Here is a 57,671-nt window from a genome sequence, read left to right as displayed (position 1 = left end):
AAAAAAGATCAAAAATCCTGTGCTGATCGTTCATGGCGAAAATGACCTTCCGGTATCTGTTCAGAATGCTAAAAATATGGCACAGAATCTGGACCACGCAGAACTGGTGATTTTCCCGGATTCAGGACATGCTTCTTTCTATCAATACCATGATAATTTTGTAGGGAAAGCAATTCAGTTTCTTGGGAAATAAATGGAATATTAAAATTGAGAGATAAAAAAACTCGCTGATTATAAACAGCGAGTTTTTGTTTTTTATTGATGGAAAGGCTTAGCTGAATTTCTTCACTGCCTCCACACTCACAGGCGTAAAGAAGTTAATCATATTTCCATCCGGATCACAGAACAGAAGTGATCTGTTTCCCCAAGGCATGGTTGTCGGTTCCTGGATGATTTCTGAAGTGATTCCTTTGATTCTTTCGTACTCTTCGTCCACATTGTTAACCAAAAATTCGATAATGATTGATTTTGTTCCGGCGAAATCGGTTATACCTTCCGAAAACATTTGCATTGTCCGCGTACTTCCAATTGCGATTGTAATAGAATCGGTGGAAAGCTCTGCAAAATCTTCAGTATACCATCGGGCAGCTGCTCCAATAGCTTTTTCGTAAAATTCTACTGATGCTTTGATGTCTTTTGTAATAATTCTTAATGACGTTAATTTCATGTTGTTTAAATTTAAAACAAAAGTAAGGTAGAGTGATGACAACAGGATGTCAGTAGAAATTAATGAATTTTATTTTTTTACAGAATATCAGGAATATGATCTGGAAAATAAAAATCCCGATTCAAATCGGGATTTTATCTTATTCTATGGAGTGGTTATCTGTTGAATGACAAAAGTCTCCGTATCCGTTGTATGGGCTGAAAAATATCCCAAAGCTCCATTGTTGATATTACTGGGTGGGTTGGCTGGTGTGGCACTTCCGCCATTGCCTCCGGAAATCTGAAGCAAAGCACTGTAATAAGTAAATATATTGGTATCTATGCTTTGCATTTCTACATGTATTTTATCTCCTACTACCACTTCATGATCTCTGCCTTTATTATCATCATTCGGAAGAATAAGAGGCTGCTGGTTAGGCAATCCGTTATTGACATTGTCCGAAAAAGTATTCATGTATTTTTTAGGAAGTTCATTGATTGTAAAGCTAAAAAGATAGCGGTTTCCCAATGGCATAGGATCGGTAAAGATGGGTAAAAGGGTATAAGTGGCTTTATCACCAAATTTGAAAGAACTCTGTTCTAATCCTTCAAAATTAACAACTTCCGGCATCTTACTCTGAGCGGTATACTGCTTTCCATCAGCCTGTACTTTCAGGGTATAGGTTCTGCCTGGTGTTCCCACAAAAGTAGAGGTTTGGTACATTCCATTTCCTGCGTACTGAAGAGTTTCTGTCTGCCCCATATCATCACTCAAAATAACCTGAGCACCGGTTACGGCTGGGTATTGGTTAGGTTCTGAAAAACCAACTGATTTTGTGATTTTTACGATGTAAGGTCCGGGTTTATTGGTTACATTTCCTTCGATGACAATGTTTCCGCTTTGATCGTTTAGATCCAGGTCAATCTCTTTTTCACAAGACGTTAAAGTGAAGAGAGCGAATATAATATAAAATGTATTTTTCATGATTTAGAATTTGAAATTATAAGTGATGTTTGGTACCCAGCGGAATAAAGACGTCTGCATGGCACGTGTTGTTCCAGGTCTGTCGGGATTATCTTCAAAATTAATAGTATAAGCGTTCTCACGGCCATACAGGTTATAAATACCGAACGTCCATGAACCACGGAATCGTTTATTGGAGCTTGGTTCATAAGTAGCACTTACGTCCATTCTGTGATAAGAAGGCATTCTGTCTGCGTTTCTGCTGCTGTACTGGAATATAGTTTGTCCGTTCAGCTCATATTTCCCGGTAGGAAAGGTAACCGCATTTCCTGTACTATACACAAAAAGTCCGGAAAGAGACCATTTTGGATTAAGCTGGTAAGTGGCAACGATGGAAAGATCATGGGTTTTATCCATTCTTGCATTGTACCATTCATTATTATTAATTCCGTCGATCTTTCTTTCTGTTTTAGAAAGGGTATAGGAGATCCATCCCGTAAGCTTTCCACTTTTCTTTTTAGCAATAAGCTCCAGACCATAGGCTCTTCCTTTTCCAAACAACAGCTCACTTTCTACATCAGATCCCGTATCAAAACCAATCTGAGCCCCGTTTTTGAAGTCGATTTGGTTTTGCATAGACTTATAATATACTTCAGCGTTTAATTCATAATTATTATTGTTGAAGTTTCTGCTGTAGCCCATACTGATCTGGTCTGAAATTTCAGGTTTTACCGTATAGCTGCTTCCTATCCACTGGTCAGTAGGATTTCCACTGTTGCTGTTGCTTAAAAGGTGAAGATTCTGGGTATTACGGGAATAACCTCCTTTCACACTGCTGACCTCATTGATGCGGTAGTTGGCACTAATTCTCGGTTCAAGATTCGTATAGGTCTTCCCGAATTTTCCTTTCTCTAAGAATTTACTGTCGGTAATCAGGCCATTTTCATAGGTATTGAAGGTATCGCCTCCAAGGACACTGAACATAGAAAGTCTTAGTCCATAATTGATCGTTAGCTTTTCTGTTGCTTTATAATCATCATTGATGTAAACAGCATTTTCCCATGAGTATCTCGGATTCCTAGGAAAACTGCTCACCGTAGTACCGGAAGCGCTGCTTGGGGTAAGTGTATGGTAAATCGACTGAAGACCAAAACGCACTGAATGTTTGTTTCCAGCAAACCATGTGAAATCCTGCTTAAGATTCCAGTCCTGTATTTTTGAATTTAAATCAAACACAGTGTCATCATTTTTCAGACTGATTTTATAATCATAATTACTATAGATGAAAGACGTATTGGAGAATAGCTTACTGCTGATAATACTGTTCCATCTCAAAGTTGCTGTCGTATTTCCCCAGTCTGTATTGAAAGTGTCTCCCAGACCCAGTACATCTCTCCCAAAATATCCGGACAGATAGATACGGTTATTTTCATTGATCTGATAGTTGGCTTTCAGGTTAAGATCATAGAAGTATAGTTTGTTGTCTTTATAATCCTTGTTGGTTTTCAGGAATAAATCAGCATAGGTTCTCCTTCCTGAAACAATGAATGAAGATTTCTCCTTTTGAATAGGTCCTTCTACACTCAGTCTGCTGCTGATAAGACCAATTCCACCATTCACGTTATAGTCTTTATTATTCCCGTCTTTCATTTTGACATCCAGTACAGAAGCAAGACGGCCTCCATATTGGGCAGGGCTGTTTCCTTTAATAATGCTGGCATCTTTCAGGGCATCACTGTTGAATGTACTGAAAAAGCCAAGAAGGTGAGAGGCATTGTAAACCGGAGCTTCATCCAGTAATATCAGGTTCTGATCTGTGGCTCCCCCTCTTACACTGAATCCGCTGCTTCCTTCGCCGTTACTTTTGATACCAGGTAAAAGCTGTATGGTTTTCATAACGTCTTTTTCTCCAAAAAGAACAGGCAGTTTCTCTATACTTTTAATGCTCAACGTTTCCGTTCCCATTTGGGCAGATGTTAAGTTTTTATCCTTTTTAATGCCGCTTATAACGACTTCATCAATTGCTTTTGAGACTTCTTCCTGTTGAATAAGAGGAAGATCAATTTTTATATTTTTGTCAACGGTTATCTGCTGTTCAAAATCTTTGTATCCGGGATTCGAAATAATGATGGTATACTTACCTTCAGGCAATGAAAGTGAGTAAAAACCATATTCGTTGGCTACAACATTAATCGTGGGATCTTCACTTACTTTTACAGATACTCCGATGAGCAGTTCCCCGTTTTTTTTGTCTTTCACGGTTCCGCTTACAGAATAAGCTTGTTGGGCCATTGCCAGGGTGCTGAAGCAGAGCGCAGCGGTAGCTGCGGTAATTTTAAAAAAGGATGTTTGCATTAGTTTATTTTAAAGTAGTAGATCTTTTGTATATGAATTAATGTTTTGATGATACATGATTAGTTGGATGAATAGGAGATTAGTTACACCTAAAGCTTTAATTATGAAATAAATCCATTCAAAAAAAGCTTTTTACAGCATTGTTCCGATATTTATAAAATAAGAATACGTGAGAATTGTTAGATGAAAAATAATATTATGTATTGGATATTATTTTATTCGTACATTTTCTTTGTTATTGAAATTAAATAAATTGTTTTTGATTTTTTGGTGTATTTTATTATAAAATAGTAATCTTGGGTCAGAAAATAGAGCTGTGGAATGGAATAAGGATTGAATGATAATAAGAGTGAAAAATAAAGGCCCTAAAGATTGTGTAATTTTTCATGGTGATTGTTTATATAACATAATGGCGCAAGAAAATTTGAACTACGGAACAAAAATGATGAAAGCCACAGATCAAAAATTGGATCGTTGTCAGCCATTACTGTTCGCAGATATCTTTTAGTTTTCTTCTTCTAATTTTTTATCTAAACTCTGAAATAACTAAAATATTGCACAGCGAATAATAAAGTTGATTCACCTTTTTATAATCAGAATATTTTTTAATCATAAAAAACTGAATTATCTGTACCTAATCTTGCTTGGTAATATATTAAACTTTCTTTTAAATGCTGCGGAGAAATGTCTTGGATTTTTATAGCCAATCACATCCGAAATCTCATTAATGTTCATATCGCTTTCAAAAAGCATTTTTTTCGCCAGTTCCATTTTAGTATCATTCCAGAATCCGAAAACAGTAGTTCCAAACAGTTCTTTAAATCCTTTTTTTAAAGTAAATTCATTGGTTCCCACCAGATGGGCAAGTTCATTAAGAGAAGCGGTGGCCTGCAGATTATGGGCAATATAATCTCTTACAGCATATATCTTTTCTTCATCTTTTTTGGACAAGCTGGAAGCAGAAGGTGTTTTGTGAAAAAGCTGTTCCAGCTGAAGCAAGAGCAGTTCGCTTACTTTAGCCTCAAGATACATCCTTTTAAAAATCCCTTTTCTGTCACAATGCATAAGATCATTCAGAATCTGGTACATTTCCAAAGTGATGTAGTTATGATTCGGCTGAATGAGTGACGAGTTTTGTTTGTCAATCGAATTTCTGAATAGTTCAAAGAGCCCAAAGTGCTCGGGTAGAAATTTTTTAAAGAATTCCGGGGCCAGGTTGATTTCTAAGAGATGCATTTCCGGACCGTCGAATTCCATCTTACCTTCCATATGATGGGCATAAATAATATTGTGCTGGTAGCTGTCAAATTCTACCGTTTTCTCGAATTTTCCCGAAATAGCCTTGCTTTTTCCCTTAAGGGCAAAATGCATTTCTACGGTATCAGCATCGCTTTCAAGATACAGCTGAAGCCGGTTGGCCAATGAAATATTTCCAAAGCTGATATGAACATTTGCAAAGCATATTTCATGATAAAAACCATTTCCATAAGGAGGACTGAGCTTTGTAATATATTCCTGAATATCACCATCATCTGAGAAATAAATATCAGGATAATCTTTCTCCATAAGTATTTCCCCAAGGGTTTCATTGTATAGCCGTACTGTCATTTTGTTTCCTTTTGTTAGAATTTCCGTATGACGGACTTTTTATTCCGTTTTGCATACCTACACTGTTGAATGTATAGGGTACTTTTGTACAAAGATAATGGTTATTTAGAACTATTCTTAATAATCAAATTTATTATTCCACACACACGAAAAAGTAAAATGAAATGGATGTGTTGAAAGCGTATTAAAAATTAATTATTTAAAAAAAATGAAATATTCAAGTAAAGTAAAATGGTCTTTTGCAGCGGCAATAGCGGTATCAATATGCTGGCTGGTGGGTGACATTTTTGTAGCCGGATTTGATCCGAACCCTGCAAATTATCCATTGTTTTCAAAAACGTATGCAGAGCAGGTAAACGTGGAATTTGCCACTTTAATGTTGGACGGATCTACTTCAAGATTGATGTTTGGTGCTTTGATCGGTGCCCTTACAGGTCCTTTACTGCTTCCTGCAACCTGGCTTGTGTATCAGTTTTTTAGAGATACCCAGAAATGGTATGCTATTTTTGTCTATTGGGTTTTAATGGCCGGAGCGGTTTTATCTCCTTTAGGCCACGCCGGATTTTTCTATGTTGGGGAAATCTATAAAGCAGTTTACCATACAGATCCGGTTTCTCACACTTATCTTTTGGAGACAGGAAGAGGGTTCATGAAGATGTTGAATATTGCCTGGGGAGTGGCCATTGGTGTTCTGGCAATCGGATGGATTTCATTGGCGGTCTGCATACTTCTAAAGAAAACTTTGCTTCCAAAATGGATGGCTTTATTGACACCATTTGTTTTGACTCTGTTTATCATTCCTGTAAAAAGCCTTTTGCCACTTCCTTATTCAGGATGGGTGGGAGGGGCAATATTCAATATTGCTTATCTGATATTTTTCAGTTCATTATTATTCATTTTCAGAAAGAAACTGCTGGATAATAGATGATTCTTAAAAGAGCTTTACCATGAGAATAACTTAATATTAAAGTGCAGTGAGAAGTCTTTAAGTCTTAGGATTTAAAGGCTTTTTTGTTTTATAAAATTATTCTTTTGAACCTTTAACGGAATATTAACCTTATATTGGCTTAAGAATTACGCAGAAGAATATGGGAAATCTAAAAACATGGATAAGAAAGAATGGTTCCACCGCTATACTGATGGTTGTATTCATTATTGTATTGATGAATAAGGATGCAAAGGCATGGCTGATGAGACAGGTTGCTTCCACGGGAATCCTCAATTCCAGCATATCAGAACCCAAAGAAAAGCAGAATACCTCAAAAAGATTTACCTATGCAGGGTTTATGCTGAAAGATGAAGACGGAAAGATTATTGATATCTCTGCTTTACACAATAAAGTAGTCTTTATCAATTTTTGGGCATCATGGTGCCCTCCCTGCAGAGCGGAATTTCCGTCTGTTCAGAAACTTTATGATCAATACAAAACGAATCCGGATATGGTATTTCTTACCGTAAATCTTGATGATAAAGAGACCCTTGGAAGATCTTATTTAAAAGAAAAAGGATTTACAGTTCCTTTTCTGGTGCCTGCCGGCAATATTCCTGCTGTGCTTTATAGTGGTTCTTTACCCACAACAGTCGTGATTGATAAAAAAGGAGAGATTCGCCTGCATCATAAAGGATTGGCAGATTACAGCAAAGATTCATTTTACAAACAGATTGATGAGCTGTTGAAACAAAAACCATAAGTTTTAAGTTTAATGATAAGTGCCTTTACCTTATTAACTCTTGAAGAAATTTCTTCCAAAATACTGAAAGAAAAAACACCGCTGCAGAATTTTCCAAAGACCATAACATTCCCTTTCTCCAAGCGATATAAGGATTGGGTTACCCAAATGAATACAACAGAAATTTCTTCTGAAACCATCCTGTATAACTCAGTGGATGCAGTCAACGAAAATAAAGAATTTACTCTGCCCAATTATTGGTGTTTCGCTTGTAACGGACAGGGTGACCGATGGTTTTTTAATACAGATGACCAGGTTTTCTTCTATGACCATGACTATGATGAAAAGCTGGAGCCTATGAATATTAATTTTGAAGAATGGCTGCAAATGGCATTTATCGTGAGTCAGCTGGATATCTATTTTGATGAATATGAGACCATCCCGAAATCCATTAAACAGGAGTTTTTTCAAATCCTGAATAGGATCCATCCAACATTAAGTGACAAGTACCCATTTATATTGTAACCCTATTTATATCACAAAGAATATGATTTTAAAGAACTTGGAACAAAAATATAATTTCCGCTATCCTGAAGTCTACAGAAGATTATCAGAATCCGGTATGCTGGATTGGGGAGAATCCAATGCTGATTGGTATCAGACTGTCTTTCCAAAACTGAAAGAGAATCCACCTTTACTGTTATTCGGGTATGATATTGAGATCTGGAATGATGAGCAGTCCATCAGTTCTTCTATTCATGAAATATCTGAGGAAGATGATTACAGAAACATTCATGCTGGGTACAGGTTTGTTCCGTTTGCCAAAAATGGGGCAGGAGATCTGTATGCTTTTCAGTTTGATCTTGAAAATGGAGGTGATGTTCCGGTCACTTTTATATCCCATGATGATGATGAAGCTGAAATATTGGCTAAAAATTTCCAGGATTTTATCTTTCGTCAGCTCCTTGAAGCAGTCGTAGAAATAGATGAAGACTCTATGTTTTATGAAGAAAATGAAGCAGATCTGAAAAAAAATCTACTCAACCAGTTAAAAACGCATGAATCGTATTTGGCACCAAAGCACATTGATATTCTGAATGAAATTTATCAGAGAGATATTTTTGAATATACCTACAAAGTACCCGCTGGCAATACATTTGAAACAGAAGGACTTATTACATTTGATGAAATAGATGAAATCCTGAAAAGGGAGATTGCTTTTGACAGACTGAATACAAAGTTCAATTATACAAAAGAGATAAAATGAGTTTTAATATAAAAAGTCTGTGCCAGGATATCCTCTTAAGCTCCCCATCTTTTGTGCCTTTTGTGGTTTAATAAAAAAGCTTAACCAGTTTTAAAAGTAAAAAGCCTGCAAATGAAAGATTGCAGCCTTTTTTATGGACGGATTTCTGATTATTATAGGGATTTCTGCATTGAAAAAACAGTAAATTTATACCATAAGAAATAGAATATGCAGCAGCTAAGGGCTCACATTGAAAAAATAACTCCTCTAAATGATAGCGAATTTGAATTCATATCATCTTGTTTTACCTATAAAAAATATAAAAAACATCAGTTTTTGGTACAGGAAGGAGAAGCCGTGCCCTACAATTATTTTGTATTGAAAGGCTTGTTGAAATTGGTTTATTCTGATGAAACAGGAAAAGAACATATTATCGGATTTGCCATGGAAGATTGGTGGGAAACAGATTTTCCAGCTTACTATCAGCAGGCTATGGCAACGATGTCTCTGGAATGTCTTGAAGATACAGAAGTATTATGTCTTAAGTTAGGCGATTATAAAAAGCTCTGTGCCCAGCTTCCAAAACTTGAACATTTCTTCCTTGAAAAAGCATATATGGGATTCATTACAGCGCAGCAGCGTACTATCTCAATGATGACAACAGGTATAAAAGATCGTTATGACCAGCTTTTGAAAAAATATCCTTCTTTGGTTCAGCGGGTTCCGAAATCTCTTTTGGCAGCATATCTGGGAGTATCCAGAGAAACTTTAAGCCGTCTGTCGCTGTAAAATGTGACTTCCCTCACACCATAATCGTGATCCGGATCACAGGGGTTTGCTATATCTATTCTGCAATTTTGCAGAGTAACCCCATAACAAATTCAATACAATGGAAAAAAGAACGGTTAATCCATGGAAATGGCAGGATGAGAGAAGTTATTCTCAGGCTGTAGAAGTAAAAAATGTTGAAAGTACTTTATATTGTTCAGGGCAGGCTGCTATTGATCCTGACGGAACATCCAGTGATAAGGATATGAAATCCCAGCTGAAACAAGCCATTGCTAATCTGGAAGAACTAATCAGCTCAGCAGGATATGAGTGTGAAGGCATTGTCCGATTAAATATCTATACAACTTCTACAAAAGAACTTTGGCCCTATTTCCCCATTCTTCAGGAGTGGATTGCTAAGCATAAGATTCAGCAGGCAGTAACAATGCTGGAAGTAACAGGATTATTTGAAACATTAAAGGTTGAACTCGAAGCAACAGTGGTAAAATAAATGAGAAATAAAAATTAAAAAAAGATCTTCAAATCAACTGCACTGGTTTATACTGGTGCTTTGTTGTATTGAGAAAGTCGGATATGAATTATTGTAAATAGATTTTTTTACCAGTAAAGCTTTTCATACATTTATATAGATTAATCAATACTCATTATCAAGATGAATATTCAACTTTTTTCAAAAAATGCTTTAGTAGGTGGGGCTACACAGGGAATCGGAGCCGGAATTGCTATAGAATTAGCAAAATGCGGAGCCAATGTCACGGTTATGGCCCGTAATGAAACAAAGCTTAAAGATTTTGTTTCTTCAATGCCGGTAATCAATTCTGATCAGAAACACGAGTATCTGGTGGCTGATTTTTCGGATGTTGAAAGCTATAAAAAAATTATTGCAGGATATTTTAATACTCATTCGGTAGATATTTTGGTTAACAATACAAACGGTCCGGAACCTGGTTTGGCTCTTGATAAAAATACAGATGATTACCAGAAGGCGTTTGATCTCCTTTTTAAAACGGTTTGCGAAACAACATTGCTGGCTCTGCCTCATATGGTCAAACAGAGAAACGGACGGATCATCAATGTTTCTTCACTATCGGTAAAAGAACCAATTGCAAATCTGGCCCTTTCCAATTCTATCCGTTCTGCAGTCATCGCGTGGGCAAAAACCCTTTCCATTGAAGTTGCCCAACATAATATCACCATCAATAATGTGTTAACGGGGTATTTTGATACCGAGCGAATTCAAAAACTGGTTACCCATGAAGCGCAGCAGACCGGCACTCCGGCAGAAGAAATAAAAAAAGCCAGAGAAAATAAAATTCCAATGAAAAGATTCGGGCAGCCTGAAGAATATGGCCATCTTGTTGCTTTCCTGGCATCAGAATATGCCGCTTACCTTACCGGAACAAGTATCCCTTTGGATGGAGGTTTGAATAATACCTATTGAAAATTTTAGACCACCTAATCTATTTATACAATATTATTTAAAACTTATTGAATTGAGTTAAAGCTTTTGCAGTTTTTGGATTTTATCACCTGAATATTTTTATCCTAAATAATATTTTCAACTTTCATGTAATAAACCCTTTTTTTCAGTTGTCATATACATATTGAAAAATAGTATATGAAAAACTGGTCTTTTAAAAAATGGAACACCGTAGTGGGATGGTTCCTTTTCGCTGTTGCACTCATCACGTATCTCTCAACCATAGAACATTCCCTGAGTTTTTGGGATTGCGGGGAATACATATCTTCAGCAGTGAAATTGGAGGTAACCCATGCTCCGGGAGCCGCTTTATTCCAGATTGTGGGAGCGGTGGCGAGTATTTTTGCATTGGGAAACTCAGAAAATTATTCTATTGTGATCAATGCAATGTCAGCAGTATTCAGTGCTTTTACCATTCTGTTTCTGTTCTGGACGATTACCCATTTTTTAAGACGGCTTTTGAATAAAGATTTTGAAGATATTACCAGATCTCAGCAGATTTCAATACTCTTTGCCGGAGTAATCGGAGCTTTATGCTTTACATTCTCAGATACTTTCTGGTTCTCAGCGGTAGAAGGTGAGGTATATGCAATGGCTTCTCTGTTTATTGCACTGCTGGTCTGGCTTATCACCAAATGGGAAAACGAATATAAGGCAGCAGACAGCGAAAGATGGATCATTCTTATTTTCTTCATAATAGGTCTTTCTGTAGGGGTTCATATGATGTGCATGCTGGCGATTCCGGCTATATGTCTGGTGTATTACGCCAGAAACTATACTTTTTCCTTGAAGAGTTTTATAATAGCCAATCTGGTTACGTTGGGAATTCTTGCATTTGTATTCAAATTTATTTTCCCTTTGGTCATGACCTTGTTCGGGAAACTTGAAATTTTCTTTGTGAATGGGCTGGGGCTTCCTTTCCATTCAGGGACGATTGTTGCGTTTGTTCTCATGACCGTAATCAGTTATCTTTTGATTAAATATGCCAGAAAAGCCAAGAGAAAGCTGTATCAGACTATCGTTTTATCTCTTGTATATATGATCATTGGTTTCTCGTGCTGGCTGGTGATTCCGATCAGAGCGAATGCCAATCCTCCAATGAATCTTAATGACCCGGATACGGCAATCGGAATGAGAGATTATTACAACAGGGTACAATATGGAGACTGGCCTACCATTTACGGACAGAACTACACGGCATTTCTTGACAAAAATGGATTGGAAAAAGATGAAGATGGGAGCTATAAAAGAGATGTCACTGGAGATATTTACGAAAAAGATGAAAAAACCGGAACATATAGAAAAACCGGGGAAAGATTCAATTATGTGTTTAATAAATCCCACATCAGTTTTATGCCGAGGATGTTCAATGAGGATAAGGAGGTGACAGCCAATTATATTTCCTTGTATGGAGCTCCGGATTTTACCTTCAATTATGAAAATGCAGAGGTAGCAGACAATCCGGAGGCTAAACGGATTTTTGAGGAGCTGAGAGCGAAATATGAAGGAGATTCTATCACAGCAGAAGATTATCTGAAGGTAAAACCTTACGATCTGATCAAAGTAAAACGCCCTTCTTTCGCTCAAAATATGGATTATTTTATCTCTTTCCAGAACGGATACTACTTTGTAAGATACCTGATGTGGAATTTTGCTGGAAGACAAAATGATCTTGAGGGACATATGGAAAATACGAATGGCAACTGGATCTCAGGATTTTCTTTTATAGATAATGCAATGCTGGGTGATCAGGATCATATGCCTGCCAAATTTAAAAACGAAAGTACCGTAAAGTTTTTTTTCCTTCCATTGATACTAGGTTTGATTGGCTTCTTTTTCCAGTTAAACAGAGATTTCGGAAGATTTTATGCCATTCTTTCATTGTTTGTTCTGACAAGTATGGGAATTGTCTTTTATACCGGAGTAAAGCCATTCGAAGTAAGAGAAAGAGATTATGCAATGGTAGGCTCATTCTATGCCTTTGCGATCTGGATCGGTTTGGGAGCAGGAGCTATACTTTGGTCAATTCAATCTAAACTTAAATCCAGTACAACCCCTATTGTTTTGGGAATTGTATTGTTAGGAATTCCTTTTATGATGGGGTTCCAGAATTATACTTCACATGACAGAAGCAAAAAAACGGCAGCCCGTGATTATGCATATTCATTTTTACGTTCGCTGCCTAAAAATGACATTATTTTCATTTATGGTGACAATGATACTTTTCCGGTATGGGCCATTCAGGAAACGGAAAGATTCAGGGATGATGTAAAAACGGTCAATTTTACTCTTTTGGCCACACCCTGGAGTATCGATCAGGTAAAAAGAAGGACATACAATGCCATGGGAATTCCGGGAGAGCTGACCCATGAAGAATACAGAGATGGTGTAAATGATCAGGTTTATCTGATGAAAAAACAAGACTGGGAAGGGTTTTTCCAAATGTTGAAAGAACAGGGAGCCCCCGATACAGAATTTCAGGAATTCAGAAAATATCTGACTCAGGATTCTCTCACCTTGAAAGATGCTATCAAATTCCTAAAACTAAAATCATCCGCAAAGGATGAACTATTGAAAATGTATTTTGGTGAAAAGCAGTATGAAAAGTACAATATTCTTCCGGTAAGTAAATTTATTCTTCCTGTAAATAAGGAAAATGCTGTAAAATCAGGAATCATTAACAAGGCTGATCTTCCCAATGCGGTGGATCAGATTATGATCAATTATGAAGCAAATACTCTTTATAAAAGCAATCTGATGATGCTGGACATGCTGGCCAATTTCGACTGGAAACGATCTGTAAATTTCTCATCAGGCGGAATGTATGACAGTGAAAATATTTTTTATCTTGGTGAATATCTGCAGTTTGATGGTTTCAGTTACAGGCTGGTTCCTATTCATACTCCTCAAAGTCCGGATGGAGATAAAGGAAGGGTAGAGGCCAACTCTCTTTATCAGGTGGTGAAAAACTTCAGATGGGGTAATTTTAAAGACCTTAGTATTCATTATGATGAAACGGCTACTTCAAATATTCTGGGCTACAGGATATCGGTAAGCAGAGCAGTGTCTGCACTTGTAGTAAGCGGACAGAAAGCTAAGGCCCTGGAACTACTGGATCTTGCGGCAAAAGAAATTCCTGTTGAGAAATACAACGACCCACGCTCATTAAGCTCAATGGTCACCGGATATATCGTTGCAGGGCAGGAGCAGAAAGGTCTTCAGCTGGCAGAAACCCTCAAGAAAGGAATATTTGAAGAATATGATTACTATCAGAATCTTTCACCTTCATTTAAGGCTGCTTCCAAAAGACCGATGAGGTCCAAACCGATGGAATATGCATTAGTTGTTTCAGCGGTTACGGATGCTTATAAAACTTTGGGGCAGAACGAAAAAGCTCATGCATATGTTTTAAAATCTGTTACACCGATCGACAAAAAATTCAATGCTTTTGTAAACAGGTTACAGCAAATGGGTAAAGAGAAAGCGATGAAGGAATCTGAAAATGTCCGACAGATTGCTCCTTTTTACCAATATTTATTCAATGTGATGGAGCCTTTTGACTCTGCTTACTCCAGGAAAAAAGAAATTGAAATAACCAATGCCATGATGAAAGCAACGCAGTAAATGATATATAAGAAAATGGCTGTCTCAAAAGTGTTATTCTGAATGAAATACCATGAAATTTCAAATAAATGATTAACAATAAGATTCAGAATGAAAAATGTTTAATGATTTGACTTTTGAGACAGCTAATTTTTTTGTTATCTATTTTAAAGGACAGCAGTGAACTCTTTTTCCAGTCGGATAGCTTTGGGAAACAGAATATTATTTTCGAGATGAATATGTTTATGCAAATCATTTTCAAAATCCTGAAGCATCGCAAAAGCAACCTTATACGTGTTGCAGGCATCTGCGGGAGGAAGATATTCATTGGTGATTTCTGCAATCCTTCTGAAACGGTTACCTTCCACTGTATGATCGTGCTCCATCATATGAACAGGATTTTCCACTGTTCCAAAAGCGGGTTGCTGCAGAGATCCACCGGATATTTTTGCCTTCATCATATTTCTTACAAAAGGAAACAGGATAAGTTCTTCTTTTTTCATATGAGCTGCCAGGTCGTGGGCTGATTCGTTAAATAAAGTATTGATTTCAAAAAGTTCCGGATGTCTTTCTCCATGAACTTTGCATAACTTATCAAGGAAAGCTTGTAAAACCGGAGTTTTTTCCTCCACATAGCGGTGATGGGTTTTCTCAATATAATCTGCCAGCAGATCCAAAGGCCAGCTGTTGAAGTCTATTGATGCCCCTTCATTTTTGGGTAATGCTTCCAGTTCTTCATAAATCTTTTCAGGTGGAAGTTTCTTATTGCTGCAGGCTTCTTCAATAGTTCTTCCTCCTTTACAGCAGAAATCAATGCCATGTCTTTTAAAAACAGCAGCTGTTCTGAAATCTTCAGCCACCATATTTCCTATAAAGTCTGTTCTTGTGTTCATAATATGATACTTTTTGTTTTTGATTACTTTTTGAGTGACAGGATATATTTTACCATCAGCTTGGCGTCTTCTTTACGTAATCCTGTGTGAGGGGTCATCGGAATATCTCCCCAGTTACCTTTACCTCCATCAACGATTTTTTGTGCCAGCATATCGAGATCTGCGTCTGTATATTTTGCAGCAACTTCCTGATAAGAAGGTCCAATTAATTTTGAATCTACCTTATGGCAGGTAAGACAGTCGGTTTCCTGAATTAATTGTAATCCTTTATCCCCAGTTGGATTCGGTATTGTGACAGGAGCTGGATAAGTTTCTACGGGTAGTGGAGCAGTCTGCTGAGCGGTAGGATCTGGTTGCGGAATAGGGGTGGTTTCTGTTTTGGAACAGGAAAATAAAACGAACGACAACACCAGAATAATGAGCGTTTTTAGCAATTGTGTTTTCATAATATAGGTATTTAAGATATAATTTCATATTGATTTATTTAATATTAAAAGATCTTTTTATCTTTTATTTAATTAAATTTTTTTAAACCTTAAGGTGGGTTAATTTTAAATCCAGATTATCAACAAACATTTGAATCTTAGAGGTTTCCAGCATAATACGAAGATCCTGTCTGATTTTTTTAAACTGATCATGAAGCGGACATGGATGAATTTCTGAGCATTGGTCAAGTCCAAGTCCACACCCTGAGAACAGCTTATCCCCATCTACTTCTCTTACGATATCAGCAATAGAGGTATTCAGGTTTTTCTGATCCATATAAAAACCACCGTTCGGGCCCTTGGCAGAGTGTACAAATCCTTTTCTGCTGAGATCCTGCAAAATTTTGGCGATAAAATGTTCCGGTGAATGAATGCTTTTTGCTATGTCTTTAATCCCGACCCTGCTGCCGTTTTTAGACTGCTGGGCAATGTAGATTAAAGCTCTTAAAGCATATTCACAGGTTTTTGAAAACATTTTTCTGATTTTATGAGACAAAGGTACAAAGAGATTTTTAATAAAAGACAAATAACTCTTTTATTTTTTTAAATCTGACGAAGGTCATGAAAAGCTGTTTTATCCAGCTATGTTGTAAGTGACCGGAAGAATAATGTATTTATCCAAAAATTTTAACCCTAAAATAGTAGAATGATGAAGCAATTACAAAACAGTAGAATCAGCGAAAATTCCATTTTTAGTCATCTATCCTTTATTTCTGTAATTTTTGTTAAAAAAATAGGGAGTGTAATTTATTTATAAACAGGTGTTTGACTTTTTTAGTGAAAATTTTATCATAAAAAAGCGTAGAAAAATTTGGATTTAAGAAGCGTTTTTCTATCTTTGCAGTCCCTTAAACAAAGGGATTTACTTAAAAAAGTAAAGTGGCCGACTCGGTAGCTCAGCTGGTAGAGCAATACACTTTTAATGTATGGGTCCTGGGTTCGAATCCCAGCCGGGTCACTAAAAAGACATTCTTCTCAGAATGTCTTTTTTTATTTCGAAAATTCACAAAACTTTTACTCTCAAAAATATTTTTTTCCAGGCCGGATAGGTAATGAAAGTATCCATGGAGTTTGATTCCGGGCTTGCTGGCTGAAAATCTAATCCTTTATCATCATTTCAGGCGATGTATAACGGTATCTTTGTAGATAAATTACGCGGCATATGAAATTCATTCACCAGATTGATCCATTAAAATTTATCTTTTTTGAACTGTCTCATTGTCCTGATCATTATTTTCAAAGTTCTCAGCGGAGCCATTTTTTTGAAATGATATGGATAAAAGATCATTCAGGAGATGAAAGCGATCGGAATGAAGGTAATGATTATATCTATCTCATTCCCCCATATCGTTTTACAAAATTAGATCTGGAAGATAAAAAAGGTTGTATACTCTCTTTTAAAAGAGAATATCTGGAAGAAGATGACAAAGAATATGCGTTGGATGTTTTCAATCTTTTTAATATGCATGGGCAGTTTAGTGGTTTTTCTATAGACCGTAGTACTGCAGAAACCTTGAATCATCTGATAGTATTGATACAGAAAGAGTATAATAACCCAATGGGAACTTATCTGGTTTTAAAAGCACTTTTGAAAGTTCTCTTATTAAATCTTATCCGCATCAACCAACATTATTTTTTACATCAGGATGTCAATCAGAAAAGGGTGTATCAGTTTATTATACTGATGGATGAATATTACAAAACAGAGCGAAAAGCGGACTTTTATTCTTCAAAAATGGGAATCAGTGAAAAACGGATCAATCAGATTCTGAAAGAGAAAATGGACCGAACGCTTACGCAGCTGCTTCACGAAAGGCTTATTGTAGAAGCTGATCGGATGCTGGTTTCCAGTGAATTCACGATAAAAGAAATTGCATACCATCTGAGTTTTGATGATCCTGCTTATTTTTCCAGATTTTATAAAAACAGGAAAGGGCAGACCCCTGAGGATTTTAGAAATCAAAGTATTGGCATGTGAAATCATTCTGTCTTTTCGAGTTTTTTATAATGTAGATTTTATGAATTCAGCATATTCTTCATGCTTTTGTCGTATTTCCAAATTGTACCATTAGATTAGGAAATAATGCAAGAGAACTTATACAGCTCTGATTTAATTTTGTGTCAGGATTCAAAGCCTAAAGGTTGAAGAATCAATACATGAATCTAAAAATATCTGAATTATGGAACTCACAAAAGAATCGGAACAACTAATGTTTCAGGATATCAATGCTCTTTTATCACCTAAACCAATACCTCTGGAAGCCGGTATCAAAAGACTGGAAAACGGAATGCTGCATATTGCAATGAGAAATGTGATGCATCACTGCAAAGGGAAGATGCTGGATTGGTGGTTCACTTATTTTGAAACAACTGCAGACCTGAAATTATGGCATCCGCATGATCATGTGGTACACAGTGGATGGGACAGCAAATGGATCAAAAACGAGAATTACATCGGGGCTACAATACATGCCACAGAGTCATTGGGGAATATCCCCCCCGTACCGGCTGCCATTAAGTTTCATGATCCTGTGGAAATTTTTAATCCTGCTATTTTAAAAAAGGCATATGACAACGATGAGGTGAGTGCAGTAATATATGCCAGAATAGGGTTTGGGGAAAACACCCCAAAAGACGCTAACGGTGATCCCCTGGATGGGTATATGGTACATGTTACCAGAGATACGCCACAGGGATGTGTGTTGAGAAGTCATTTTTTCCTTGGAGCATTAGCTGCAGACAGTGATCACCTGTTGCCGGATGAAATTGGATTTGGATTGATGGAGCATTGCTACACTGAATTTACTTATCTCTCCCATGTTCTTCCTTCTCTTTACTATGCAGAAAATACAAAAGGAGATAAGGCACCCCTTCTTTGGTAATCCTGGGACATTAAAGTCTCTCATGGCTAAAAAGTAAAATTTCCATTAATTTTTTTTTAATACGATACAGGAATCTTCATTTTGTGTTTTTTGAAAGAATTAAATTAATACACAACGACTTAAGAATAGAGAAATTCGGTTTGAATTTCATATCAACTGCAAATGGCTTCTGTTTACTCAAAATAATATGAAAGTTTATGAGAAAATACAGAGAAAAAATTTGGAATTTTAGAAAAAGTTTCTATCTTTGCAGTCCCTTAAACAAAGGGATTTACTTGAAAAAGTAAGTGGCCGACTCGGTAGCTCAGCTGGTAGAGCAATACACTTTTAATGTATGGGTCCTGGGTTCGAATCCCAGCCGGGTCACCAAAAAAAAGCCTCAACGAAAGTTGAGGCTTTTTTGTTAAATATACTACACCAGTATTCACTCATTTTTATGACAGGTTTCAATACCCAAAGTCAATGAAAACTGATGTGCAATGTAGTTTACACGTTAGACATTGTCTTGAATTCAGTAGGTCTCATATTGGTTAATTGATAAAAATTATTACTGAATGCAGCGATGTTGGAGTATCCAATCTCATAGGCAATTTCGGTCATATTCAGATCACTGTCTTTAATCAGCTCCATCGCCCGGATAATCCTCAGCATTTTTATATACTGAATAAAGGTAATGTGTAGTTTTGTCCGAAATAGACGGGTCAAACTTCTTACGCTCATGCCCCATTCCGTGGCCACATGTTCTAAAGTAAGATTTTCATTCAGCTGATTCCTAAGCTGGGCAACAATAGTCTGGAGCTGCTGATCGTCAGTAGTAGGAAGCTGAATCGAAAACTTTTTCAGATTTTCCTTGGGAAGTACATTTTTCAATGTTGTTAAAAATTCAAACTCCCACGATCCTTTGAAATAATCACCCTGCCATTTTTCGCTGAAAGACAGCATTTCAGCTAAGAGCTTACTCACCGGATAAATACCCAACTCATTATAAAAATCATGAGAACTTTCTCCTGGAAAATAAATGTTGATGATGTACAGATCCTGCGTGTTGAACATCAGGTTATGGAGATAATTTTTAGGAATCCAGATATAATGATTGGAAGGAATATAGAAATCCCTTTCGCCTGTCTGCAGGTAAGCAATCCCTCCAAAAACCAATAATAACTGAGCTTTATCGTGTTGATGTGAAGGCAGACGCTGTTCGGTTTGCTGTCGTACCACCAGGATAGAGTCAGGATTCTGATCTACACTATTTATAAGCTGCTTAAGAGTATCCATGTGGCCAAATATAACAAATATTAGGCTAATTATATAAAAAGATGATTTTCCAATGTGAATAATTTTGTGATGTAAATAATAACAGAGTCATTATGAAACAGAAAATCATAAACCCTAATAAACACATCGAGCTTTTGACACAAGAGAAACTTTGTGATCATGAAATATATCATTCAGAAGAAGAAATGAGCACTCTTAATATCTACTGGCTGGCTTATTCTTATCCTTTCGTACCCATAATTGATTTAACAATGGTATTTGATGAATTAAAAAAGATTGTAAAAAAGTGGTTTTTAAATAAAAGAGACTATGGAATCATGTATAAAAAGAAAATCAATGAAACGATATAAATCAATTCCAATTTTGGGAATCCTACTGCTTTTCTTTGCAAAATCTCTATATGCCCAGGATGCAGGAGCTCCCCAAGCATTAAGTTTGGAAGAAATATGGAAAGTTGCCGAAGCGAATAACCGTCAGCTAAAACTATCGGATTTAAACCTTCAGCAAAGTAATTTAGAAGTACTTGAAGCCAAAGACCGCGTGCTTCCGGAACTTTCAATAAGTGGAGACGCAAAACTCAATTCTCAATTTCTCATTTACGATAATGGATTATTCTCATCCCCGCAAGATGTCCCTGTAAAAGGTTATGGCTATGGAGTGGGATATAACCTCAATTTTACTCTCTTTAACGGGGGTAAAGAAAGGAGAAATATCAAGATGAAGCAGGTGGAAGAGACACATAAACAATATGAAGCCGATCTGCAGAAGCACAGTGTAAAATATAATGTTGCTGTTGCTTATTTTGATCTGTACAAGTTTCTGAATTTCCGCGATTTTCTTGCTGCTGAAATTGCGGCAGAGAAAAAACAGCTTTCACTCATTGAAAGTTTACACAAAAACGGGATTGTGTTAAAGAGTGATGTGCTGAGAACCTCGGTGAAGTTGTCACAGTTGGAATTAAGTCTTTCAGATATTGAAAAGAAAACCAATGTTACCACACAGCGTCTTAACATTCTGATGGGCCGCGATAACGAAACAGAATTAGAGATCAACTATCAAGGTAGTTTTGAAATGGAAGCTATCAATGATTCTGATTACGCTGATTACATAGCTATGGCGCTTCAGCAATCGCCCGCGTATAAGATGGTCGATAGTGATATCAAATGGAGTGAGCTCAATATCAAGCAAATTAAAGCGGTGATATTTCCTAAAGTTTCCTTGTATTCCAATTACAATTATACCTATCCGCAGATCTCATTTTATCCGTACTCGAATGATTTATGGGCGTTTGGACAGACAGGAATCAAGGTGCAGTTTTCTATTGATAATGTATACAAAAACAAACATTCCATTGCTCGCGCCCAGGTTGTAAACAATCAGGCAAAAGAAAAAGCAAACATTAAAAAAGATGAAATTTCAATTCAGGTAAAAGAAGCTTATTTACAACAACAGCAGGCTTTGGAAAGTGTAGAAACCGCAGAAAAGAACATCACTAAAACTACCGAAACCGTTCGGGTTATCAGAAACAGTTATCTCAATCAAGAATCACTTTTGACCGATCTTTTGGAAGCGGAAAATGCTTTGCTGGAGGCCAAATTTAACCTGACAAACACACAGGCAAATTTAAAACTCAGTCATATCCAATTACTGGCAATCGTAGGAATTCTTTAATACAAAAATTATGAACAAAAATAAAACAGATAAAATAATCATAAGCTTAACCAAATGGTTGGGTATCTCCTTATTCACAGCGCTCATCATTTGGGGAGTTCTATATTTTCTAAAAGGATACCGCTATGAACAAACCAATGATGCACAGGTGGATGCCTATTTATCGCCTGTAAATGCAAAAGTAGGTGGGTATATCAGTAAAATTTATTACAAAGACAATCAGCAGGTTCGAAAAGGAGATACGCTTGTAGTGATTGCGGTGGACGAATATGGACTGAAAAGAAATATCGCATCAGCAGAACTGGGGAGTTCGCATGCCAAATTACCTATTTTGGCGGCTAATGAGGAAACGCAAATAAAGAGTATCGCCGTCATAAAAGCACAGCTCTCAGGGACAAAAGCGAAACTGATTCAGCAGCAAAGAGAATACGGACGTTATAAAAATTTATTGGCTGACGAATCTACCACACCACAAAAATTTGAGAGTGTGAGTATGTCTTTGGATATTACACAATCTGATTATGATCAGGCAAAAGCTTCCCTGCAGGTTGCAGAATCCAAATTGAATGATATTCGGGCACAGCATAATGCAATAAAGGCAGAAATAAAAATTAAGGAAGCGCTGCTCGCACGGCAGGAACTAGATATTAGCTATACCGTAATCACTGCACCTTTTGACGGGCGAATTGGTAAAAAGACCGTTCAGGAAGGGCAATTAATACAACCAGGGCAAACTTTGGCATTTTTAGTGAACGAAACAGAAGAAAAATGGGTAATAGCGAACTTCAAGGAAACACAGATTGGTCGTTTCAAGATAGGGCAGCCCGTATCCATAGAAGTAGATGCTTTTCCCAACGAAAAATTCAATGGGGTCATCCAATCACTTTCTCCGACTACCGGTTCCCGATATTCATTGCTGCCACCAGACAACGCTACCGGTAATTTTGTTAAAATTATCCAACGTATTCCCGTTAGAATAAAGCTTACTGATAAGCCTGAAAAATTAGGTAAGCTCTCTGCAGGAATGAATGCCAATGTTTATGTTTTAAAAGAGTAATAATGCAAGCACATAAAATTCCGGTTTTCAAACCATGGGTATCCGAATGGATGGCAAGATCAGTAATATTTGGCGTTCTGATGGCCTGTCTGTTTGCTTTCACGTTTTACAGTAGTCCTGTTGCGGTAATGGGCTATTATGGGGTGCAATCTACTGATGTACAGTATGCCATGATCGTTATTTATGGATCTTGCGTAGCTTTTTTGGCTTTGGATTTTCGTATTGTAAAGTATTTTGCACCAAGGAAATACCTGATGATGGCACTCACTATTAATGCGCTATGTTCTGTTATCTGTTTTCATTCCAAAGATTGGACACTTTTTGTCATTTGCCAGTTTGTAGAGGGAATTACCTGTGCATTGATGTCAGGCATCGTCCTACAGCTCACTTTTCCACGATTGGAGTCTACACGTGCCCGGGTAATTGGATATAGTCTCCTGTATGGAAGTATACAAATCTCAGTTCCGTTTTATTCCATCTATTCCAGTGTAGTGCTTTATTTTTATGATTTCAACTGGATATTTTATGGGTTCATTATCATGCTCATCATTCTGGCATTTGTTGTGCTGCTGACGATGAACGGCGAAGCGAGATTTACCAAAAAAATACCGTTGTATCAGGTAGATTGGGTGGGATATCTCTTTTATGCCTCTTTTATTTTCATAATAGGATATATTTTGATCTATGGGCGGCAATTGGGTTGGTTTGAAAGTTCATTAATCATTTTTCTTAGCCTTATCGGTGCAATCCTCCTTGTGCTGTTTGTTAGTAGAGAATCAAAGCTTAAACGACCATTGATTAACTTACAGATCTTCAAAGTCAAGAATTTTGTTATCGGTCTGCTGCTGCTTTTTACTTTTTATATTTTTAAAGGAAGTACCGGACTTGCTTATGGTTATCTTGAAGTCATTTTAGGTAATGATCCACTGGGTACTATTCCGATATGGAGCGCTGTAATTGTTGGAACTACGTTGAGTATGTTTGTTACGTCCCGATTGGTCTTGATGGGCTTTAACCTGATCAGGATTATTATAGCAGGTTTTGGGTTGATGGCTTTGTATTATGGCTATATGATACTTTTTGTTTCTGTACAGGGAGAAACAACTGACTTCATTCTGCCAATGTTTATCTATGGTGTTGCAACAGGAGTTTTATTTGTACCCATTGTTTCATTCACCAGCTCAGCAGCACCGCCAAATATTGCGTTGAATGCATCGCTTGTAGGGATATTGGCGAGGTTCACTGGTTTTACGGCCAGCCTGGCCCTTAATAATGAAATTCAGTTGTTTTCCAAATCTGCAGTGAGGGAGAAGGTTCGAGAAACATTAACAGAAACTAACCCACAATTGCCAGTTACCTTACTGGATATTCAAAACAAATATATCAATGCCGGCAGTGATATCTATACCGCAAAAGATGCTTCAGGAATGTATTTTAATAAACTGATAGGACAACAAATATGGGCTCGTGCCACTCGGGATTATTATGATCTTATGCTTTTGGGAGTAGTTGTTGTAATTGTTATTCTCATCATTTTACCACAGATTCAGAAAGTTGTCTTAAGGATAAGAAAAGGAACTATTCCTTATTAGATAGCACACCATCTACAAAACAACAGGTGGAGGGGAGTGGTAGAGAACATATTTCATGATCATGCTATTGCTCTGATCTCCACTTGGTATGCTCCCTGTTTCCTGAAATCCTATTTTCCTGTACAAGTTGTACGCTTTATTATTTCCAGGAGCAACTTCTAAAATGATTTCAATCCCATTAAATGTTTCACAGGCTTCATGAATAACAGCCTCAATCAATCCCTGACCAATATTTCTTCCCTGAAACTCTTTTTTTACATACATCTGGTAAATATTCCCGGTATTATTTTCATCTTTAACAAAAGTACAGATCCCTATAAGTTCCTGATCTGCAAAAGCACCAAACACAAATCTTTCCGGGGTTTGATTCTCAATATCGCTTTCCATTCGGAATTTTTCAATCTTCAAGGCTTCTTGATAGTTTGCTCCAAAAGATTCAGGAAATTTTTCGAGGCTTTCCAGGCGGATTGTTCGGTAGTTTTTACTTTCTTCAGGAAGAAGTTTTCGATAGCTAATATTCATTATGTTAACCCTGTTTGTCATTTTCATTGGTATTCAACTGCAAATATGTGGATTATTTTGAATTTCTTTTCAATATAAGTGTTGGAATTTAAATAGTTCTATTAAAATTTTAAAACCAGCCGATGCATTTGTAACAATTTTCATTTCATATAGTCTTATTATGAATACAACAGACATTTATTGTAATCAGAAAATCCTACACAAACTTTCTGGAAATTTTAGAAAATGTCTGTTTGAGGGGAAAATAGCTTGCTTTATTTTAATATTGCTTTTATGTAAAATTAAAGACTTATTTCATAATAAGTATGATAAATTGTGTATATTTATAACACATATTGGGGAAAACAATAAATAATAATAGATTTTTATCAACATATTTCGATGAAATATGAATAGGTAGGTATGTAGATTTAGGGAAAAGCGGTGGTGATGGGAAAAATTAATTTGATTCTTTTTAAGAATAAAAAAATACAGTCAAAGAACATACAAAAAATACTAGCCTATACAATCTGCATGGGATTATTTCTATGTATTATTTCTTGCAGCCGTGATTCTCAGGATAAGGAAAGAGAAGATTTTGATATTTCTTTATCAACCCAAAGTGCAGAGCTGCAGTTATCCGGTGAATATGAAGCACTCATCAGGCTTAACATAAAATATCTGAAAAAGGCCGGTAAAATGAAGTACAAAGCAGGAAAAGGCCTTTGCTATCTGAATATGGCTGGGGTGAACGTTTCTGCAGGGAATTATGAAAAAGCCCGTTTTTTTTTCAACAAAGCTGAAAAAGATCTGGAAAACTCTGAAAATACTTTTCATAAGGCAACATTCTATGATGATTATGGTCAATATTATTCTCATCTTAAATTAAATGATAAGGCTATAGAGTGTAATAATAAAGCATTTTATTATTTAAAACAGGCAAAAAAAACAAAGCTTACCGATAAACTTCTTCCAAGATTGTACGTCAACAAAGGAATTTATTATGCCTTAAAAGGGTGGCTGGGAACCTCCTTACAATGTTTTACTAAAGCGAATATGCTGGAAAACTCTGCGTATACCAATTGTATGGTTGCACAGTACTATTTATTTTTCCATAAGCCGGATTCTGCAGGAATATATATTGCCCGGGCAGATGAAAAGATGCTGAGCCAGAAAACCACTGATGTAGAATCTCTTTGGGTATATTACACGATGGGATATTACTACAATGATGTCAATAATAATGAAAAAGCTGAAAAAGCCCTTAAGAAAGCGTTGGAAATTAATATTAAAGCAAGACATACCTATTCTTCCCATATAAAAGAGGTTTATAAGTCTCTTGCAGAATTGTATAAGAAAAAAAATGACGGAGGAAAGGCTTATTTTTATCTGAAGAAATATATGGAAGAGGAAAAACGTTTTGATGCAGCCCGATTTGCAGCGATGAATAAAGCTACGGAAGATTTCATCCTGGAAATGAAGCAAGAGTCGGACTGGCATAAAAATGATCTCCCATTGTTCATTGCATTGTCTATTACTGTTATTACCATTTCGGGAGTATATGTCCGAAAGATGATCAATGCTTTGAAATTAAAGAAGAATACTCTAAAAGAAGAAACAGATGAATTGAAAAATAATGTCCAGACCAAGCAATTGGAAGAAGTGATTGAGCTTGCTAAACGAAATGACTCTTCTTTTTTGTTAAAATTCAAAGAACTATACCCTGATTTTATAAAAGCACTGCTGGAGATCAAACCAGATCTTGAAAATTCGGAATTGGCATTCTGCGCGATGTTAAAACTGAATTTTTCATCCAAGGAAATTGCAGACTATACTTTCGTACAGCACAGGTCTATCCAACAGAAAAAATACAGGATCAGGAAAAGACTGAATATCTCTGGAGAAACAGATATTTACGATTTTTTTGAAAATTTAGCACAATCAATAAATGAATCACAATAAAAGCAGCAGGATTTTGTTTTATGAAAAGATTTTATTGTTGATCTCACATTGGAAGTAATTATATTTTGTACAAGAATTTAGCTTATATAGAGAATCACATGATGCGTATTTTTCTTTTTGTTTTACTTATTATTATCGTTTCGTGCCATTCTCATTCTAATAAAGAGGTGGAAAAGAAATTTGATGTTTCTTTGCTGAAGCAGAACGAGAGGTTCAGGCTTGCAGGAGAATATGACTCTTTAATCAATCTTAATAAAAGATATTATAAGCAGGCTGATAAACTAAATTATGCAGACGGAAAGGCACTCTGCTATATCAATCTGGCAGAGCTTAATATCTCACTTGAAAATTATCAGAAGGCTCAGGTTCTTTTTGATAATGCAAAAGAAATCCTTGATCATTCAGAAGATAATATACATAAAGCCAGATTTTATAACGTTTACGGCCGTTTCAATGTAGAGCTCAGAAGGCTGGATAAAGCGTTTCAATATAATAATGAAGCAATGAACTTCATTCATAAAAGCAATACATCAGCACTCAAAAATGATCTTCTTTTCAGTATATATTTAAGGCAGGCCCTTTATCTTATTGAAAGAAAAGAGTACGAAAAAGCCCTTTACTATTTTCATAAAGCAAAAAGATTAGATGATAGTGGTCTTACAGAGTGTGCTATGAGTGATTATGTCTATATGCATAAAAATAGAGACTCAGCCTATAAATATATAACTCTTGCTTATGATAAAGCCAATAAAAATGGTAAAGAAGACGGGATATCGCTGTACACCAATACAATTATGGGAGAATATTATATTACCTATAAACAATATAACAAAGCAGAAGAAGCTCTTAAAAAAGCATTGAAAATCAGTGAAAAAACAAAACGGATCTATGCCTACTACACTAAGTATATTTATAACGATCTCAGAATATTATACGAACGTACAGGGGATAAAGAAAAAGCATACTTTTATCTAAAGGCGTATACCGATGCTTATTTTAAGACCAATACCTCTTTGCTAGCTACCATTAACCAGGATATGGAGGCATTTATTACAAATGCCCAAGAAGATACTGATAATAAAAAAAAGTATATATATAGGATTATTTTTTTGTCTATTGTTGCCCTTTCTCTATTGGGAATCTATGCATGGACAATTATCAGTGCATTGGGAAAAAGAAAAAAAGTTCTTGGTATAGAAGCGGAAAACCTGAAAATTCAGATGAATGATAATAAGCAGGAAGAAATTATAGAACTAGGTAAAAATAATGATCCCGAATTTTTCAATCGTTTCAAAGAAGTTTATCCGGGGTTTATAGATCAGCTTTTAGTAATCAATCCAGGCCTTGAAAGTTCTGAACTTGTTTTTTGTGCCATGCTGAAACTTCATTTTACCTCTAAGGAAATTGCGAGCTATACTCTGGTTCAGCACCGAACCGTTCAACAGAAAAAATACAGGATTAGAAAAAGACTCAATATTCCGGGAGAAACGGATATCTATCTTTTTTTTGATACATTGAAATAATTCAAAAAAAACTGTCTGACATATCAGGCCAGACAGTATTCGAAATATTCTCTTTTCACCACTCGGATTTTGTGTGGTCTCTTGTGGGCAAATATCAAAATTTATAATGGGAATGAGAAAAAAAAATCTACTACACAGATACTACACTACATAATTTTCATTTTAATAAATTGATATTCAATTGCTTGTATTTTTTGTTAAATTGAGCTTGTTCATTCATATAAAGGCAAGCTAATGATGAATTAATACGCCGATTTTCATCACTCATCTTAAGATCTCTGTTCAGTGGGACAATATGTTGCACTGTTTTGAATGGGTTTATTATCCCGTATTTCAGATTAGATTTTTAAGGGAGTACTTTTTTCAGTCTTATTTTAAGTAGATAAGGTTATTTTATAATTGGTTGTAAGTTAATGCTTTACGTTTGTGTTGTATCTGTGTAGTATCATGTTTTTTTCTAATTAATTGAATATATATCGCTTTTTAGATAGTTTTGCTTGTGAAATATTCATGGAAATGTATGTTTTGGTTAATTTATAGTAATTTCTACTTGGGGTACTTTCATTAATAAATTCATTCACATGCCATCTTTTTAAATCATATCAACTACACTTATTCACAATAATACTTTAAATAAATCTATGAAAAAAAGAATTTTATTTGTTTGTGCGTTAGCATCTTGTTTTACCGTTTTCAATGCCCAAAGATGGGAATCTACAACTCAAAGAACTTCGCAGATAAGAAAAGGAGTGGAAGTACAGCATTCTTACAGAGTTGATCTGAAGTCTCTGAGAGAAATGCTTAGAAATGCTGAAGAAACAGGGAAAGATGCAAGACCTGTTATTATTTCTTTACCTACGGTAGAAGGAAAAATCGAAAAATTTGCAGTCTATAGCAATCCGGTGATGGATAAATCTCTGGCAGACAGATACCAGCTAGGTTCTTATGTAGGAGTTGGAGTAGATGATGCTTCTAAATATTTAAGATTCAGTACATCTCCAAGCGATATGCAGTCTATGATTATCAAAGATGGCATATTCCAGTTTATAGAGCCAATAAGCGCCGATAAACAAACGTACGGAGTTTTCTACAAAACAAAAGAAAGTGGAGAACATGGCTTTACATGTGAGACCGGAGAGAAGCATATTGATGATATTGGAAAACTGGTTGCAAATGGTAAAAAATTGCTTTCAGGAGTAGGAATTACCCAAAGACCTACCAACACAAAATACAGAGATTTCAGAATGGCATTGTCTGTTACCGGAGAATACAGTCAATATCAATTAACAGCGGCAGGAACTCCCGGTAACGCTACTGATGATGTAAAAAAAGGGGTTGTTCTGGCAGCAATGAATAATACAATGACTCGTATAAATGGTGTTTTTGAACGTGATTTTGGAGCTCATTTAACGGTTCAGAACCTTCCGCAGCTTATCTATCTGGATGCTGCAACAGATCCTTATAGTAATGATTTAAATACTCAGTTACAACAAACACTTACTTCTGTAGTAGGGAATGCCAATTATGATATTGGACATGTTCTTAATCAAAATGCAGAAAGAAGCGGAAATGCAGGAGGAATCGGTATTGTGTGTATAGATCCTGCTAGTAATACAGATAAACAAAAAGGATCAGCTTATACACAAGGGCCTGTGCCTGTAGGAGATGTTTTTGACTTTACTGCGGCTCATGAAATGGGGCATCAGCTGGGAGCTAATCACACATTTTCAAATACCTCGGTTACAGATGCTAATCAAGGAGCGAATGTAGAACCTGGAGGAGGAACAACCATTATGGGATATGCCGGGATTACTTATGATAATGTTCAGGCTAATGCGGATGGCTATTTCCATTACAAATCAATTGATCAGGTATTGACTAATTTAGAAAATAAACTTAATTGTGGGGTTTCTCAAAATATCACTAATAATACAGCTCCTGCTATTAATCCTTTGGTGGCTTACAATATTCCTAAAGGAACTGCTTACTATCTAGAAGCTTCTGCTACAGACGCAGAAAATGATTCTGTGAATTATACGTGGGAGCAAAATGATAGTACAGATGGATTTTCTACCATTTCAGGAGACAGCGGATGGGGATATAATCCAAAAGGGGCTTTGACAAGATCTATTCCTGGAACGCCTGACGGAAGAAGGTATTTCCCTAAGTTAGAAACTGTGATGAACGGATCACTAACGAACAAGCAAAGTTGGGAAACTGTATCTTATATTCCTCGCGTATTGAATTATGCGGTGACGGTAAGAGATCAAAATCCGCAACGTTCTATGGTCTCCAGTTCTACAACGACCGTTACAGTAAAAAATGATGGTCCTTTCAAATTCAATGGGCTTACTGCATCTTCTGTGTTGTATAATGATGCGATGAACACGATATATTGGGATGTTGCCAATACCAACGCTGCTCCTTATAATACAGCCAGTGTAAAAATTGATTATACTACAAATAACGGAGTTACATGGACAGATCTGGTTGCTGCAGCACCCAATACCGGAAGTTATAATGTACAAATGCCGGGTAATCTAAGTGGAACAGTTAAACTAAGAGTATCAGCTGTAGGGAATATATTTTATGCAGTGTCACCTGCTGTTACTGTAGGAAGTGCTCCTACATCTTCTGCGTCAGCACCTACAGGTATTTCTACCATAGATACTGAAGTTTTCAAAACAACAGCAAGGGTTTCATGGAATAGTGTTCCGGGAGCTACTTATTCTGTTAATTATAGAAAAGCAGGGACTGTAAACTGGTCTAATGCTACTAGTCAGGCAAATTCTGTGGTACTGAATAACTTAGAAGACGAAACGAATTATGAAGTACAGGTGGCAGCAGTAGTCAATTCAGCTTCAGGAGCTTTTTCTAATAACTATACATTTAAAACAAAAGGCTTAAAAACGGGAGTTGATTACTGTGTACTAAGCTCAGGATCCCCTTACTTAGGATCAATATTAAAAGTGGCGGTTGCCAATATTGATTATACTGATGCTACAGCAAGATCTTATAAAGATTTAAGCGAAGATCCTACTAAGATTGTTAATTTGACACAGGGCAATACATATACTATTTCACCTAGAATAGGAAACTTGTTGCAAAGCGGTATGCAGGTAAACGTATCTGCATGGATTGATTACAACAGAAACGGAATTTTCGAAGTATCAGAAAGAATTGCTCAGGCATCCGGTGGAGCCCCTGCAGGTAATGTTGGGATGGGTAACATTAGCTTTACAGTTCCAGCAGCTACTTATTCCGGAGATAAATTACTAAGAATGAGAATTGTAGGTAAGTTTTCCAATTCAGCTCTGAATGATGTTTGCGGTGAAATTGCAAGCCAGGCAGGAGGGGTTATGGATCTTCCAGTGAAAATTACTGCAAATAACCTTGCCGTAAGAGAAGCTGCAGATACAAAATCATCAGAAATATCCATTTATCCTAACCCGGCAGATGCATTTGTAGAAGTGAAAAACCTGAAGGGTAAAGCCGATTACAAAATCTATAGTGCAGACGGAAGACTTGTTCAGGAAGGAAAACTTGACGGACAAAGAATCAATGTTGCCTCACTGGTAAAAGGAATGTATGTGATCACAATAAAAGATGACAAAAACACTTATAACACCAAATTAATTAAAAAATAAAAAACAGGAATGAATCTCCGTATCAGGATCTAAAAGCGGAGAGAAAAAGGATTTATTTTAACTAAAGAAGGCTGCCTCTGATTGGAGGCAGCCTTTTGCTTATGAATTTAAATGACCATTAAAAAAATCAAGCATGGTTGTTAATGATTTTTCAGAATGCATTCGCTCTCCGTTTTCAAGGGATTCCTGTGTAGCAATAGCAGCTCTTTTGCGCATATTGTTTTCGTAGTGAGAAATGGCTTCCTGTAAAGAGGTGTACCTGTTATCCGTCAAATATTCACTCAATTCAAGAGCATCCAGCATAGCCATATTGGCGCCTTCTCCTGCAAATGGAGGCATTACATGAGCGGCATCTCCTATTAGCGTTATATTGGGCTGGGCTTGCCAGGTCTGATCCAAAGGCATATAATAAATAAGGCGTGGAATAAAAGGTGCAGCAGCATTTTCAAAAAGTTCATCCCAGATTGGGCTCCATTCAGAGTACTCTGTTTTAAACCATTTCAATACCTGTGTAGTATCGGAAAAGTCAATACCGCTGTTGGTCACCCAGTTTTCGTCTGTTTTAAAGCTTGCATAAAATCCAAGATCCCCATTTCCTTTCTGGCCGAGTAAAATATTTTTAGTATTTCCAAATGCCATGATCTTTCCCCCTTTAATCATCGCATCAATCTGAGGTGCATTTTCTTTTGAAATATTTCCTTCCAGCATGATCACTCCGGAATAAACAGGTTTAATATCAGTAAGATAAGGACGTATCTTAGAATTGGCTCCATCACCTGCAATAACAAGGTCTGCATACACCGAATTTCCATTTTTGAAATGCAGCAGCCAGCCTTCACCCTGGCGTTCCATAGAGAGAAAATGACTGTCCCAGACTACCGTTTCGGGATGTAGGGATTTCAGAAGCATATTTCTTAACGGACCGCGGTCTATTTCAGGACGAAAATGTTCGTGCCCAAAATCCTCTTCAGGCTTGGTTTCATGATCATTAAAGAATATTTCAGCCTGTTCATTGAGAATCAAGGTTCTGTCTGCACCAGGACGGAAAGTCTTTTTAAACTCTTCCAGCAGTTCCGCCTTACGTATAGCTGCCAGCCCTGAATCTTCATGCATATCGAGAGGAGAGCCCTGTACCCGTGCATATTGATTAAAGTCTCTTTCATATACTTTTACATGGGCACCTTTTAGTTGTAAAAGTCTTGCCAGTGTAAGTCCTGCCGGACCACCACCAACGATTGCTATTGATTTATTTTCTATCAGCATTGTTAATTTAAATTTTACAATGCAAATTTATTTTCCTTTCAATACTGATAATAGTACAAATCGGTCGTTTTTATTTTTGGATAATTCTTTAGGGGCAACTCCTGAGAACTTCTTCACTTCTTTGATGAAATGATTTTGATCCGTGTAGTTGAGCTCAGGAAAGAGTCTTCCCTGTGCGATATGTTCCAATGATGCCCTGAAACGCAATATAGTAGAGTAGGCTTTCAATGATAAACCCAGCTGTTTGGTAAAATACCGGTTGATCTGCCTGCTGCTCCAGCCTGTTTTCTCGGACAGCTCCAGCACACTCATCTCTCCTTTTGAAGCATAAACCAATTCGAAAAGTTTACGTTTTCTCTCATCCACCTTTTGAGGAAGAAGATCTTTTATTTTTTGAATTGCTTTTACACAGCAAACATCAAAATCCTTTATATCATCAGCCTTAAAATTCCAGAAATCAGGGGAGAGTTCTTTTCCAATATTTAATAAATCTGCGATGGAAGTATGTAAAATATACTCAACAGCAAGAGGTTTGAAACTGACAACAAAAGCAATGGTATGGGGATGAATATACCTTTGTTCAGGATACGTTTCCAAGCCGAGAAGGGTAATGTGGAAAGGTTCGGAATCCGACTGTGAGAAAAATAGATCTATTCTTCCGTCAGGAATAATGACCACTTCTTTAGATTCATTGGAAAGATTCTGAAAAGTTCCCAGATTTTCTACAAAATCAGCGATCTCTTTATCGGGCTCGATGAAATGATAAGAAAAGTCATTGTCCATAAGTATTGCCTGCAGAAGACTGCTTTTTAATGAAGAAAATTACAAAATTTGGCATAAACCAGCAAGCCCAATAAAAATTCATAATGATACTTGGTCATCCATTTTATCGAAGATAAAATTCTTACGTTTTAAAACTATTAAATAGAATTAAAAATAAAACCCGGACTATAAAAAAATATAGCCCAGGTCTCCACAAGATTAAAAAATATATTAAAAACGGTTAAAATGAATATCCTACAGAGGCTATTACATTTCTGGGCGCTCCCGGGAAGGCCCGCGTATAATCAAAGCCACCCAGGAAATAGTACTTGTCAAAAATATTGTTGATATTCACAGACATTTTCATCTTTCCGATATGGTAATATACTGCAGCATTTACAGTTGTATAAGAAGGCCATTCTCCCCAAAGTGCATTTCCGGTGCTGTCTTTTCCGATGCTGTTGTCCATACGTCTGGTATCTACATAATAAACTCCGGCTCCGAATCCCAACCCTTTCAAAGCAGTGGTTGAAAACACATATTTCAGCCACATGCTTGCCATATTTTTAGGAGCTCCCGGTAAAGCCTGGCCTACTTCTGAAGCAATAGAAGATGATTTTACTTCGGTCTGATTGTAGGTGTAATTTCCCATGATCTGAAATTCTTTGGTCAACTGCCCGCGGATATCCAGCTCAACCCCTTTTGATACGGCCTGCCCTGATTGTCTGTAGACTGGAAAACCGGTTGTACTGATTTCACCTGTAGCGATCAGCATATTTCGGCGTTCAATCTGAAAGAGAGAAAGGTCCATCTGCAGTTGATTCTTAAAAAAGCCGGTTTTAAGACCTGTTTCAATCTGGAAACTATGCTCTGCGGTAAAAGGTTTATCCGCTCCGTAATCCTGATAATTCTGAATAAAATTGGCTCCCACAGGAGCAAAACCCTGAGAATAGCTTGCAAAATAGTTGATCTGATCATTGATCTGATACGTCAGTCCGATACGCGGCAGCCATGCATTTTGTGTGGCACTGTATCGGCTGGAAGAATTGATGGTTTCAGAATAATAATGTTCATGACGCAATCCTACAACAAGCTTCAGCCTTTCCGCGAATGAAATCTGATCCTGCACATAAATTCCTGTTGTTTTATAAGGGCTTAAAAATGGATAACTGCCCTGTGCCAGCCATACATAATTACTGAGATCATGTGTGGTATACGTAGGATTATTAAGATCAAATGTAAGAGGAACTATTTTTCCGTCTATTTTCTGCTGTCTGGCTTCACGCTGTTGGTTGTTGCTGTCTCCTTCGTATTGTGCATAATCCACCCCGGCGATAAGATGATGTTTGATGGTATTTCCGGTGGGGTCCCATTTCAGATAGACTACAGAATTATCTGTATAGTCTTTTCCATGGCGGTCAAAGAAACGCATATTCATAATCGTATTGTTGGGTGCATCTGCATAGCTGTTCAAGGTACGGTGTTCATTGACATCTTCCTGATAAACCGACTTCATATAGCTGGCATTCAATGAAAGGTTATGCGTAAGTCTCTGGCTTACTCTTGCACTGAAAGAGAAAGATTTTGTGTTGTAAAAATCTGAAGGCTGGCTTAACGTAAAAGATCGGGGCAGAGCATAAAAATCATTGTTCCTAAGACCCATTCCACGGTCCAGATATCCATGAAACTGATCGTACACAAGATCTATGTCTACCTGGGTGCCATCCAATGGTTTGAAAGTAAAAGAGGGGGCAATCATAAAGTTCTTCTGCTGATTGACATTCCGGAAGGTTTTGCTGTCTTCATAGCCTGCATTCAGACGATACAGGATTTTCTTATCCTTATCCAAGGGTCCGCCAAGATCAATACTTGTACGGACTGTCTGAAAGCTTCCCACTGAAAAATTCACTGATCCTTTTTGGGTTTCCAACGGTTTTTTTGTGACCATATTGATGGTTCCACCGGGAGTAATGTCACCGAATAGAGAGGCTCCCGGACCTTTTAAAACAGAAACACTTTCCAGATTAATCGTCAGCGGAGAACGGTAATAGCTGTTTCCATAGCTGTACCCGGAACGAAGTCCGTTCACGAGACGGATTCCGGTTTCATAACCGCTTTTAAACCCCCGAATGATAAGATCATCATAAGAAGAAGCAGTCGTTACGCCTGCCAAATCCTGTGCAACTTCACGCGTTGTATAAGCCTGTTTGTCTTCCATAAACTCGCTGCTTACAATAGAAACCGACTGTGGAAGATCTTTTAAGTTTCCTGAAAATTTCCCACCCAGTTCAAGATTATTTGTAAGATAAGAATTGTTTCTGCGGGCAGTGACCAGAATTTCCTGAATATTGGTTTGATTTTCTGCCAGACGAATAACAATCCCTTTTTTATCATCATAAGAAAGAGAATCCAGGGTGATATGAGAACCGGAATATCCTTTAGCATCAATTGTAAGCTGAGCCGGATACTGAACCTGATTTTCAAATGTAAAATTACCGTCTTTACCTGTGGTAGCAGTTGTTCCCTGATTCAAGGAAATGATGGCATGGGAAATTATTTTTCCCTCCTGATTCAGAACTTTTCCAAAAACAGGATGTATTTTCTGTGCCGATAAGGCAAAAGGAAGTAAGAGCATTATACCGTTAATGTATAATACTTTCTTTGTTGTATTCATGTATATTTTCTCTGTATTATTTATTTTCTGCGGAAATCATCAGCTCCATGTGTAAAGTAGGATAGGTTCCTTCATAGCAGGATTTAAGAAGCCTGAATCCCTGTTTCAGCCAATATTCATAAGCTCCTTTAAGGAAAGGATGGGTGTGGAGGTATAAACGTTTGATATTTTTTTCCTGAGCCGTTTTTACAAGTTCCTGAAATAGCCGGGTAGCAATACCAGCTCTTCTGTAATCAGGGTTGACGAATAATCTCGCTACTTCTACAGTTCTCATTTGATCAATATCCAGGTGAGGAAAACGATAGTCATAGGGCATCATTCCGATCACTCCTATAAGTTTTCCCTCCGATGTACGAGCCTGTATAAAGGACCCGGAAGGAGCCTGAAGATAGTTCTGTTCAAAATTAACCAGATCTTTGGGAACGATCAGCGGATCAAGCAAAGGATACAGCTGACGCCTGAATTCCATCACATAAGGAAGTACTTCAAATACATGGTAGTCTTCTACTTTCGATATCGTTATTTCTTCATTGTTTTTCATATATTTTTATTTTAATTGGGGAGCAAACATTGGAGTTCCCTGGTTGTCTAAAGCCAGTAAAGGAACCTCATAAGTATCTTCAAGAAGCCGTTGCAGTTCATTTGTTTCCATAGATTGAACAGAAACCAGCTCATGATGACGCATCACAAAAAAATCATCTCCAAACAGGAAAGCGAGATTAGGATCATGCATCACACATAAAACAGTAGTCCCTTCATTCACCAACTGGCGGATGACTTCCAGTACAGCGACCTGATAATGAAGGTCGAGATGGTTGGTGGGCTCATCCAGCATCAGTACGTCCGGCTTTTGAACCAATATTCGGCATAACAATACCAATTGACGTTCACCACCGGAAAGAGAAGTGTAAGGTTTATCTTTTAGGTGGAATAAATTAAGTTTCTGAAGGATTGTTTCAACCTCATTATAGTCTGCCTTTCCAGGGGCAAATCTTGAAAATGAAGCCCGCCCTGTCAGGATTACATCAAATACGGTAAATGGAAAAGTAGTCTGATGAAACTGGGTTAAAAATCCCAGACGGAGAGGAAATGATGTTCCAGTTTTTATTTTTCGGCGTTCTTTATTGCCAATCCATACGCTTCCTGTGTATTTTTTTTCCAGCCCTGCAATAATTTTGAATAACGTTGATTTTCCGCTTCCGTTTCTTCCCAAAATGACGGAAAGTCTGCCTTTTTTAAAGTCTGCTTTTACATTTTTCAACACTTCTTCTTTTCCGTAGCAAAAAGAAAGCTGTTCAAGAGAGATTATATTTTTCATGAGTTCCAGTTTATCGCATTTCGACGCATCAGATAGATGAAGATAGGGGCTCCGATAATCATGGTAAAAACCCCGATAGGGATTTCAAAAGGCATTACGGTACGGGAAAAATCATCAATTAATAATAAAAATGTTCCGCCGATACTGATGTTGGCCCATACTGTGATCGTATTATTGGGTCCGAAAATCATTCTGCTGATATGGGGAACAATCAATCCAAACAAACTGATCACCCCTACAGCAGCCACTGATGAAGCGGTAATCATTGTGGCTACGGCCATCAGGATAAGTTTAAAAAGGGTAGGATTTACGCCTACTGCCATGGCTTCATGATCTCCCAGTGCAAGAAGATTCAGTTTCCAGCGAAGCATAATAACCACAGATAATCCGATAAGAATCGGAAATACTGCCGTATGTACTTTTTGCCATGAAGCGGTATGCAGGTTTCCCATAGTCCACTGTACAATAGCCTGCAGTTTATAAGGATCACTCAGATATTGCAGAACCGTCAGCAAAGCTGTAAATACTCCTGATACGATCATTCCTGCAAGAACCATACTTATAATAGAAGTTTTGGCTCCGGCATAAGAAACAAGGAACGTAATAACTACCGCTGCAACTCCAAAAATAAAAGCTGAAAGATTGACTGCCATTACCGGGAACAACATCGCCAATGCTGCACCAAATGCAGAACCTGACGAAATTCCCAAAGTAAAGGGGTCCACAATCGGATTCCTGAAAACAGCCTGAAGCACTCCTCCGGAAGAGGCCAGTGAAGCACCTACCAGAAAAGTAAGGGCAATTCTTGGAAGGCGTACCTGCCATAAAATGGTGTGCAAACTTCCTTGTATAATAGGTTCGTTTTTAGAAATTCCTAATTCCAGGGCGATATGATAGAACAGTTCTCCAAAACCTATATTCTCACTGGAACCTATCATTAAAGAAACGAATCCCAATATAAAAGGCAGAAAAATTAATATGAAAACTGTTTTACTATTTTTCACCATTAGAGTAATCCTTTTTTACCATAGATAATTTCAAAAGCTTTTCTCACATCCTGATCCAGCTGTCCCTGAGTATATTCCGGCATGCACCAGTGACGGAGCTGCTTGGCAAACAGCATAAATTTTACCGTATGCGGATCATAAGGAAATGAAGGAGACATGACAAATACCTGTTTGTTTTTTACAGCAGGAAGTGCAGCCAGCTCTTTAAGACTGTACACATCCGACAGTTTGGAATTCCAAAGGATAATTAAATCAGGATTCCATTTATACATTGTTTCTGCGCTGATATTGGGTGCCTCTACCGGAACCGGGCATGCATTTTGAGCTCCGGCCAGCGTGATAGCCATATCGATGAGGCTTCCTTTCCCGGAAGTAGACATGATACGTCCTTTTGACCAGGCATAATAAATCTTTTTAGGTGATGTTTCATGAGAGGCTCTCATTTTTTTCACTTCTTCAGAAACATATCCTGTAATTTTGTCTGCGCGTTTTTGCTTTCCAAGGAGTTTTCCTACATTCTTCAGCTCTTCCAGAATTTTTTCATCATTTAAAGAAGAAAAAGTAAACACGGGAATACCAAGATTTTCAATTTGGTTGATATTGTCGTCGTCTGTGCTAAAAGTCAATACCAAATCAGGTTTAAGCTCTACAATGCTTTCTGCGTTGCTGGATTGTCCGCCAAAAGTGGGAGTTGCAATACTTTTATTTTTGATTCGCTTATCCAGTTTAGAAAGGAATTGATATGTATCTTCCATTTCATAGATCTGCTGCGGAATTCCTACAATTTTGTCACCTGCCTGAAGCATATAGACATCATCCACAAGAGCATTGTATAAGATGACAACACGCATGGCTTCATGGGGAAGAGTGATGGTTTTGCCTCTGCTGTCGGTTGCAGTGACCTGGGTGTTGGATAAATCTCCTTTGTGATCAGAGTCTTTAGGGGTATTGCAGCTTTGCAGGAGAATAAGCAATCCGGAAAGACTTGTTATCAAAAAACTTTTAATTTTCATGTGCTTTATTTTTTGCCAGATAACGTAATGATTGGGAGGATAATAACTGGTTGTCTGTAAGTTCAATACGCGTCCCGTATCTTGCGGATAATTGCTCGTATAAGCGCCCATCGTAAGGAACCGCAAATTGTTGCTGACGGATTAAAAATATCGGCAGATGCTGATTTCCGATAAAGTAGCAGAAGTCTGCTGCTTCAGCATCATTTTTTGCAGAGAAGCATATGGTAAGGCATGTTTTGATTTCAACTATAGCGATGAGCTGATCATTGCTGTATAAATGGTCTCCGTGATCCCATTCTTTTCTGTTCTCTAACCTCAGTTCCAAAATCTGCCCGGATTTTGTAGTCCGGGTCAGTTTTTGTTTTTTATTTTCAAACCATTCGATTTCCAGGATATCAGGATGCAGTTTATTCAGGTTTTCACCTGCTTTCACTTGATCTATTACGATTGGCGATGTGGTATTCATAAGTTTAAGCTTCCTGAGCAGCGCTTTCTTTTTTCAATTTTACTTTCTCTTTCAGCCAGTTACACCATTCATCAATTCCGTCTCCGTTTAAGGTGCTGATGGTCATTACTTCCAAATTGGGGTTCACCTCATGGGCATCTTTTGTTACGGCTTCTACAGAAAAGGGAACGTAGGGAAGCAAATCAGCTTTGGAAACAAGCATCAGTTCACTGGTTAAAAACATACGCGGATATTTTTTAGGCTTGTCATCTCCTTCTGTAGAGGCCAGAAGGGTTACACGATAATCTTCTCCAAGGTCAAAAGCAGATGGACAAAGAAGATTTCCTACATTTTCTATGAACAATACATCCACTCCTTCCAGGTCAATATGATCCAGAGCCTGCAGAATCATCTGCGCTTCAATATGACACATTCCACCTGTTACGATTTGCAGTGCATTGATTCCTGCTTCACGCATTCTGATAGCATCACGCTCGGTTTCTGGATCTCCGACAAGAATAGAGATGTTAAGATCCTGAGCCAGTCGTTTTCCTGTTTCCTGCATTAAGGTGGTTTTCCCGGAGCCCGGTGATGAGCATACATTGATGACGCAAATGTCTTTTAATCGTTCTCTGATGGCTTTGGCTACAAAATCATTAGCCTTTAATAAATGAAGGGTTGTATTATCACATTGAACGGAACCTATGCGGTTTCCTAAACTTTTTGGATTAGTTGTTGACATATTAATGGGGTTTTTGTTTGAAAATTACTTTTGAGATGAAGAGTTCGTTTCCCTGTACGATATGAGCTGATGGAGTTCCGCAGTCATCACAGACAAACCTGTGGTACCTGACGGGGAAGTCTTTTTTACACTGTTCACAATGGGCAATAATATCATTGACGAGCACTTCAAGTTCCATTTCCCGATAGTAGGGGTGTTCGGTAATGAATGCATCAAATGCATTCTGAATGAGGACAGGCTGAACATTGGAAAGTAATCCTGCTGTTACCTGAACCTGCTGGATATCTTCTACTTTGGCGTCATAATGTTCTTCCAAAGTGTCAAAAATATCCTTCACTATACTTAATTCATGCATAGCTTATTGGTTTATAGGTGAAAACTGATTATCCGGAAAATGCGGATAACCTCTTTAAGAAAAATGAATTGTAAATACCCGCAGAATGGGTTTTACAGATAATAATTAAGAGATACTGATCTTTAGATTATGGAATAAAAGATATTTGGGAAGATGGTAATGATGTACTGATTCTGAAGCAGAACCTGCAGCAACATTAGAGTTTAAATTATTTCCCCACAATACTTTATGGTAAGCAAAAAGAATAAAAGGAAGATCGAAGAAAGCTTTGTCCGCATCAAAATCATTTTCGGCCATGGAGCCAATGAATAACATATCATGCTGTACAGACTGTACAGATTCGGACGATTTTACACCAACCTGATCCTTTGAATAACTTTCATGAGCGTTATTTTTCCTGTCACTGGAAAGCCCTGTCATTATGGTAAGAAACAGGATCAGCAGAAAAGTAACGGATATGTAGAAAGACTTCTTCATTGGTACTACAAATGTAGACCTTTTAACAGCCTGTGTTCTTACCAAAAACCTTTTAAAAATGTTCAAAAACGGGATTAAATGCGACCTTTTATACTCATAGGAAATAATGTTTTTTTTAAATTTCATGTTTTTATTTTGTTGATAATCAGCTGTAATTGTTTTGTATTTGAATGTGTAGGGAAATTAAGGGTCAATAATAATGTTTAAAATGGTGACTGCGAACCATAGCTTTTTTATCATAAAAGAATGACATTTTTAAACATTGAAATAATAGTGTTTTTATTTGAACCGCAAAGAAATACAAGTAGGATTTAAGTATTAAACTTTTCTTTTTTACCCTTTAATGTTTTATAAATACTATTTTTGTTTGGACCGATTTCAAAATAGATGTTCACTAGCACTTACTCTCATGGATAAAACATCAATTAACACGTATTTTCATTCCCTATTCAGTATCAAAGGGGAAGTGGTTGAAAAGATTACCGAAACCTTTAATTATTTTGAATTAAAATCGAATACGGTTTTGTTGAATAAAGATGCGATCAGTACCAAAACCTATTTTCTGGAAAAAGGTTATGTCCGTTCGTATATACTCAATGAAGATAATGAGGAGATTACGACCCATATTTATAGAGCTCCGTGTTTTGTGAATGATTTTCTGTCCTTTTTCAGGCAGCAGCCCACCAAAGAAACTTATCAAACTGTCACAGATTGTGTTTTCTGGGAGACCGGATTGGAAAATGTACAGCATAATTTCCATAATATTCCTGAATTCAGAGAGTTTAGCAGACTTCTTTTTGTCCTCAATTATTATAATATTCATGATAGGCTGATAGAAATGGCCAGCCAGAAGGCTTCGACAAGATATTTCAACCTCATGAAGAAAGATCCTGATATTTTTCAGCATGTTCCACTGAAAGTAATTGCTTCCTATCTGGGAATTAAAGACAGCTCACTGAGCCGGATCAGAAGGGATATTCATAAAATATAATTTCTTTTCATTTGTCAAGTGATAGTTCAGAAGCGATCACCCATCTTTGCTAAAAATAATTTCATGAACAAAAAACATATTGTCGTTGTAGGATTGGGTGGAGTAGGTGGTTACTTTGGTTTTAAAATAAATCAGACCAATGAAGTTTCCGAAAAATATACGGTATCTTTTGTTGCCCGCGGAGAAACCTATGAGAAAGTAAAAGAAAACGGATTGACTCTTTTATCTCCTGAGCATTCCAATCCGCAGACTCATCCAAATGCTATTGTGCAGAGCATCGGGGATATCAAAAATCCTGATCTTGTTCTTATCTGTGTAAAAGAATATGACCTTGAAAACGTCTGCAGGCAGTTACTGCCAGTCATTAACAAAGACACCATACTGCTTCCAATGATGAACGGAGCCGATATTTATGACAGAATACGTACTATAATTCCAGATCATACCGTTCTTCCAACCTGTGTGTATGTGGCCTCTCATATTAAGGAAAGAGGAACAGTAGAGCACAAAGGAAATGCCGGTAAAATAATTGTGGGAAGAGATCCTGAGCATTTTTCTACTCCGGTGGAATGGGTTACAGACTTATTGAATGAAAGCAAAATAGTGTTTGATTTTAAAGATAATTCATTAACAGCTATCTGGACGAAATTCATATTCATTGCAAGTTTCGGATTGGTGACAGCAAAACATAATTCGTCTATGGGCGCAGTATGTACTGATGAACACCAGAAAAAAGAAGCGACCGGAATTATGAACGAAATACAATTGATTGCAGCTAAAAAAGGAATTGATCTGCAGGAAGATATCATCAATGCAACTTTTGAAAAAGCTTCTACGTTTCCTTTTGAAACGCCTACTTCCTTGCAGCTTGATATCAATTCGGGAAAGAAGGAGAACGAACTGGAATTGTTTGCCGGAGCAGTGCTGAAATATGGTTCTGAAGTAGCTGTTGAAACTCCTTTTACTCAAAAAATCTATACCGAGATTAAAGAAAAATAAGTTTAGACTAAAGCCAAAGAAGAAAAAATATAAAAAGGGCGGGTTAAAACCCGCCTCTATTGAAATTAAATATAAAAGATAGAAGTTTAAGCACTATGCATGAATTTCTGCCGGTCCAGCAGCACTTCTTCTGTTTCCCGATGGTCAGGATCATCCACACAACAATCTACAGGGCATACCGCCTTACATTGCGGCTCATCATGAAACCCTTTACATTCCGTACATTTCCCGGATACGATATAATAAACTTCATCCGATACAGCCGGATGATAATCATCGGCATCACCTTCAGTACCATCAGGAAATGTGATAGGTCCTGAAAGTTTTGTCTTGTCTTTCCAACGCCAGTCGATAGCACCTTCGTAAATGGCTGAGTTGGGGCATTCAGGTTCGCAGGCTCCACAGTTGATACAGGCATCTGTTATTTTTATAGCCATATTGTTTGAATTTAAAGGGGTTTAAAAAAGGGATTTCTTCAACGTTTCACGATTCGGAAATCCCCGCTAAACTTAATTACAGCAGTTCAATACTGTTCTTTGAAATAAGCAGCATAAAGCGTGCTAATTTTTATTTTTAAAGGATTAATCTGCAGCGATTTCTACCGACAGTCCATCCATCTGGGCTGTAAGGTGAATCTGGCAGGCTAATCTGCTGGTTGTTTTGGTCGTAAATAATTCTGATAATAAAGCTTCTTCCATATCATTTTTTTCAGGCAGAGGAATAGTTTCACTCAGAACAAAGCAATGACAGGTTGCACACATAGCCATACCCCCACACATGGCTTCCATAGGTAATTCATAGGCTTTGCAGATATCTTTAAGACTGAGTCCCATTTCTAAAGGGCACAGTAAAGTATGTGTATTACCGTTTTGGTCGATAACGGTAATGGTAATTTCATTTTCCATAATCCTTAGTTGATAGTGGTCATTTGCAGAATAACATCCCTGAAAGGCCGGAACCAATGATCAGTATATCTGTTTCTATCATGTTATAAATGGTTTATAGTCGTTTTTCTATTTTTTTAGACGTTGCAATACTGATGAGTTTATCAAACTTACCGGAATAGAGCTCTGAAACTTCAGTTGAGCTGTCAGGGGCAAATAATGATGATCTGACAATAGGAACACTGAATGGCAATGGCCAGGCACGTAGTGACTTGGCGATAGAATCCATAGCATTGATTCCCTGCATTGCCTGAAGACCATCTGCCCAGCATACCAACCCCACAGTTTTATCTGTGAGATAAGGCTCGTACCAACTAGCTGTAACTTCAAGCCAATCCAGGCAGTTTTTCATTACGCCCGGAATACTTCCATGGTAAAGGGGGGCCAGCCAGATGTGTAAGTCAGCCTCTGTAAATAGTTGAGCCATCCGTTCTACTGCCAAAGGAGTTTTGGGAAGAGTGACATCAAACAGCGGAATGCCGGAATCTGCAAGGGTAAAAACTTCAGTCCGGATTCCCAATATTTTCAGGCGTTCTGAAAAATAGTTCGAAATCAGTCCGGAAGTAGATTGAGTTCTTCTTTCCAGTGATCCGTTGAATATGATTGCTTTCATTTTTTTATTGTTTAAAAATTACTTTGGGTAATCCTATCTCGCCATACATCAATGTTTTTACGAGAGGTTTCAGAAGTCCTGCAGCCCACAAGTAAAGGGAGGGATCATGAGCTGTACTTGCACGGACAACTACCTTCTGATTTTTATAATGTTTCAGGTCAGCATAGATGAGACGGCGTTTCCAAAGATCAAGAAGAACCGTTTCCGCGTTGTTTAAATCTACATAAGAAGCATAAGGAGACAATTTTTCCATGAGCAGCATATACGCCCAAGGCGGGATGATGGCATCCGTAGAACAGATGATTCCTACTGCCTTTTCGTTATATACAGAAAAATCTACCGCAGCAATGGATTCTTTAAACTCTTTCTCCTTGACAATCATTCCCATGAAAAGATGATTTTTGATATCCAGTTCCACAATTTCCGTTGTCGGTTTGTAATCTGAAAGATCAAGGGCAATAATACCTGAAGCTTTTGCTTTATTGATAAACGTTTCCTGATTCATAGCTGGTTTACAATCAGTGTTAATTATCTTACTTTTGACAAAGCCTCTTCATATTTTTTCTCAACAGACGACCAATCTAATACAGACCAGAAAGAATCCAGATAATCTGCCCGTTTATTCTGATAGTTCAGATAATAAGCATGTTCCCACACATCTATTCCAAGAATCGGGAAGCCCCTGTTCATCGAAAGAACATCCATCATGGGATTATCCTGATTAGGGGTAGAGCTGATGATCAATGATCCGTTGAATTTTACAGATAACCATACCCATCCGGAACCGAACTGTGACAAACCTGTTTTTTTCATTTCTGCCTTAAAGTTCTCAAGACTTCCAAAAGTTGTTGTTATAGCATCATTAAGCTTACCTTCAGGATGTAACTTGGGTTGAGGAGAAAGAATTTCCCAGAATAAAGAGTGGTTGTAGTGACCTCCTCCGTTATTTCTTATAGCAGGGCTGTATTCACTTATTCTTTGCAGTAACGAGTCAAGATCTGGATTGACTTCATTGGTTTGTGCCAAAGCTGCATTCAGATTATCAACATAAGCCTGATGATGACGTTGGTGGTGAATAGCCATTGTTTCTTTATCTATAAAAGGTTCCAAAGAATCATAAGCATAAGCTAGCGGTGGTAATGTAAATGGGTTCATTGTATTTATTTTTGATTAACGTATGACAAAGGTAAAAATATATTTTAATAAAACAACTTATAAGTTGTTTTATTGATTCTGAGATTTACCCTGATAACGCATTGTAGATGTTTGTATTAGTCTTTGTTTTTTTGGGATTATAGAAAATGACTATATTTGTTGTTGAAAAATAAAACAACCTAAATATTGTCAAATGAAGAAGCCGGCTGTAGATCGTATTCTTATGTTTTTAAAGATGAGAGGTGAAGCTACTTCGCTCCTTATTGCTGAAGAATTGTCGATTACCAAAGAAGGGGCAAGGAAGCATTTACTGAATCTTGCTCAGCAAGGGTTGATAGAATCTTTGGTGAAGAGTGAAGGGGTAGGCCGCCCCTCTACCTACTATATTCTTACAGAAAAAGGATTGGCTCAGTTTCCTGATACTCATGCAGATGTAACAGTTCAGATTCTGAGATCAGTAAAAAATCTTTTAGGCGAAAATGCTTTGGAGTTATTGATCAGTGACCGGGAGAAAAATACCCATGACCGGTATGAAAAAGTACTTTCCAAAGCAAAATCTTTAGAACAACGTCTTGATTCTCTTGCTAAGGTCCGAAGTGAAGAAGGCTACATGGCAGAATGGAAAAAAGAAGGGGAAGATTATTTTCTGATTGAAAATCATTGTCCTATATGTGCTGCTGCAACAGAATGTCAGGGGTTCTGCCGTGCAGAACTGTCCAATTTTCAATCGTTGATAGGGAATGATTATAAGGTTGAAAGAATAGACCATATTATTTCCGGGGGGCAGCGCTGTGTTTATAAAATCAGCCAGTAATATATAACTCATAAAAATTATCATTCAAAAGATGGCTTTACAAGCAGTGATATTCGATATGGACGGAGTGCTGATAGATTCAGAAAAATTCTGGACTCAGGCAGAACTTGATGTATTTTCATCATATGGTGTACAGGTCACAGAAGATCTTGCTGCACAAACCAAATACATGACCACTCAGGAAGTGACAGAATTCTGGTATGAAAGATTTCCCTGGGATAATCTGGATGTGTCCGATTTGGAAAATAAAGTGGTAACAAGAGTGATTGAGATGATACAGACCAAAGACTGTATAATATCCGGGGTGGAGGAGTTTATCAGACACCTTAAGAGTAAAGACTATAAAATAGGACTTGCGACCAATGCTCCTTTGCGTGTGGCTCATGTTGTTCTTGAAAAACTTCAGGTTCGTGACCTTTTCGATACCATTCATTCATCTGAATTTGAAATCCAGGGAAAACCTCATCCTGCTGTTTATCTTACTTCTGCAAAAAACCTGGGGATTTCTCCTGAACATTGTATTGCTATTGAAGACAGCCATTCTGGATTAACAGCGGCAAAAGGAGCTGGAATGCAGACCATTATTTTTACCAATAATGATGAAAGCATAGATTCAGACCTTGCCGATTTTAAAATACTGAGCTTTAATACGGCTTTGCTGCCGATGTTTAGTGAATAGTCAATCTGCTTCGATGTGAATTTTGATCGTGTTTTATAAAAAAATCCAAACTCGGGCAATTCGAACCCCATCACTCATTATCTCGTCAAAATCTCCATCAACATCAGGATCGTTACCAGTTTTTTAGACGACTGGTACTCCGGATTCAGTTTTTCACGGATTTCTCCCAAAGCTTTACTTAGTTTATTGCTTACCGTCTTATTGCTTATCCCCAAAGCTTCTGCTGTTTCATGGACAGACATATTTTTCCGGATCCTCATATCGTATACCTGCTGTTCCGTTGAAGGAAGCTGGGCAACCACTTCATCAATCATGGACAATAAAGCAGAGATTTCGTTTTCCTCAAGAATTTCAAAATAATCCGTATCCGCCATTTCAAGTTCACTGGGGATGTCAAACTCATCAATACTCAGGGTGGGAGGGGCTTTTTTATAGCTGTTATAAAAATCAATGATACGGTAATGAAGATGGCGCAGGAGATAGCCTTTGGCACTTTCAGCATCATCCGTTTGTATGGCATCTGTATTTTCAAGAATCTTCATCCATAAGTTCTGTAGAATTTCTTCAGCGATTTCTTTATCCCGGGTCCGTACAAAAACAAAGTTATATAGACTATCCCAGTATCGGTCATACAGCAGCATAAATGCAGGACGGTCACCTGATTTTATTTTCTTTAATAATATATAGTCTGTTGGGCTCATATTCTTGTCACAAAATTACCTAAAGGAAAATTAACTTTTTGTGAACTTTGGGTGTGTTAAGATTAAATATTTCTGAAAAACGAGGGGTAAATAGGAGGTCAATGTTGAGTAAATGTGAAAAATGGTGAAAATTATTAACAATTTGGTTGCAATATGAATATAATATTAATAACGCCTTAGGGAAGTTTTTCATTTTCACAGTCTTATAGATAGAAGTATCAGTGAATACGATGAAAGACTCTATGAAAAAACGTTTAACCTATAGAAATATTGAAGCCTTTGTTTTCAGACTTTGGGAACGGGAAGTTTCAGGAAATACAATTTCTGAAAAGGAAAATGAACTTTTAGAAAAATGGAAGGCCTATGCAGAAAAAGATCTGGATGCTGTTCATAAGAAAGAATCCAAAGAAAGGGTATTATCCGGGCTGGAATACTATTTCCCTCAAACGGATATTATTTCTATACGATCTGCAAAAAGTTTTAAAAGAAACCTCTATAAAATTGCAGCGGTTATTATTTTGCTTTTATCACTAGGAGGAATATTTACCTATACCATGTTCGTTAAGCCTGATATTTATCTTGCAAGATCAGGAAACCGGATTGTTCATCTTGAAGACGGATCTGTAGTGACTCTTTTGCCGGGCGCTGAGCTGACTGTCGCAAAATCATTTCCCGCTTCCACCAGAATTGTGGACTTAAAAGGAGATGCTATTTTTTCCGTAGCCAAATCAAAAATACATCCTTTCATTGTTCGTGCAGATGGTTTCAGTACAAAAGTATTGGGAACGGTATTTAAAATTTCACAGTCCGGGAATAAAAAAGCAGTTGACCTTTATGAAGGGAAAGTGGCTGTATCTTCTCCGGGAGTTCCGGTTTCTTTTCTTACACCCAATCAGAAATGGACAAATTTTGGGATTGCCCATACTACAGCTGTTATTGCCCTAAAACCGGTGAAAAACTCTACAAACAAAGTTTCTGCAATATTGTCTTTAAGCTTTAATGATGTTCCATTAAAAGAAGTTGTGGCTGTTCTGGAAAGCAGTTATAACACCAAAGTATTGTATCCTAAAGAATCTGAAGATAAAAAGATTACCGCAGATTTTACCGGAGGAACAGTAGGCGAAAATATTGAATCACTGGCCTTTATCCTGGGACTGGAGGTACAGAAAAAAGAGAATACCTATATCCTGAAGAAATAAATCATTACTAAAAAAATTAAATAATCATAATCAAGAGAACACTATTAAGTATGAAAAGTTTGAAATGTGGGATTACCATAGCAGCCTTATTTTTTACTGTAGCCGCAGAGGCTCAGGAGCTGGTTCAGAAAGTAACATTTTCCGTACCTGCCAACAGACCATTGATTGAAGTGTTGGAAGAATTTGCCGGAAAAACAGGAATGAGACTGGCTTACTCCAAGGTAGATATTAAAGAGCTGAAGGTAAAAGGAGCAAAATGCGAAAATACTTCTGTCAACAGCTGCCTGAAGGATATTACCAACGGTCTTCCTGTTGTATACCGTCTGCATGGTGATCTTATTTCGATTAAATATGAAAGTTCTAGCATCGCTGTACCGGGAAACGGACGTATTTCCGGTAAAATAGTAGATGAGGTGGGAAATCCTATTACCGGAGCAGAAGTTATTATTGCTCAAAAAACCGTTGTAACGGATAATAATGGAGATTTTACGGTAGATCTTTCCTCAGGAACTTATAATCTGACCATAAAAGCTCCCCAATACAATACGCTGAGGGTTGAAAAATTATCTGTCACCAACAAAGAAACCAACTCCGTTTCATTTGCTCTGAACAAAGCTTCTGATAAAACGACTAATATCAAAGAAGTGGTCATTACAGCAGCCCGCAAAGCAGATACACAAGCAGGGCTCCTGGCTCAGCAGAAAAAGGCAGCACAGATGAGTGACGGTATTTCAGCGGAGCAGATTTCTAAAACACCGGACAGCGATGTAGGAGGAACATTGAAAAGAGTAACGGGAATCACCACCATTGATAATAAATATGTAGTAGTACGGTCCATGGGAGAACGATGGAATACCGCAGCTATGGACGGAATCAATCTGCCAAGTACGGAAGCCTATAATCAGAACTTCTCATTTGATATCATTCCTACGGCAATGGTAGAAAGTGTAGTGGTAAGCAAATCGGCAACACCTGATATGAATGCCAGCTTTGCAGGAGGCTATGTAGAGGTAAGAACGAAAGATATTCCCAATGAAAACTTTACAACCGTAACGATGGGAACTTCTTATAACGACCAGTCCGCATTCAAAGAATTTCTGACCCGTAAGCGTGGAAAGTATGACTATTTCGGATATGATGACGGGACGAGAGACTTTCCCAAAGGATTGGAGGCAATGAACTGGACAGATCCAAAGTTTTTTGAACAGTCAAAACAATTTACCAACGACAATTTCAGCACCTATAAAACCAGAGGTGATATGGGATCTAATATACAATTGGCATTGGGAAGAACCTACGCACTAAAAAACAATAACAAGTGGGGATTTGCCGGAGCATTTGTTATAAGAAATGAGCAAAATAAACTGGATATAGACCATACGGGAAGAGGAAACTGGCTGGATACCACAGGAATGCCGGATGCAAACGGACAGATTCCATTTTACAATTTCAAAAACAGCGGAGCTTCCTACAACTATAATTCTACGCTGGCAGGGATGTTGAATTTCGGTTGGCAGCTGGGAAAAAACAGGATTTCATTCCGGAATTCCTATACCCATATTTTTGATAATACCCTGACAAGAGTAACAGGATGGAATGAATATTCAACCGGGAGCGGAATGGCCGCCAATGCAGAATTAGCCTATAATTATTTTTATAACGGAATCATTCCCAATAATGATCCGGCTCAGATCAAAACATTAGACAGACCTTATACAGATAATACCAACTATCCGATTTTTCAGACCCTCTTGCAAAATAAACTGGAAGGGAATCATAAAATAGGAAACACGGAGATCAGCTGGTTTGCAGCCCGTACAGGAGTGTCTTCCGATACCAAAGATTATACTCAGTATATTACCCGCTATGACTTTATCGGAAATGAAATTTTAAACTTTCATAAGATCTACAATTCCGGAGCAGATTTTTACAGAGGATATATTGAAAACAGAGAAACAGATTACAACTACGGAGCTTCTGTGAAATGGGACATGGATGCCGGAAGTTTTAAAAATAGCATCAAAACAGGATATGCCGGGACTATAAAAAACAATACCAATCAACAGCAGAAGTTTTTCCTTCGTGTTGATGAAAACCGGGACGTTCCAGGGAGTGAGAAGAACTATTTGACGATGTATGGTTCTCTTGCTGAATGGTTTAATGGCTCTCATTATGTTCCGGGTGGTATTGGTTGGGAAACCAGAGGATTATATAAAAATGACAAATATGAAGGAGAAGTTAATCAGCATGCAATTTTTCTGATGTTTGACAACCGTTGGAAGAAATTAAGATTGGTCTGGGGACTTCGTGCAGAATATTTTAAGTACGATATGATTTCCCAGCAGCTGGATCCTTCTGATTCCAAATACATCGTGAGAGCAGCAATAGAAGATAAGCCGTGGCAATTCATGCCTTCCGTGAATTTTACCTACAGCCCTACCAATAAGATCAATTTGAGACTTGCCTATAACAAATCTGTAATCCGGCCACAGTTCAATGAAAGAACAGGGCTTCCTTACTTTGATCCGATTGCCAATGGACTGATTTATAATACGGAAATGAGCTCGTCGGTTATTAATAATTATGATTTCAAGTTTGAATGGTTTCCCGGTTTGGGAGAAATATTTTCAGCAGGCTTGTATTACAAAAACATAGACAGACCTATTGAACGGGAAGGCCATATATCCAGTGAAGGAAACCTTTTCTTATACAACGGAAATTCAAAAAATGCAAAGCTGGTAGGAGTTGAAGCAGAAGTGAGAAAAAGCTTAGGTTTTATTGCGGACGGGACTTTCCTGGAAAAACTTTTCATTAGCGGAAACTTTACTTATAACCATACGAAAGTAGTTGCTTTTAAAGACTTGTATAAGACAGGCGATAATGATGAAACCTACGAAGTGAAACGCCCGCTTTACGGACAGACTCCCTATGCTTACAATCTTGGATTGATCTATGATGGAGACCGCTTAGGATTGAGTTTTTTGTATAACGCGAAAGGAGATCAGTACATCACGGTAGGATATGCTTACAAAGGGGAGGAAATCCAACGTCCCTATGCAGTGGCAGATGCTCAGATTTCTTATAAGTTTCTTCGTAATAAAAACGTTGAAGTGAAATTTAATGTAAGAAACCTATTCAACAGAGTAAAGGAATATTATAACAACTTCAATTCTTATCTGGCAGCAAAAGATGGGGGTGGAAGTAATGTAGGAACAGAAAGAGAAGCATGGGAACTTCTTCCGGGAGCAACGGATAAATATGACAAAAATATTGATAAGATTATGTTCCGGGCTTACAGTGGAAGGATGCTCAGCCTGAGCGTGAATTATACTTTTTAAAAATAAGACACCAAACAACACCCTATAAAAAGAGCTCTTAAGATAGCAGCGTACAGGTTTCGGGAACCTGATCAGAGACTGAAAAATTACTGATGATGCGCACAGCAGTACCAGTTTAGAAAAAAACCGAACGTTAATCGCTTTTCCCAGGCATTAGCGGCTTTCATGGGAACTCCCGCAATGCAGTTCCTCCTGCAGCGATGGGATGAACACCAAAAAACAAATCGAAGGAATAGAGAGGAAGATATTCCTGAATATTAAAAAACTGATCTGGTATAAAAAATACGACCGGATTTTACTAAAAATTATAACAATGAAAAGACTAACTCTAATTGCAGTGGCAGCATTATCTCTTACAGCTTGTCAACACGATCAACTGGCAGATTCATCATCTCCATTCGATATGAAATCTACTTCTGCTGAATACCTTACAGCTTCGGCTCTTCCGGTAACCAGCGTTAGTGGTGCTATTACTACAAATACTACATGGAGTGGTGTAGTTGAATTAGATGGAGTTGTAACTGTAAAAGATGGAGCTACATTAACAATCCAGCCGGGTACATTCATTAAAGCTAAGCCAAACACTAGCAATACCGCTACAGGAGTTTTGGTAATTGCTAAGACAGGAAAAATAAACGCAGCAGGTACAGAAGCACAACCTATCATTTTCACAAGCTACAAATTGTTAGACGGAAATGAAGATACTACTGCTGCTCCTGGTGATTTCGGAGGAGTTATCATGCTAGGAGATGCTCCTACTAACACTCCATTCACAAAAACGATTGAAGGATTATCTGGTCCTGATTTCTATTACGGAGGTACCAATGCTTCGCATGATGGTGGAACATTGAAATATGTACGTATTGAGTTTGCAGGATTTGATCTTTTAGCTCCAAATTCAGGAAACGAAATCAATGGTCTTACTTTAGGAGGAGTAGGAAACGCGACTACTTTAGATCATATTCAGGTATCTTTCGGGAAAGATGACTCTTTCGAATTCTTCGGAGGTACTGTAAACGCTTCAAACCTTGTTTCTTTTGCAGCGGATGATGATAACTTCGACTTTGACAACGGATATACAGGAACTATTACGTGTGCTCTTGCTTTGGCAGACTACAATTCTACACACAGTCTTAGCGGATCTAGCCCGGATTCTAACGGTATCGAGCTTGATAACAACGCAGATGGTTCTTCTACATCATTGTTGACTCACCCTGTTATCAACAACCTTACGATTATCGGTTCTAAGAACTCTTCTAAAGGTGCTTTGTATGAGAACGGTATCCACATCAGAAGACACGGAAGATTAACATTAAATAACGCTGTAGTTACAGGATACCCTGTGGGAATCAAAGTAGAAGGAACAGGTTCTGAACTTTCTTCAGCTTCAGCTTACAACACTATTCAAATCCACGGATTTACAACTTCAGTTACAGGAACAGGAACAGCAGGAATCCCTGCAGCTAACCTATTGACTGGAACTCCTGCATCTCTATGGGGTATGAGCCAGCCTTTCTTCAACGAAGGTGGTTGGAATGTATCTCCAAGAAACTGTGGAAACTTCCAGGGACTTTGGACAAAATATAATTTCTCCATTGTAGAATAATAAAAAACTTTAAAAAGCAGGGAACAGCATATGCTGATTCCTTGCTTTTACTCTTCAAAAATCTTAATAATCAGTGTTATGAAAAAAATAATTTTATCATCTGCTCTGTTTTTATCCCACCTGGCTGCAGCGCAGACTCTGGTTTGGGGAAATTCTTTTGATACGCCTGCTGACCTTCAGGGATGGACGTTCCATGATCTGAACGGAAATAGCAACGGATGGGTACAGGGACAGAATATCTACCACAACGGAACAACTTTAACTTATGGAACCACTGGTGTTCTTCGTCATTCCATCAGTGTGGTACCCACCGGTAATGCTACAGGATTTACTACAGAAAATGACTGGATTATTTCTCCTCAGATTGATCTTACAAATACTGCAGGTACAGTTACTTTAGCTGCGAATATTGGAAGGCAGAGAACCACCCACACCATTGTTGCCAGAGATCTTTTTATCTATGTAAGTACCCCACAGAAGGAAGTTCCTACATTAGCTGATTTCCAGGCAATGACGGTAGATGGGAGTGGAAATGATGTTCCAAGTCTTTATAAAATACAGGTAGGAGACTCAGCCAATCCTTTTCCGGCAGATCTTACTGAGTTTGTACAATCTCTTGTAGATATTTCTGCTTTCGCAGGAAAGAAAATCTATATCGGAATGTGGTCAAACAGAAAAACAAGCGGAAATAATGTCCAGAATATCAATATTGATGAAATAGGAATCTATGCTACAGCATTTTTGGGAGCTAAGGATGTAAAAGGAAACAAAATTGTAACACAAATAGCAGAAAATCCAGTAAAAGAATCTTTACAGCTGCAACTAAACCCGGCTTTGAAAGAAAATATCACCGTGATTACTATTTACAATGGAGCAGGACAAAAAGTATTGACCACTCAGTATTCAAAAGCTATTCATATAGCAGGTTTAACATCAGGAGCTTATATAGCGGAAATTACAGATGGAAAAACGACTGAAAGGCTGAAGTTTATTAAAAAATAATTATTCTATCCCTTAGAATCTGATTTTAGAAACACCAAGAAATTGTAAATATACAATAATGGATAGTATTTGAAAAAGGCTATCCAGAACATATCCAACTAGTTTTTTTATAATTATATATTGCCCTGCTCATGGGCTGGGCAATATTTTTAAGTTTTACAATGAAATAATTGAAGAAAGATGAATAAAATCTTTGCATTACTACTATTTTTTACCGTACTATTCTCATGTACAGACAGCAATACGATGGAGTTGTATGATAAAGTACAGAAGCCCGGAGAGGTTAATATCAAAGGATTTTCCAAACCTGATGTATTGCAGCTGAGGTTCAACGGAGCCCCTGTATCCATCGACGGAAAAATGTCCTACACCAATAAAATAGAAACTCAGCTTCAGTTTGTTCTGGATCAGGGAGAAACCAACAAACTGTCTATCTATAACAATGAAACAGGAACCGAAATTGCAAAATACAATATTACCTATGACAATATAAATGATTACAAAAACCTATACTTTTTTAATCTTCCCGGAATCTATTTACAGACCTATGCTGTAAAACCTCAAGTTAATCTTGGGAAAGTAGGTTTTGAATTTATTTTCCCCAACCTGGGTGAATTTTCAGGGAGCTCTCTGAAAAATGTGAAAGGCATTTTGAAAAGGGAAAATGGAGTAGTGCTGGCAGAATTTGACAATATCGGGAAAGACAATTTTACGGCAGTGAAAATCTATAATTTTTTCAGTGCAACGGCCCCTATATTTCTGGAATTGTACAAGCCTGGAACTTCAGAACCTTATGCCGGATCTAAAATGATTCAGGTGAAATTGAAACAGCATACAGGTGCCAACATGGTAGTCCTTCAGGAAAAAATGGAAAATGGAGAATGGGTGGTAAAAGGAGATATAGATGTAGCGGAATATCTGTAATTGCGTATGAAAAATTTTCTAAAACTTCAACTGATTATTGCTGTCTTTCTTATTTCATGCACGAATAATGATGAAAGCGCACCTGTTTTTCCCGAAGGAAGTACAGAATCTGTGAATCTCTGGGTTCAGGACAGTATGAGACGATACTATTATTGGGCAGATCAGATGCCTGCTAAGCCTGACTACCGTCTTTCTACCAAAGATTTTTTTAAAAGCCTGCTGTCTTCTCAGGATCGGTTTTCTTTCATGGTCAATACTGAAGATTCTTCTACCTATCCGCGGTCTATTAGAAATATGTATGGTTTTGATTACACCATTGTTCAGCTTCCGAATAATGAGGTGGTTACTGTTGTGAAACTGGTCCTTCAGAATTCTCCAGCTTTCAATGCTGGGTTGGAAAGAGGAATGATCGTTACCAAAATCAATGGGAAAACAATTACTACATCCAATGCTGAAACAATGGCTTCTTCCATTAAAGATCAAACTGTGATAGACCTTACCGTAGGAAAATGGCAAAACGGAGCCATTGCTGATCAAAAGAATATTACGGTTTACTATGGATTCTCCTTTGAACAACCCATTTTATCAAAAATTTTTGAGAAAAACGGTAAAAAAGTAGGATACCTGTATATCTACGATTTTCCTGATGGAATGACACAGGTATTGAATCAGAAGTTTGCAGAATTTAAGGCTGCCGGAGTACAACAGCTGATTCTTGATCTCCGATACAATTATGGAGGTTCGGTATCGTCTGCAGCTGCGCTCTGTTCACTGATTCCTTCGGGGTTGTCATCCGGTTCAC

Annotated in this window: 54 protein-coding genes and 2 tRNA genes (2 of these 56 running past the window's edge); 30 read left to right on the top strand and 26 right to left on the bottom strand. The window is 37.5% G+C overall.

Annotated features, from left to right (window positions below):
- Nucleotides 1–193, top strand: partial view of an alpha/beta fold hydrolase gene (locus AC07UM_RS02670; protein WP_494682605.1) — the final stretch only. The gene continues 755 nt to the left of window position 1, outside the view; 193 of the gene's 948 nt are visible here — the last part of the coding sequence; the start codon falls outside the window, past its left edge; its stop codon occupies nucleotides 191–193.
- A 78-nt stretch (nucleotides 194–271) separates the two neighbouring features.
- On the opposite strand, the gene AC07UM_RS02665 is transcribed toward AC07UM_RS02670, so the two are convergent.
- The 4 genes from AC07UM_RS02665 to AC07UM_RS02650 form a co-directional block, all read right to left on the bottom strand.
- Nucleotides 272–667, bottom strand: a complete 396-nt coding sequence (locus AC07UM_RS02665) for a VOC family protein (protein WP_494682606.1) — start codon at nucleotides 665–667, stop codon at nucleotides 272–274.
- Between the two features lie 144 nt (nucleotides 668–811).
- On the bottom strand, nucleotides 812–1,630 hold the full coding sequence (locus tag AC07UM_RS02660; protein WP_494682607.1) for a DUF4249 domain-containing protein: 819 nt from the start codon (nucleotides 1,628–1,630) through the stop codon (nucleotides 812–814).
- A gap of 3 nt (nucleotides 1,631–1,633) precedes the next feature.
- Nucleotides 1,634–3,964, bottom strand: a complete 2,331-nt coding sequence (locus tag AC07UM_RS02655; protein WP_494682608.1) for a TonB-dependent receptor — start codon at nucleotides 3,962–3,964, stop codon at nucleotides 1,634–1,636.
- Nucleotides 3,965–4,588: 624 nt separating this feature from the next.
- Nucleotides 4,589–5,572 carry a helix-turn-helix transcriptional regulator gene (locus AC07UM_RS02650; protein WP_494682609.1) on the bottom strand — a complete coding sequence of 328 codons (984 nt, stop codon included), beginning with the start codon at nucleotides 5,570–5,572 and terminating at the stop codon, nucleotides 4,589–4,591.
- 208 nt (nucleotides 5,573–5,780) lie between these two features.
- Here AC07UM_RS02650 and AC07UM_RS02645 point away from each other — a divergent pair, with 208 nt between their 5' ends.
- From AC07UM_RS02645 to AC07UM_RS02610, 8 genes are all read left to right on the top strand, one after another.
- Nucleotides 5,781–6,500, top strand: coding sequence for a DUF6796 family protein (locus AC07UM_RS02645; protein ID WP_494682610.1), 720 nt, complete (start codon nucleotides 5,781–5,783; stop codon nucleotides 6,498–6,500).
- A gap of 160 nt (nucleotides 6,501–6,660) precedes the next feature.
- The gene (locus tag AC07UM_RS02640) at nucleotides 6,661–7,263 is read left to right on the top strand and encodes a TlpA family protein disulfide reductase (protein ID WP_494682611.1); all 603 of its coding nucleotides are present in this window, start codon (nucleotides 6,661–6,663) and stop codon (nucleotides 7,261–7,263) included.
- Nucleotides 7,264–7,275: 12 nt separating this feature from the next.
- Nucleotides 7,276–7,767, top strand: coding sequence for a hypothetical protein (locus AC07UM_RS02635; RefSeq protein ID WP_494682612.1), 492 nt, complete (start codon nucleotides 7,276–7,278; stop codon nucleotides 7,765–7,767).
- 22 nt (nucleotides 7,768–7,789) lie between these two features.
- Nucleotides 7,790–8,509, top strand: coding sequence for an SMI1/KNR4 family protein (locus tag AC07UM_RS02630; protein WP_494682613.1), 720 nt, complete (start codon nucleotides 7,790–7,792; stop codon nucleotides 8,507–8,509).
- 207 nt (nucleotides 8,510–8,716) lie between these two features.
- Nucleotides 8,717–9,277 carry a Crp/Fnr family transcriptional regulator gene (locus tag AC07UM_RS02625; RefSeq protein WP_494682614.1) on the top strand — a complete coding sequence of 187 codons (561 nt, stop codon included), beginning with the start codon at nucleotides 8,717–8,719 and terminating at the stop codon, nucleotides 9,275–9,277.
- Between the two features lie 100 nt (nucleotides 9,278–9,377).
- Entirely contained in the window at nucleotides 9,378–9,767 is a 390-nt protein-coding gene (locus tag AC07UM_RS02620; RefSeq protein ID WP_494682615.1) for a RidA family protein, read from the top strand.
- 162 nt (nucleotides 9,768–9,929) lie between these two features.
- Nucleotides 9,930–10,718, top strand: coding sequence for an SDR family oxidoreductase (locus AC07UM_RS02615; RefSeq protein ID WP_494682616.1), 789 nt, complete (start codon nucleotides 9,930–9,932; stop codon nucleotides 10,716–10,718).
- A 177-nt stretch (nucleotides 10,719–10,895) separates the two neighbouring features.
- On the top strand, nucleotides 10,896–14,381 hold the full coding sequence (locus tag AC07UM_RS02610) for a glycosyltransferase family 117 protein (protein WP_494682617.1): 3,486 nt from the start codon (nucleotides 10,896–10,898) through the stop codon (nucleotides 14,379–14,381).
- A gap of 146 nt (nucleotides 14,382–14,527) precedes the next feature.
- Here the strand turns inward: AC07UM_RS02610 and ric are convergent, their stop codons facing one another.
- The 3 genes from ric to AC07UM_RS02595 all read right to left on the bottom strand — a co-directional run bounded on the left by ric (nucleotide 14,528) and on the right by AC07UM_RS02595 (nucleotide 16,213).
- Nucleotides 14,528–15,253, bottom strand: coding sequence for an iron-sulfur cluster repair di-iron protein (ric, locus tag AC07UM_RS02605; protein ID WP_494682618.1), 726 nt, complete (start codon nucleotides 15,251–15,253; stop codon nucleotides 14,528–14,530).
- A gap of 23 nt (nucleotides 15,254–15,276) precedes the next feature.
- Complete coding sequence (locus AC07UM_RS02600) at nucleotides 15,277–15,699, bottom strand: c-type cytochrome (RefSeq protein WP_494682619.1); 423 nt, start codon at nucleotides 15,697–15,699, stop codon at nucleotides 15,277–15,279.
- An 82-nt stretch (nucleotides 15,700–15,781) separates the two neighbouring features.
- Nucleotides 15,782–16,213: an RrF2 family transcriptional regulator gene (locus tag AC07UM_RS02595; RefSeq protein ID WP_494682620.1), complete on the bottom strand. Its 432-nt coding sequence runs from the start codon at nucleotides 16,211–16,213 to the stop codon at nucleotides 15,782–15,784.
- 410 nt (nucleotides 16,214–16,623) lie between these two features.
- Here AC07UM_RS02595 and AC07UM_RS02590 point away from each other — a divergent pair.
- The 4 genes from AC07UM_RS02590 (at nucleotide 16,624) to AC07UM_RS02575 (ending at nucleotide 18,989) form a co-directional block, all read left to right on the top strand.
- A tRNA-Lys gene (locus AC07UM_RS02590) sits at nucleotides 16,624–16,696 on the top strand.
- Nucleotides 16,697–16,900: 204 nt separating this feature from the next.
- Entirely contained in the window at nucleotides 16,901–17,716 is an 816-nt protein-coding gene (locus AC07UM_RS02585) for a helix-turn-helix domain-containing protein (RefSeq protein ID WP_494682621.1), read from the top strand.
- Between the two features lie 202 nt (nucleotides 17,717–17,918).
- Nucleotides 17,919–18,620 (top strand): DAPG hydrolase family protein, encoded by a 702-nt coding sequence (locus tag AC07UM_RS02580; protein ID WP_494682622.1) that lies wholly within the window; start codon nucleotides 17,919–17,921, stop codon nucleotides 18,618–18,620.
- Nucleotides 18,621–18,913: 293 nt separating this feature from the next.
- Nucleotides 18,914–18,989, top strand: a tRNA-Lys gene (locus AC07UM_RS02575).
- A gap of 117 nt (nucleotides 18,990–19,106) precedes the next feature.
- Here the strand turns inward: AC07UM_RS02575 and AC07UM_RS02570 are convergent.
- On the bottom strand, nucleotides 19,107–19,895 hold the full coding sequence (locus AC07UM_RS02570) for a helix-turn-helix domain-containing protein (RefSeq protein ID WP_494682623.1): 789 nt from the start codon (nucleotides 19,893–19,895) through the stop codon (nucleotides 19,107–19,109).
- 92 nt (nucleotides 19,896–19,987) lie between these two features.
- Between AC07UM_RS02570 and AC07UM_RS02565 the strand changes: the two genes are divergently transcribed.
- The 4 genes from AC07UM_RS02565 to AC07UM_RS02550 are packed head-to-tail and all read left to right on the top strand — an operon-like array spanning nucleotide 19,988 to nucleotide 24,215.
- Entirely contained in the window at nucleotides 19,988–20,245 is a 258-nt protein-coding gene (locus tag AC07UM_RS02565) for a hypothetical protein (protein WP_494682624.1), read from the top strand.
- The gene (locus AC07UM_RS02560; RefSeq protein WP_494682625.1) at nucleotides 20,232–21,566 is read left to right on the top strand and encodes a TolC family protein; all 1,335 of its coding nucleotides are present in this window, start codon (nucleotides 20,232–20,234) and stop codon (nucleotides 21,564–21,566) included. The genes AC07UM_RS02565 and AC07UM_RS02560 overlap by 14 nt, the downstream gene beginning before the upstream one ends.
- Before the next feature lie 10 nt (nucleotides 21,567–21,576).
- Nucleotides 21,577–22,623, top strand: coding sequence for an HlyD family secretion protein (locus AC07UM_RS02555; protein WP_494682626.1), 1,047 nt, complete (start codon nucleotides 21,577–21,579; stop codon nucleotides 22,621–22,623).
- Between the two features lie 2 nt (nucleotides 22,624–22,625).
- Nucleotides 22,626–24,215, top strand: a complete 1,590-nt coding sequence (locus tag AC07UM_RS02550; protein ID WP_494682627.1) for an MFS transporter — start codon at nucleotides 22,626–22,628, stop codon at nucleotides 24,213–24,215.
- 12 nt (nucleotides 24,216–24,227) lie between these two features.
- On the opposite strand, the gene AC07UM_RS02545 is transcribed toward AC07UM_RS02550, so the two are convergent.
- Entirely contained in the window at nucleotides 24,228–24,737 is a 510-nt protein-coding gene (locus AC07UM_RS02545) for a GNAT family N-acetyltransferase (RefSeq protein ID WP_494682628.1), read from the bottom strand.
- Between the two features lie 513 nt (nucleotides 24,738–25,250).
- On the opposite strand from AC07UM_RS02545, the gene AC07UM_RS02540 reads away from it, so the two are divergent.
- The 3 genes from AC07UM_RS02540 (at nucleotide 25,251) to AC07UM_RS02530 (ending at nucleotide 31,848) form a co-directional block, all read left to right on the top strand.
- A complete protein-coding gene (locus AC07UM_RS02540) occupies nucleotides 25,251–26,678 on the top strand; it encodes a tetratricopeptide repeat protein (RefSeq protein ID WP_494682629.1) in 1,428 nt (475 codons plus the stop codon).
- A gap of 98 nt (nucleotides 26,679–26,776) precedes the next feature.
- Nucleotides 26,777–28,201 carry a tetratricopeptide repeat protein gene (locus AC07UM_RS02535; RefSeq protein ID WP_494682630.1) on the top strand — a complete coding sequence of 475 codons (1,425 nt, stop codon included), beginning with the start codon at nucleotides 26,777–26,779 and terminating at the stop codon, nucleotides 28,199–28,201.
- A gap of 641 nt (nucleotides 28,202–28,842) precedes the next feature.
- Nucleotides 28,843–31,848: a reprolysin-like metallopeptidase gene (locus tag AC07UM_RS02530; RefSeq protein WP_494682631.1), complete on the top strand. Its 3,006-nt coding sequence runs from the start codon at nucleotides 28,843–28,845 to the stop codon at nucleotides 31,846–31,848.
- 99 nt (nucleotides 31,849–31,947) lie between these two features.
- Here the strand turns inward: AC07UM_RS02530 and AC07UM_RS02525 are convergent, their stop codons facing one another.
- The 11 genes from AC07UM_RS02525 to AC07UM_RS02475 all read right to left on the bottom strand — a co-directional run bounded on the left by AC07UM_RS02525 (nucleotide 31,948) and on the right by AC07UM_RS02475 (nucleotide 41,904).
- Nucleotides 31,948–33,111: an FAD-dependent oxidoreductase gene (locus tag AC07UM_RS02525; protein ID WP_494682632.1), complete on the bottom strand. Its 1,164-nt coding sequence runs from the start codon at nucleotides 33,109–33,111 to the stop codon at nucleotides 31,948–31,950.
- Nucleotides 33,112–33,138: 27 nt separating this feature from the next.
- Nucleotides 33,139–33,894, bottom strand: a complete 756-nt coding sequence (locus tag AC07UM_RS02520; protein ID WP_494682633.1) for a helix-turn-helix domain-containing protein — start codon at nucleotides 33,892–33,894, stop codon at nucleotides 33,139–33,141.
- Between the two features lie 220 nt (nucleotides 33,895–34,114).
- Nucleotides 34,115–36,547: a TonB-dependent siderophore receptor gene (locus tag AC07UM_RS02515; protein WP_494682634.1), complete on the bottom strand. Its 2,433-nt coding sequence runs from the start codon at nucleotides 36,545–36,547 to the stop codon at nucleotides 34,115–34,117.
- A gap of 16 nt (nucleotides 36,548–36,563) precedes the next feature.
- Complete coding sequence (locus AC07UM_RS02510; RefSeq protein ID WP_494682635.1) at nucleotides 36,564–37,088, bottom strand: GNAT family N-acetyltransferase; 525 nt, start codon at nucleotides 37,086–37,088, stop codon at nucleotides 36,564–36,566.
- 6 nt (nucleotides 37,089–37,094) lie between these two features.
- Nucleotides 37,095–37,865 (bottom strand): ABC transporter ATP-binding protein, encoded by a 771-nt coding sequence (locus AC07UM_RS02505; protein ID WP_494682636.1) that lies wholly within the window; start codon nucleotides 37,863–37,865, stop codon nucleotides 37,095–37,097.
- Nucleotides 37,862–38,872 (bottom strand): FecCD family ABC transporter permease, encoded by a 1,011-nt coding sequence (locus tag AC07UM_RS02500; protein WP_494682637.1) that lies wholly within the window; start codon nucleotides 38,870–38,872, stop codon nucleotides 37,862–37,864. The genes AC07UM_RS02505 and AC07UM_RS02500 overlap by 4 nt, the downstream gene beginning before the upstream one ends.
- Entirely contained in the window at nucleotides 38,872–39,885 is a 1,014-nt protein-coding gene (locus AC07UM_RS02495; protein ID WP_494682638.1) for an ABC transporter substrate-binding protein, read from the bottom strand. The genes AC07UM_RS02500 and AC07UM_RS02495 overlap by 1 nt, the downstream gene beginning before the upstream one ends.
- Nucleotides 39,875–40,351: an urease accessory protein UreE gene (locus AC07UM_RS02490; protein WP_494682639.1), complete on the bottom strand. Its 477-nt coding sequence runs from the start codon at nucleotides 40,349–40,351 to the stop codon at nucleotides 39,875–39,877. The genes AC07UM_RS02495 and AC07UM_RS02490 overlap by 11 nt, the downstream gene beginning before the upstream one ends.
- Before the next feature lie 4 nt (nucleotides 40,352–40,355).
- Nucleotides 40,356–41,072 carry a hydrogenase nickel incorporation protein HypB gene (hypB, locus tag AC07UM_RS02485; protein WP_494682640.1) on the bottom strand — a complete coding sequence of 239 codons (717 nt, stop codon included), beginning with the start codon at nucleotides 41,070–41,072 and terminating at the stop codon, nucleotides 40,356–40,358.
- 1 nt (nucleotide 41,073) lies between these two features.
- Nucleotides 41,074–41,427: a hydrogenase maturation nickel metallochaperone HypA/HybF gene (locus AC07UM_RS02480; protein ID WP_494682641.1), complete on the bottom strand. Its 354-nt coding sequence runs from the start codon at nucleotides 41,425–41,427 to the stop codon at nucleotides 41,074–41,076.
- A gap of 105 nt (nucleotides 41,428–41,532) precedes the next feature.
- Nucleotides 41,533–41,904 (bottom strand): hypothetical protein, encoded by a 372-nt coding sequence (locus AC07UM_RS02475; RefSeq protein ID WP_494682642.1) that lies wholly within the window; start codon nucleotides 41,902–41,904, stop codon nucleotides 41,533–41,535.
- A gap of 409 nt (nucleotides 41,905–42,313) precedes the next feature.
- On the opposite strand from AC07UM_RS02475, the gene AC07UM_RS02470 reads away from it, so the two are divergent.
- Together AC07UM_RS02470 and AC07UM_RS02465 are read left to right on the top strand one after the other, a co-directional pair.
- A complete protein-coding gene (locus tag AC07UM_RS02470) occupies nucleotides 42,314–42,895 on the top strand; it encodes a Crp/Fnr family transcriptional regulator (RefSeq protein WP_152289779.1) in 582 nt (193 codons plus the stop codon).
- A 63-nt stretch (nucleotides 42,896–42,958) separates the two neighbouring features.
- Entirely contained in the window at nucleotides 42,959–43,894 is a 936-nt protein-coding gene (locus tag AC07UM_RS02465) for a ketopantoate reductase family protein (RefSeq protein WP_494682643.1), read from the top strand.
- A gap of 86 nt (nucleotides 43,895–43,980) precedes the next feature.
- Here the strand turns inward: AC07UM_RS02465 and AC07UM_RS02460 are convergent, their stop codons facing one another.
- From AC07UM_RS02460 to AC07UM_RS02440, 5 genes are all read right to left on the bottom strand, one after another.
- Nucleotides 43,981–44,331, bottom strand: a complete 351-nt coding sequence (locus tag AC07UM_RS02460; RefSeq protein WP_494682644.1) for a 4Fe-4S dicluster domain-containing protein — start codon at nucleotides 44,329–44,331, stop codon at nucleotides 43,981–43,983.
- 144 nt (nucleotides 44,332–44,475) lie between these two features.
- A complete protein-coding gene (locus tag AC07UM_RS02455; RefSeq protein WP_103232404.1) occupies nucleotides 44,476–44,799 on the bottom strand; it encodes a 2Fe-2S iron-sulfur cluster-binding protein in 324 nt (107 codons plus the stop codon).
- 94 nt (nucleotides 44,800–44,893) lie between these two features.
- Nucleotides 44,894–45,451 carry an NADPH-dependent FMN reductase gene (locus AC07UM_RS02450; protein ID WP_494682645.1) on the bottom strand — a complete coding sequence of 186 codons (558 nt, stop codon included), beginning with the start codon at nucleotides 45,449–45,451 and terminating at the stop codon, nucleotides 44,894–44,896.
- Nucleotides 45,452–45,455: 4 nt separating this feature from the next.
- On the bottom strand, nucleotides 45,456–45,956 hold the full coding sequence (locus AC07UM_RS02445) for a DUF2480 family protein (protein WP_124537159.1): 501 nt from the start codon (nucleotides 45,954–45,956) through the stop codon (nucleotides 45,456–45,458).
- Nucleotides 45,957–45,979: 23 nt separating this feature from the next.
- Nucleotides 45,980–46,606 carry a superoxide dismutase gene (locus AC07UM_RS02440; protein ID WP_494682646.1) on the bottom strand — a complete coding sequence of 209 codons (627 nt, stop codon included), beginning with the start codon at nucleotides 46,604–46,606 and terminating at the stop codon, nucleotides 45,980–45,982.
- A gap of 193 nt (nucleotides 46,607–46,799) precedes the next feature.
- Here AC07UM_RS02440 and AC07UM_RS02435 point away from each other — a divergent pair, with 193 nt between their 5' ends.
- A complete protein-coding gene (locus tag AC07UM_RS02435; RefSeq protein ID WP_494682647.1) occupies nucleotides 46,800–47,420 on the top strand; it encodes a helix-turn-helix transcriptional regulator in 621 nt (206 codons plus the stop codon).
- A 31-nt stretch (nucleotides 47,421–47,451) separates the two neighbouring features.
- On the top strand, nucleotides 47,452–48,099 hold the full coding sequence (gene hxpB, locus AC07UM_RS02430; protein ID WP_494682648.1) for a hexitol phosphatase HxpB: 648 nt from the start codon (nucleotides 47,452–47,454) through the stop codon (nucleotides 48,097–48,099).
- A gap of 77 nt (nucleotides 48,100–48,176) precedes the next feature.
- Here the strand turns inward: hxpB and AC07UM_RS02425 are convergent, their stop codons facing one another.
- On the bottom strand, nucleotides 48,177–48,800 hold the full coding sequence (locus AC07UM_RS02425; protein ID WP_494682649.1) for an RNA polymerase sigma factor: 624 nt from the start codon (nucleotides 48,798–48,800) through the stop codon (nucleotides 48,177–48,179).
- Between the two features lie 242 nt (nucleotides 48,801–49,042).
- Between AC07UM_RS02425 and AC07UM_RS02420 the strand changes: the two genes are divergently transcribed.
- The 6 genes from AC07UM_RS02420 to AC07UM_RS02395 all read left to right on the top strand — a co-directional run.
- On the top strand, nucleotides 49,043–49,999 hold the full coding sequence (locus AC07UM_RS02420) for a FecR family protein (RefSeq protein ID WP_494682650.1): 957 nt from the start codon (nucleotides 49,043–49,045) through the stop codon (nucleotides 49,997–49,999).
- A 50-nt stretch (nucleotides 50,000–50,049) separates the two neighbouring features.
- Entirely contained in the window at nucleotides 50,050–53,337 is a 3,288-nt protein-coding gene (locus tag AC07UM_RS02415) for a TonB-dependent receptor (protein WP_494682651.1), read from the top strand.
- Nucleotides 53,338–53,650: 313 nt separating this feature from the next.
- On the top strand, nucleotides 53,651–54,943 hold the full coding sequence (locus AC07UM_RS02410) for a beta-helix domain-containing protein (RefSeq protein ID WP_494682652.1): 1,293 nt from the start codon (nucleotides 53,651–53,653) through the stop codon (nucleotides 54,941–54,943).
- 78 nt (nucleotides 54,944–55,021) lie between these two features.
- Complete coding sequence (locus AC07UM_RS02405; protein ID WP_494682653.1) at nucleotides 55,022–55,945, top strand: T9SS type A sorting domain-containing protein; 924 nt, start codon at nucleotides 55,022–55,024, stop codon at nucleotides 55,943–55,945.
- 180 nt (nucleotides 55,946–56,125) lie between these two features.
- On the top strand, nucleotides 56,126–56,869 hold the full coding sequence (locus AC07UM_RS02400) for a hypothetical protein (RefSeq protein WP_494682654.1): 744 nt from the start codon (nucleotides 56,126–56,128) through the stop codon (nucleotides 56,867–56,869).
- Nucleotides 56,870–56,875: 6 nt separating this feature from the next.
- Nucleotides 56,876–57,671 carry the 5' portion of a S41 family peptidase gene (locus tag AC07UM_RS02395; RefSeq protein WP_494682655.1) on the top strand. Its footprint extends 542 nt past the window's final position, so 796 of the gene's 1,338 nt are visible here — the first part of the coding sequence; the start codon lies at nucleotides 56,876–56,878; its stop codon lies off the right edge, out of view.

This window comes from Chryseobacterium sp. GW821-FHT04C04 (genome assembly GCF_059420365.1).
This window is presented reverse-complemented; position numbering and strand designations above follow the sequence as displayed.

Excerpts from the sequence above, each read along its gene's own strand:
- AC07UM_RS02570 (WP_494682623.1), bottom strand. The coding sequence starts at position 19,895 with ATGGATACTCTTAAGCAGCTTATAAATAGTGTAGATCAGAATCCTGAC.
- AC07UM_RS02460 (WP_494682644.1), bottom strand. The coding sequence starts at position 44,331 with ATGGCTATAAAAATAACAGATGCCTGTATCAACTGTGGAGCCTGCGAA.
- AC07UM_RS02435 (WP_494682647.1), top strand. The coding sequence starts at position 46,800 with ATGAAGAAGCCGGCTGTAGATCGTATTCTTATGTTTTTAAAGATGAGA.
- AC07UM_RS02470 (WP_152289779.1), top strand. The coding sequence starts at position 42,314 with ATGGATAAAACATCAATTAACACGTATTTTCATTCCCTATTCAGTATC.
- AC07UM_RS02610 (WP_494682617.1), top strand. The coding sequence starts at position 10,896 with ATGAAAAACTGGTCTTTTAAAAAATGGAACACCGTAGTGGGATGGTTC.
- AC07UM_RS02660 (WP_494682607.1), bottom strand. The coding sequence starts at position 1,630 with ATGAAAAATACATTTTATATTATATTCGCTCTCTTCACTTTAACGTCT.
- AC07UM_RS02465 (WP_494682643.1), top strand. The coding sequence starts at position 42,959 with ATGAACAAAAAACATATTGTCGTTGTAGGATTGGGTGGAGTAGGTGGT.
- AC07UM_RS02645 (WP_494682610.1), top strand. The coding sequence starts at position 5,781 with ATGAAATATTCAAGTAAAGTAAAATGGTCTTTTGCAGCGGCAATAGCG.
- hypB (WP_494682640.1), bottom strand. The coding sequence starts at position 41,072 with ATGTCAACAACTAATCCAAAAAGTTTAGGAAACCGCATAGGTTCCGTT.
- AC07UM_RS02450 (WP_494682645.1), bottom strand. The coding sequence starts at position 45,451 with ATGAAAGCAATCATATTCAACGGATCACTGGAAAGAAGAACTCAATCT.
- AC07UM_RS02475 (WP_494682642.1), bottom strand. The coding sequence starts at position 41,904 with ATGAAGAAGTCTTTCTACATATCCGTTACTTTTCTGCTGATCCTGTTT.
- AC07UM_RS02665 (WP_494682606.1), bottom strand. The coding sequence starts at position 667 with ATGAAATTAACGTCATTAAGAATTATTACAAAAGACATCAAAGCATCA.
- AC07UM_RS02495 (WP_494682638.1), bottom strand. The coding sequence starts at position 39,885 with ATGAAAATTAAAAGTTTTTTGATAACAAGTCTTTCCGGATTGCTTATT.
- AC07UM_RS02520 (WP_494682633.1), bottom strand. The coding sequence starts at position 33,894 with ATGGACAATGACTTTTCTTATCATTTCATCGAGCCCGATAAAGAGATC.
- AC07UM_RS02585 (WP_494682621.1), top strand. The coding sequence starts at position 16,901 with ATGAAATTCATTCACCAGATTGATCCATTAAAATTTATCTTTTTTGAA.
- AC07UM_RS02550 (WP_494682627.1), top strand. The coding sequence starts at position 22,626 with ATGCAAGCACATAAAATTCCGGTTTTCAAACCATGGGTATCCGAATGG.
- AC07UM_RS02635 (WP_494682612.1), top strand. The coding sequence starts at position 7,276 with ATGATAAGTGCCTTTACCTTATTAACTCTTGAAGAAATTTCTTCCAAA.
- hxpB (WP_494682648.1), top strand. The coding sequence starts at position 47,452 with ATGGCTTTACAAGCAGTGATATTCGATATGGACGGAGTGCTGATAGAT.
- AC07UM_RS02615 (WP_494682616.1), top strand. The coding sequence starts at position 9,930 with ATGAATATTCAACTTTTTTCAAAAAATGCTTTAGTAGGTGGGGCTACA.
- AC07UM_RS02640 (WP_494682611.1), top strand. The coding sequence starts at position 6,661 with ATGGGAAATCTAAAAACATGGATAAGAAAGAATGGTTCCACCGCTATA.
- AC07UM_RS02530 (WP_494682631.1), top strand. The coding sequence starts at position 28,843 with ATGAAAAAAAGAATTTTATTTGTTTGTGCGTTAGCATCTTGTTTTACC.
- AC07UM_RS02510 (WP_494682635.1), bottom strand. The coding sequence starts at position 37,088 with ATGAAAAACAATGAAGAAATAACGATATCGAAAGTAGAAGACTACCAT.
- AC07UM_RS02540 (WP_494682629.1), top strand. The coding sequence starts at position 25,251 with ATGGGATTATTTCTATGTATTATTTCTTGCAGCCGTGATTCTCAGGAT.
- AC07UM_RS02490 (WP_494682639.1), bottom strand. The coding sequence starts at position 40,351 with ATGAATACCACATCGCCAATCGTAATAGATCAAGTGAAAGCAGGTGAA.
- AC07UM_RS02410 (WP_494682652.1), top strand. The coding sequence starts at position 53,651 with ATGAAAAGACTAACTCTAATTGCAGTGGCAGCATTATCTCTTACAGCT.
- AC07UM_RS02455 (WP_103232404.1), bottom strand. The coding sequence starts at position 44,799 with ATGGAAAATGAAATTACCATTACCGTTATCGACCAAAACGGTAATACA.
- ric (WP_494682618.1), bottom strand. The coding sequence starts at position 15,253 with ATGAACACAAGAACAGACTTTATAGGAAATATGGTGGCTGAAGATTTC.
- AC07UM_RS02535 (WP_494682630.1), top strand. The coding sequence starts at position 26,777 with ATGATGCGTATTTTTCTTTTTGTTTTACTTATTATTATCGTTTCGTGC.
- AC07UM_RS02480 (WP_494682641.1), bottom strand. The coding sequence starts at position 41,427 with ATGCATGAATTAAGTATAGTGAAGGATATTTTTGACACTTTGGAAGAA.
- AC07UM_RS02655 (WP_494682608.1), bottom strand. The coding sequence starts at position 3,964 with ATGCAAACATCCTTTTTTAAAATTACCGCAGCTACCGCTGCGCTCTGC.
- AC07UM_RS02405 (WP_494682653.1), top strand. The coding sequence starts at position 55,022 with ATGAAAAAAATAATTTTATCATCTGCTCTGTTTTTATCCCACCTGGCT.
- AC07UM_RS02595 (WP_494682620.1), bottom strand. The coding sequence starts at position 16,213 with ATGTTTTCAAAAACCTGTGAATATGCTTTAAGAGCTTTAATCTACATT.
- AC07UM_RS02400 (WP_494682654.1), top strand. The coding sequence starts at position 56,126 with ATGAATAAAATCTTTGCATTACTACTATTTTTTACCGTACTATTCTCA.
- AC07UM_RS02565 (WP_494682624.1), top strand. The coding sequence starts at position 19,988 with ATGAAACAGAAAATCATAAACCCTAATAAACACATCGAGCTTTTGACA.
- AC07UM_RS02440 (WP_494682646.1), bottom strand. The coding sequence starts at position 46,606 with ATGAACCCATTTACATTACCACCGCTAGCTTATGCTTATGATTCTTTG.
- AC07UM_RS02580 (WP_494682622.1), top strand. The coding sequence starts at position 17,919 with ATGGAACTCACAAAAGAATCGGAACAACTAATGTTTCAGGATATCAAT.
- AC07UM_RS02525 (WP_494682632.1), bottom strand. The coding sequence starts at position 33,111 with ATGCTGATAGAAAATAAATCAATAGCAATCGTTGGTGGTGGTCCGGCA.
- AC07UM_RS02560 (WP_494682625.1), top strand. The coding sequence starts at position 20,232 with ATGAAACGATATAAATCAATTCCAATTTTGGGAATCCTACTGCTTTTC.
- AC07UM_RS02625 (WP_494682614.1), top strand. The coding sequence starts at position 8,717 with ATGCAGCAGCTAAGGGCTCACATTGAAAAAATAACTCCTCTAAATGAT.
- AC07UM_RS02420 (WP_494682650.1), top strand. The coding sequence starts at position 49,043 with ATGAAAAAACGTTTAACCTATAGAAATATTGAAGCCTTTGTTTTCAGA.
- AC07UM_RS02415 (WP_494682651.1), top strand. The coding sequence starts at position 50,050 with ATGAAAAGTTTGAAATGTGGGATTACCATAGCAGCCTTATTTTTTACT.
- AC07UM_RS02505 (WP_494682636.1), bottom strand. The coding sequence starts at position 37,865 with ATGAAAAATATAATCTCTCTTGAACAGCTTTCTTTTTGCTACGGAAAA.
- AC07UM_RS02620 (WP_494682615.1), top strand. The coding sequence starts at position 9,378 with ATGGAAAAAAGAACGGTTAATCCATGGAAATGGCAGGATGAGAGAAGT.
- AC07UM_RS02630 (WP_494682613.1), top strand. The coding sequence starts at position 7,790 with ATGATTTTAAAGAACTTGGAACAAAAATATAATTTCCGCTATCCTGAA.
- AC07UM_RS02515 (WP_494682634.1), bottom strand. The coding sequence starts at position 36,547 with ATGAATACAACAAAGAAAGTATTATACATTAACGGTATAATGCTCTTA.
- AC07UM_RS02500 (WP_494682637.1), bottom strand. The coding sequence starts at position 38,872 with ATGGTGAAAAATAGTAAAACAGTTTTCATATTAATTTTTCTGCCTTTT.
- AC07UM_RS02650 (WP_494682609.1), bottom strand. The coding sequence starts at position 5,572 with ATGACAGTACGGCTATACAATGAAACCCTTGGGGAAATACTTATGGAG.
- AC07UM_RS02545 (WP_494682628.1), bottom strand. The coding sequence starts at position 24,737 with ATGAATATTAGCTATCGAAAACTTCTTCCTGAAGAAAGTAAAAACTAC.
- AC07UM_RS02445 (WP_124537159.1), bottom strand. The coding sequence starts at position 45,956 with ATGAATCAGGAAACGTTTATCAATAAAGCAAAAGCTTCAGGTATTATT.
- AC07UM_RS02600 (WP_494682619.1), bottom strand. The coding sequence starts at position 15,699 with ATGAAAACACAATTGCTAAAAACGCTCATTATTCTGGTGTTGTCGTTC.
- AC07UM_RS02425 (WP_494682649.1), bottom strand. The coding sequence starts at position 48,800 with ATGAGCCCAACAGACTATATATTATTAAAGAAAATAAAATCAGGTGAC.
- AC07UM_RS02555 (WP_494682626.1), top strand. The coding sequence starts at position 21,577 with ATGAACAAAAATAAAACAGATAAAATAATCATAAGCTTAACCAAATGG.